The 56,187-nt window shown below is 66.9% G+C and carries 52 protein-coding genes and 2 pseudogenes (2 of these 54 running past the window's edge); 20 read left to right on the top strand and 34 right to left on the bottom strand.

The genetic code is table 11. The features are described from left to right. The 4 genes from FG323_RS02490 to FG323_RS02475 form a co-directional block, all read left to right on the top strand. Nucleotides 1–2,740, top strand: partial view of an RHS repeat domain-containing protein gene (locus FG323_RS02490; protein ID WP_141452844.1) — the 3' portion only. Its footprint begins 1,631 nt before the window's first position; 2,740 of the gene's 4,371 nt are visible here — the last part of the coding sequence; its start codon lies off the left edge, out of view; the stop codon is at nt 2,738–2,740. 2 nt (nt 2,741–2,742) lie between these two features. Continuing rightward, nucleotides 2,743–3,060 carry a hypothetical protein gene (locus tag FG323_RS02485; protein ID WP_255469982.1) on the top strand — a complete coding sequence of 106 codons (318 nt, stop codon included), beginning with the start codon at nt 2,743–2,745 and terminating at the stop codon, nt 3,058–3,060. Between the two features lie 363 nt (nt 3,061–3,423). Continuing rightward, on the top strand, nt 3,424–3,624 hold the full coding sequence (locus FG323_RS02480; protein WP_141452843.1) for a hypothetical protein: 201 nt from the start codon (nt 3,424–3,426) through the stop codon (nt 3,622–3,624). A gap of 24 nt (nt 3,625–3,648) precedes the next feature. Next, nucleotides 3,649–4,317, top strand: coding sequence for a DUF4145 domain-containing protein (locus FG323_RS02475; protein ID WP_141452842.1), 669 nt, complete (start codon nt 3,649–3,651; stop codon nt 4,315–4,317). Nucleotides 4,318–4,366: 49 nt separating this feature from the next. Here the strand turns inward: FG323_RS02475 and FG323_RS19610 are convergent, their stop codons facing one another. From FG323_RS19610 to FG323_RS02465, 3 genes are all read right to left on the bottom strand, one after another. Continuing rightward, nucleotides 4,367–4,525 (bottom strand): hypothetical protein, encoded by a 159-nt coding sequence (locus FG323_RS19610; protein WP_181444063.1) that lies wholly within the window; start codon nt 4,523–4,525, stop codon nt 4,367–4,369. A 687-nt stretch (nt 4,526–5,212) separates the two neighbouring features. After that, nucleotides 5,213–5,629, bottom strand: coding sequence for a hypothetical protein (locus FG323_RS02470; protein WP_255469979.1), 417 nt, complete (start codon nt 5,627–5,629; stop codon nt 5,213–5,215). 80 nt (nt 5,630–5,709) lie between these two features. Next, on the bottom strand, nt 5,710–5,913 hold the full coding sequence (locus FG323_RS02465) for a hypothetical protein (RefSeq protein WP_141452841.1): 204 nt from the start codon (nt 5,911–5,913) through the stop codon (nt 5,710–5,712). Between the two features lie 237 nt (nt 5,914–6,150). On the opposite strand from FG323_RS02465, the gene FG323_RS02460 reads away from it, so the two are divergent. Next, the gene (locus FG323_RS02460; protein WP_220094112.1) at nt 6,151–6,822 is read left to right on the top strand and encodes a DUF2306 domain-containing protein; all 672 of its coding nucleotides are present in this window, start codon (nt 6,151–6,153) and stop codon (nt 6,820–6,822) included. A 24-nt stretch (nt 6,823–6,846) separates the two neighbouring features. Here the strand turns inward: FG323_RS02460 and arsN2 are convergent, their stop codons facing one another. From arsN2 to FG323_RS02440, 4 genes are read right to left on the bottom strand one after another with little or no spacing between them, the layout of a single operon-like run. Further along, a complete protein-coding gene (gene arsN2, locus FG323_RS02455; protein WP_141452840.1) occupies nt 6,847–7,284 on the bottom strand; it encodes an arsenic resistance N-acetyltransferase ArsN2 in 438 nt (145 codons plus the stop codon). Nucleotide 7,285: 1 nt separating this feature from the next. Next, nucleotides 7,286–8,353, bottom strand: coding sequence for an ACR3 family arsenite efflux transporter (gene arsB / locus FG323_RS02450; RefSeq protein WP_255469977.1), 1,068 nt, complete (start codon nt 8,351–8,353; stop codon nt 7,286–7,288). Next, on the bottom strand, nt 8,346–8,864 hold the full coding sequence (locus FG323_RS02445; RefSeq protein WP_141452839.1) for an arsenate reductase ArsC: 519 nt from the start codon (nt 8,862–8,864) through the stop codon (nt 8,346–8,348). Before FG323_RS02445 ends, arsB begins: the two co-directional genes overlap by 8 nt. A gap of 13 nt (nt 8,865–8,877) precedes the next feature. Beyond that, nucleotides 8,878–9,204, bottom strand: coding sequence for a metalloregulator ArsR/SmtB family transcription factor (locus FG323_RS02440; protein ID WP_141452838.1), 327 nt, complete (start codon nt 9,202–9,204; stop codon nt 8,878–8,880). A 23-nt stretch (nt 9,205–9,227) separates the two neighbouring features. Here FG323_RS02440 and arsH point away from each other — a divergent pair, with 23 nt between their 5' ends. Beyond that, nucleotides 9,228–9,944, top strand: a complete 717-nt coding sequence (gene arsH / locus FG323_RS02435; protein WP_141452837.1) for an arsenical resistance protein ArsH — start codon at nt 9,228–9,230, stop codon at nt 9,942–9,944. A gap of 15 nt (nt 9,945–9,959) precedes the next feature. Here arsH and FG323_RS02430 read toward each other — a convergent pair whose 3' ends face one another. From FG323_RS02430 to adh, 5 genes are all read right to left on the bottom strand, one after another. Continuing rightward, nucleotides 9,960–11,267, bottom strand: coding sequence for a hypothetical protein (locus tag FG323_RS02430; protein WP_141452836.1), 1,308 nt, complete (start codon nt 11,265–11,267; stop codon nt 9,960–9,962). 145 nt (nt 11,268–11,412) lie between these two features. Next, nucleotides 11,413–11,694 (bottom strand): hypothetical protein, encoded by a 282-nt coding sequence (locus FG323_RS02425; protein WP_255469976.1) that lies wholly within the window; start codon nt 11,692–11,694, stop codon nt 11,413–11,415. Between the two features lie 138 nt (nt 11,695–11,832). Next, nucleotides 11,833–12,186 (bottom strand): DUF779 domain-containing protein, encoded by a 354-nt coding sequence (locus FG323_RS02420; protein ID WP_141452881.1) that lies wholly within the window; start codon nt 12,184–12,186, stop codon nt 11,833–11,835. A gap of 69 nt (nt 12,187–12,255) precedes the next feature. Further along, nucleotides 12,256–13,284 carry an alcohol dehydrogenase AdhP gene (gene adhP, locus FG323_RS02415; protein ID WP_141452835.1) on the bottom strand — a complete coding sequence of 343 codons (1,029 nt, stop codon included), beginning with the start codon at nt 13,282–13,284 and terminating at the stop codon, nt 12,256–12,258. A gap of 121 nt (nt 13,285–13,405) precedes the next feature. Beyond that, nucleotides 13,406–14,935, bottom strand: coding sequence for an aldehyde dehydrogenase (adh, locus tag FG323_RS02410; protein ID WP_141452834.1), 1,530 nt, complete (start codon nt 14,933–14,935; stop codon nt 13,406–13,408). A gap of 235 nt (nt 14,936–15,170) precedes the next feature. Here adh and FG323_RS02405 point away from each other — a divergent pair, with 235 nt between their 5' ends. Next, nucleotides 15,171–17,057 carry a sigma-54-dependent Fis family transcriptional regulator gene (locus tag FG323_RS02405; protein ID WP_141452833.1) on the top strand — a complete coding sequence of 629 codons (1,887 nt, stop codon included), beginning with the start codon at nt 15,171–15,173 and terminating at the stop codon, nt 17,055–17,057. Between the two features lie 21 nt (nt 17,058–17,078). On the opposite strand, the gene FG323_RS02400 is transcribed toward FG323_RS02405, so the two are convergent. Then, nucleotides 17,079–17,690: a TetR/AcrR family transcriptional regulator gene (locus FG323_RS02400; protein WP_141452832.1), complete on the bottom strand. Its 612-nt coding sequence runs from the start codon at nt 17,688–17,690 to the stop codon at nt 17,079–17,081. A gap of 100 nt (nt 17,691–17,790) precedes the next feature. On the opposite strand from FG323_RS02400, the gene FG323_RS02395 reads away from it, so the two are divergent. Together FG323_RS02395 and FG323_RS02390 are read left to right on the top strand one after the other, a co-directional pair. Further along, nucleotides 17,791–19,023, top strand: coding sequence for a glycosyltransferase (locus tag FG323_RS02395; RefSeq protein WP_141452831.1), 1,233 nt, complete (start codon nt 17,791–17,793; stop codon nt 19,021–19,023). A gap of 68 nt (nt 19,024–19,091) precedes the next feature. Next, on the top strand, nt 19,092–19,625 hold the full coding sequence (locus FG323_RS02390) for a VOC family protein (protein ID WP_141452830.1): 534 nt from the start codon (nt 19,092–19,094) through the stop codon (nt 19,623–19,625). Between the two features lie 30 nt (nt 19,626–19,655). Here the strand turns inward: FG323_RS02390 and FG323_RS02385 are convergent, their stop codons facing one another. Then, nucleotides 19,656–20,570, bottom strand: coding sequence for a LysR family transcriptional regulator (locus tag FG323_RS02385; RefSeq protein WP_141452829.1), 915 nt, complete (start codon nt 20,568–20,570; stop codon nt 19,656–19,658). A gap of 112 nt (nt 20,571–20,682) precedes the next feature. Between FG323_RS02385 and FG323_RS02380 the strand changes: the two genes are divergently transcribed. Further along, nucleotides 20,683–21,525, top strand: coding sequence for a type 1 glutamine amidotransferase domain-containing protein (locus FG323_RS02380; protein ID WP_141452828.1), 843 nt, complete (start codon nt 20,683–20,685; stop codon nt 21,523–21,525). 42 nt (nt 21,526–21,567) lie between these two features. Here FG323_RS02380 and FG323_RS02375 read toward each other — a convergent pair whose 3' ends face one another. The 14 genes from FG323_RS02375 to FG323_RS02310 all read right to left on the bottom strand — a co-directional run bounded on the left by FG323_RS02375 (nt 21,568) and on the right by FG323_RS02310 (nt 39,447). Continuing rightward, a complete protein-coding gene (locus FG323_RS02375; RefSeq protein ID WP_141452827.1) occupies nt 21,568–21,939 on the bottom strand; it encodes a hypothetical protein in 372 nt (123 codons plus the stop codon). Nucleotides 21,940–22,401: 462 nt separating this feature from the next. Further along, entirely contained in the window at nt 22,402–23,481 is a 1,080-nt protein-coding gene (locus tag FG323_RS02370) for a polysaccharide biosynthesis/export family protein (protein ID WP_255469975.1), read from the bottom strand. 170 nt (nt 23,482–23,651) lie between these two features. Next, nucleotides 23,652–24,419 carry a YdcF family protein gene (locus FG323_RS02365; RefSeq protein ID WP_141452826.1) on the bottom strand — a complete coding sequence of 256 codons (768 nt, stop codon included), beginning with the start codon at nt 24,417–24,419 and terminating at the stop codon, nt 23,652–23,654. Continuing rightward, nucleotides 24,416–25,474, bottom strand: a complete 1,059-nt coding sequence (locus tag FG323_RS02360; protein ID WP_141452825.1) for an EpsG family protein — start codon at nt 25,472–25,474, stop codon at nt 24,416–24,418. The genes FG323_RS02365 and FG323_RS02360 overlap by 4 nt, the downstream gene beginning before the upstream one ends. Beyond that, entirely contained in the window at nt 25,471–26,313 is an 843-nt protein-coding gene (locus FG323_RS02355; RefSeq protein ID WP_181444062.1) for a glycosyltransferase family A protein, read from the bottom strand. Before FG323_RS02355 ends, FG323_RS02360 begins: the two co-directional genes overlap by 4 nt. Further along, nucleotides 26,310–27,458 (bottom strand): polysaccharide pyruvyl transferase family protein, encoded by a 1,149-nt coding sequence (locus FG323_RS02350; protein ID WP_141452823.1) that lies wholly within the window; start codon nt 27,456–27,458, stop codon nt 26,310–26,312. The genes FG323_RS02355 and FG323_RS02350 overlap by 4 nt, the downstream gene beginning before the upstream one ends. Then, on the bottom strand, nt 27,458–28,738 hold the full coding sequence (locus FG323_RS02345) for a polysaccharide biosynthesis C-terminal domain-containing protein (protein ID WP_181444061.1): 1,281 nt from the start codon (nt 28,736–28,738) through the stop codon (nt 27,458–27,460). The genes FG323_RS02350 and FG323_RS02345 overlap by 1 nt, the downstream gene beginning before the upstream one ends. A gap of 17 nt (nt 28,739–28,755) precedes the next feature. Then, the gene (locus tag FG323_RS02340; protein ID WP_141452821.1) at nt 28,756–29,916 is read right to left on the bottom strand and encodes a glycosyltransferase family 4 protein; all 1,161 of its coding nucleotides are present in this window, start codon (nt 29,914–29,916) and stop codon (nt 28,756–28,758) included. Between the two features lie 179 nt (nt 29,917–30,095). After that, nucleotides 30,096–31,226: a right-handed parallel beta-helix repeat-containing protein gene (locus FG323_RS02335; protein WP_181444060.1), complete on the bottom strand. Its 1,131-nt coding sequence runs from the start codon at nt 31,224–31,226 to the stop codon at nt 30,096–30,098. A 417-nt stretch (nt 31,227–31,643) separates the two neighbouring features. Next, nucleotides 31,644–32,729 (bottom strand): right-handed parallel beta-helix repeat-containing protein, encoded by a 1,086-nt coding sequence (locus tag FG323_RS02330; protein ID WP_181444059.1) that lies wholly within the window; start codon nt 32,727–32,729, stop codon nt 31,644–31,646. A gap of 2 nt (nt 32,730–32,731) precedes the next feature. Next, nucleotides 32,732–34,141: an asparagine synthase-related protein gene (locus FG323_RS02325; RefSeq protein ID WP_141452818.1), complete on the bottom strand. Its 1,410-nt coding sequence runs from the start codon at nt 34,139–34,141 to the stop codon at nt 32,732–32,734. 30 nt (nt 34,142–34,171) lie between these two features. Continuing rightward, on the bottom strand, nt 34,172–36,439 hold the full coding sequence (locus FG323_RS02320) for a polysaccharide biosynthesis tyrosine autokinase (RefSeq protein WP_141452817.1): 2,268 nt from the start codon (nt 36,437–36,439) through the stop codon (nt 34,172–34,174). A 42-nt stretch (nt 36,440–36,481) separates the two neighbouring features. Then, nucleotides 36,482–38,800: a UDP-N-acetylglucosamine 2-epimerase gene (locus FG323_RS02315; protein WP_141452816.1), complete on the bottom strand. Its 2,319-nt coding sequence runs from the start codon at nt 38,798–38,800 to the stop codon at nt 36,482–36,484. Between the two features lie 170 nt (nt 38,801–38,970). Then, nucleotides 38,971–39,447, bottom strand: a complete 477-nt coding sequence (locus FG323_RS02310; protein ID WP_141452815.1) for a low molecular weight protein-tyrosine-phosphatase — start codon at nt 39,445–39,447, stop codon at nt 38,971–38,973. A 263-nt stretch (nt 39,448–39,710) separates the two neighbouring features. On the opposite strand from FG323_RS02310, the gene FG323_RS02305 reads away from it, so the two are divergent. Continuing rightward, entirely contained in the window at nt 39,711–40,004 is a 294-nt protein-coding gene (locus FG323_RS02305; RefSeq protein WP_141452814.1) for a hypothetical protein, read from the top strand. A gap of 74 nt (nt 40,005–40,078) precedes the next feature. On the opposite strand, the gene FG323_RS02300 is transcribed toward FG323_RS02305, so the two are convergent. Continuing rightward, nucleotides 40,079–40,690: a DUF892 family protein gene (locus FG323_RS02300; protein ID WP_141452813.1), complete on the bottom strand. Its 612-nt coding sequence runs from the start codon at nt 40,688–40,690 to the stop codon at nt 40,079–40,081. 214 nt (nt 40,691–40,904) lie between these two features. On the opposite strand from FG323_RS02300, the gene FG323_RS02295 reads away from it, so the two are divergent. Together FG323_RS02295 and FG323_RS02290 are read left to right on the top strand one after the other, a co-directional pair. Then, nucleotides 40,905–41,201 (top strand): hypothetical protein, encoded by a 297-nt coding sequence (locus FG323_RS02295; protein WP_141452812.1) that lies wholly within the window; start codon nt 40,905–40,907, stop codon nt 41,199–41,201. A 341-nt stretch (nt 41,202–41,542) separates the two neighbouring features. After that, a complete protein-coding gene (locus FG323_RS02290; protein WP_141452811.1) occupies nt 41,543–41,872 on the top strand; it encodes a hypothetical protein in 330 nt (109 codons plus the stop codon). A gap of 51 nt (nt 41,873–41,923) precedes the next feature. Here FG323_RS02290 and FG323_RS02285 read toward each other — a convergent pair whose 3' ends face one another. Together FG323_RS02285 and FG323_RS02280 are read right to left on the bottom strand one after the other, a co-directional pair. Then, a complete protein-coding gene (locus tag FG323_RS02285; protein ID WP_141452810.1) occupies nt 41,924–44,878 on the bottom strand; it encodes an EAL domain-containing protein in 2,955 nt (984 codons plus the stop codon). A 69-nt stretch (nt 44,879–44,947) separates the two neighbouring features. Then, on the bottom strand, nt 44,948–45,448 hold the full coding sequence (locus tag FG323_RS02280; protein ID WP_141452809.1) for an MgtC/SapB family protein: 501 nt from the start codon (nt 45,446–45,448) through the stop codon (nt 44,948–44,950). Between the two features lie 128 nt (nt 45,449–45,576). On the opposite strand from FG323_RS02280, the gene otsB reads away from it, so the two are divergent. From otsB to FG323_RS02260, 4 genes and pseudogenes are all read left to right on the top strand, one after another. Then, the gene (otsB, locus tag FG323_RS02275; protein WP_141452808.1) at nt 45,577–46,341 is read left to right on the top strand and encodes a trehalose-phosphatase; all 765 of its coding nucleotides are present in this window, start codon (nt 45,577–45,579) and stop codon (nt 46,339–46,341) included. Then, a pseudogene (locus FG323_RS02270) lies at nt 46,338–47,693 on the top strand (trehalose-6-phosphate synthase); the annotation flags it as partial. The gene otsB and the pseudogene FG323_RS02270, both read left to right, overlap by 4 nt. A gap of 89 nt (nt 47,694–47,782) precedes the next feature. Further along, entirely contained in the window at nt 47,783–48,838 is a 1,056-nt protein-coding gene (locus tag FG323_RS02265; protein WP_141452806.1) for a glycosyltransferase family 4 protein, read from the top strand. Nucleotides 48,839–48,841: 3 nt separating this feature from the next. Then, nucleotides 48,842–50,971: an amylo-alpha-1,6-glucosidase gene (locus FG323_RS02260; protein WP_141452805.1), complete on the top strand. Its 2,130-nt coding sequence runs from the start codon at nt 48,842–48,844 to the stop codon at nt 50,969–50,971. A 9-nt stretch (nt 50,972–50,980) separates the two neighbouring features. Here the strand turns inward: FG323_RS02260 and FG323_RS02255 are convergent, their stop codons facing one another. Beyond that, a complete protein-coding gene (locus FG323_RS02255) occupies nt 50,981–53,044 on the bottom strand; it encodes a mechanosensitive ion channel domain-containing protein (RefSeq protein ID WP_181444058.1) in 2,064 nt (687 codons plus the stop codon). 125 nt (nt 53,045–53,169) lie between these two features. Between FG323_RS02255 and FG323_RS19605 the strand changes: the two genes are divergently transcribed. From FG323_RS19605 to FG323_RS02240, 3 genes are all read left to right on the top strand, one after another. After that, nucleotides 53,170–53,625 (top strand): RES family NAD+ phosphorylase, encoded by a 456-nt coding sequence (locus tag FG323_RS19605; RefSeq protein WP_181444057.1) that lies wholly within the window; start codon nt 53,170–53,172, stop codon nt 53,623–53,625. 167 nt (nt 53,626–53,792) lie between these two features. Then, complete coding sequence (locus FG323_RS02245) at nt 53,793–55,115, top strand: sigma-54 dependent transcriptional regulator (protein WP_141452803.1); 1,323 nt, start codon at nt 53,793–53,795, stop codon at nt 55,113–55,115. After that, nucleotides 55,108–55,326, top strand: a complete 219-nt coding sequence (locus FG323_RS02240) for a hypothetical protein (protein WP_141452802.1) — start codon at nt 55,108–55,110, stop codon at nt 55,324–55,326. The genes FG323_RS02245 and FG323_RS02240 overlap by 8 nt, the downstream gene beginning before the upstream one ends. 21 nt (nt 55,327–55,347) lie before the next feature. Here the strand turns inward: FG323_RS02240 and FG323_RS02235 are convergent. Together FG323_RS02235 and FG323_RS02230 are read right to left on the bottom strand one after the other, a co-directional pair. Further along, nucleotides 55,348–55,662 (bottom strand): annotated as a pseudogene (locus FG323_RS02235) (KGG domain-containing protein); the annotation flags it as partial. A gap of 253 nt (nt 55,663–55,915) precedes the next feature. Beyond that, nucleotides 55,916–56,187 carry the 3' portion of a hypothetical protein gene (locus FG323_RS02230; RefSeq protein WP_141452800.1) on the bottom strand. It continues 16 nt past the right edge of the window, so only the last 272 of its 288 coding nucleotides appear in the window; its start codon lies beyond the right edge, outside the window; the stop codon is at nt 55,916–55,918.

Genomic DNA, 56,187 nt, shown 5'->3' with positions numbered 1-56,187 from the left:
CTCTTATGGCTATGCCATTTACGCCAATGGCATGGTTCAGACCATGGTGATCGATGGTCCGGTGGCAGGCACCGGCGACCAGACGACGTATCAGTTCAATGCCACAGGAAATCTGATATCAGTCAGCAATTCATTGGGACATGCCACCATCTACTCCGGCTACAACGCGATGGGATTAGTCGGGAGAATCGCGGGGCCGAATGGCAGCATCACAGACTTCACTTACGACGCAGGCGGGCAAGTGCTGACCCGCAGTGACGTTATCGGAGGTGTCGCCCAGACTACGACCTACACGTATGACGCCCGGGGGAGATTGATAAAACTCACGACACCGGATGGTGCTGCAATGGTGTATGGCTACGATGCGCTGGACCGCCGCACCTACCTGTCCCGCACTTCTGACTATGAGGATGGGTTGCCGGAAACAACAAATGAGACGATGACCGAGCGGGTCAACTACACCTATGACCTGATTAGCAATGTGACTGTCTTTGAAATTCAGTCCATCTACAGGGGCAAGGAATACGACCCAGACCTTGGTAAGGTTCTCAATTTTGTCGGCACATCGACAAGCTACAAAAATTTCACCGACTACGATGAGGGAGGGTTTGTCAAGGCTAGGCGAGGTAATAACGGACAGCAGGTTAGTTATACCTACAACGCCAATGGGGACCTAGCCACGCGTGTCTCCGCCGGACGGACAACACGTTACTTCTACGACAGGATGCGCCGAAACAATCGCGTGCAAGATGCGCTGAATGGAAACACCTATCTGTATTACGACGCGGTAGGAAATCTCGTCAAGGTTACCGACCCGCGCGGGAAAAATACGACCTATGTCCACGATGGATTCGGGCAGGTTTGGGCGCAGACCAGTCCGGATACAGGCACTACCACCGCCGAGTACAACGCTGCCGGTCTGCGCACAAAATTCACGCGAAGCAATGGGGCTTCAACCTCACTTGGATACGACACGCTTGGCCGCCTTACAAGCACCATCGCGAACGGGCAGACGATATCCTACGGCTATGATTGGTGTACCAACGGCAAGGCAATGCTATGTAATGCTAATGGAGCAAGCAGCATCATCCACTTCGCTTATACAACGGAAGGTAGGGTAGCGACTCGCCGTGAGCTCACTACAGCCAACGGTGTGCAAAGTGACCATTCGACACGCTTTTACTACGACGGGATGGGGCGGACGACTGCCATCACCTATCCAAATGGCATGGCGGTGGGGTATGGCTATGCCGACGGGCATTTGAAAACAATGACGGTTAACATTGGAGGAACTGTCAGCAATGTCGTGCTTGGCGCGGAGAATCAACCGTTCGGTCCGCCCAATGCATGGGGCTACGGAAATGGGCTCCGTCGAGCCTATACGTACGATCAGGACCGTCGACTGACTTCGCTTGGGACCTATAATGGAAACAGTATTGTTCAGAAGCTGAACTATTCCTACAACGGCGCCGATGAGGTGACCCAGATTGCGGATGCCGTTAATAGCAATCTGACTCAGAACTTCGGTTATGACAGTCTAGGTCGCTTGACCAATTTTACCTCCCCTTCCGGGAACCAGAACTTCTACTACGATGCCAATGGCAACAAGAATCGACATGTGTGGACATGGGACGAGAGCTTGACTGTAAACGCAGCCAGTAATCGCATCGATGCTATGACCTCACATGCGTACACCCATGACAGCCTCGGCAATCGCGTGACACAGTCGTGGGGCGGCTCAACCGCCACCTACAATTACGACCCGTTCAATCGATTGATTAGTGCGTCGAGAAATACGGCCATCAGTCAAGCGGAGCCGAACTACACGACCGTAAGCCTGCCGGCTGGAACGACAGCGTACGCCTACAACGCTTTCAATGAACGTAGCTGGAAGTCGGCTCCAAGCCACGGCAACTATCGCTATGTCCATGCACCGGGAGGCAGCTTGTTGGCTGAGCTCAAGGACAATACCAGTGTCTGGACAAACTATCTCTGGTTCGACGGAAAACTCGTCGGGATGGTTCGCGCAAACCAGGTGTACTACTTCCATGCTGACCATCTGGGACGCCCAGAACTGGTCACCAACAATGCCAAGGCGGTCGTTTGGAGGGCCAATAATTTCGCATTTGACCGCAAGGTCTCGCTGGACAGTATCGGTGGATTGAACGTAGGGCTGCCGGGCCAATACTACGATCAGGAAACAAATCTTTGGTACAACCTCAATCGCTACTATGATGCGCGACTAGGACGTTATACGCAGAGCGATCCAATTGGTTTGGTTGGGGGCGTAAATACCTATACTTATGTGCACGGAAATCCAATTAGTTTCATAGATCCATCCGGACTGATCGACCTCAAAATCCCAGGCGTGCCGATATCCATTCATGCCAATCCTGGCCCTGAGGCCACTACGTTCCGTGCTGAGCACGACCCTCCGCATGTGCATTTGGGCAGCAATGATGGACCGAGAGTCGATACGGAGAATTTCAAGCCGTTATCTGAGGCCGATGCACGAAAGATGACAAAGGAACAGAGGAAGATGTGTGATGCCTTGAACGGAGGTCAAAAATCCCTAATCCGAGCGAGGCAAGCCGCCGTGTTTAGGTACGGCAAGTACATAATTAAGGCTATGTCGATGCCGCTGGTTGGTGCGGACTCGTTTACCAATGCGTGCAGGTCGGATCCACTTGAATGTGCAGAACTTATTGAAACTGCCGGCCCACCACCTTGGGGGAATTGATCATGACAAGGGATGACTATCTCCGACTTATGAAGTTTCCCAAGGAGTGGGAAACATTCAACCTAATGCCCGAGGAACTTGTGGATAAGCTCATAGGAATGTACGTGCCTGGACACGAGGATTCTTCAGAGCATGATAGAAATGGAGTCTTTCATTGGTGGCTGAAGCAGGCGCCAGACAAGGATGTGCTGATGAAATTGGTCAATCTGTCGTTCCTTGATCCGGATCAGATCATGGCGGCAGACGTTAGGGGGCATATTCTTCGCAGCACACAAGCCGATGAAGATGTCAAAGGGCTAATTCGGCGAGGTTCGGTCTAAGTCCCTATGCCTATGTGAGGGGGGATTCGACTGGTCGAATTGATTCGCAGGGGCTGCATGTTATAACGGATTGCGCGATAGGTTTTTTATCGCAGTATTTTCCGGCGGGTGCCAGGGGGCATCGAAAACAGGCTTGTTGTTGAGCTAATCGCAAGGGATTTTCATACGGCAAACAAACGGCGATCAGTGCGATGAAGCCGGGTAGGGAAGTCCAGGGCAATCCGGTGGGCATGTCGTTGCCAGGCAATCTGACCGATGTGGGGGAAACCAGCAATGTGATTAGCGCCCCCGAGCCGCATTTCTGAGACCCTTTGAAACTGGGCCGCCGACGTGATATCAAGTCGGCGGATTCAAGGGGGCAATATGGACGTTTCTTTCGTGACGCGGGCCTTCTACGGCTTCGCGATAGCCATGGTCATCTGCATGGTGCTGGGCGTCATCGCCGGCAAGCTGTTTGGCGGCACCAATAAGCGATTACAAAAGCTGACAGCACATCTTGTATTTGGCGGCGGCATGGTTCTTTTTATGCTGGTAGTTTTTCCGCGCCTACTCCAAAACATATAGACGGCTTGTCTTGGGAGATTAAGGATGGCATTGCAGATCAAGGTCGCGACTGCTGGCGGTAGTGAAACCTTTGTTCTTATTAACACGGATGCAAGTCACTGTCCTTTGTGCGGTCGGGATGTGCATCCTCTCAGGGTCTACGCACTTCAGATATCTAGCAACCATCTTCAAATTGCCTATCGATGCCCGAGCTCACAATGCATGGGGTTGTTTGTTTCATACTACGCGAGTGTAAGAAGCACGACCTATGAATTTCAGGGATCTGCGCCAAAGAGAGCTACACGTCCAGATTTCCCCGGCGCCATATCGGAGACTTCGCCCACGTTTGTCGAAATTATGGGGCAGGTGGCTGAGGCTGAAGCCCGCTCTCTCGATCAACTTGTAGGAATTGGTCTTAGAAAGGCGCTTGAGTTCTTAGTGAAAGACTACGCATCATTGCTTCAGCCAGAGAAGACGACAGGTATTCGCTCTAGCACGCTGGCGCAGTGTATTGAGAACTACGTTACGGATACCAATATCAAACAATGCGCAAAGCTCGCCACTTGGCTTGGGAATGACGAAACGCACTATGAGCGGAAGTGGACAACTAAAGATGTCACTGATTTGAGAATCTTGGTGCGTCTCTGCGTGAACTGGATAGAGACTTCACTTCTGACGAAGAAGTATCAGGAAGACATGGATGGCGGGAAGTGAGGTCGTATGCGCATTGGGGTGTAGGGGCTGAGCCCCTACGGTGACGCCTTCAACCGGCGCGCGTTCCGAAGCGCTGGGCCTGCCAGTCGGCCAGGTCTACAACAACGACCTTCACCAGCTGCCGCCGAACCGCTTTTCGTGACGCATTGCGGCTGCGGGCGGCGGTCAGGCGTTCTTCCTGTTCCAGACGCCAGAGGACGCCTTTCATGCGCTCTGGGCTGATACGGTCGCCGGCAGGTGAAACGCGCCACCGGCCACGCTGTTTCCAGCCCAGCCAATCAGCGGTCAGGTCGGTGTGGCCGTCAACGACGCGGGCGTAGTGCGCCAGCGCGGCAGGAATTGGGTTTCGTGCGGTCAGCTGGTCAGCACGGGGGACGAACAGGGCTCATAGGGCCTCCATGGCTCGGGAATCCCTGGAACCCTGCAACAGTCGGTCCAGCAGTAGGCGCAGGAGGGACCAGTAGTACCGCCAGACCCGCTGGGCACGGCGATATGTCTTTTCGCATAATGCATATTATGTAACAGCCTGGATGGGCAGCTGGCCCAGTCCCGATGCCGGCAACAGCTTTAAACGCCCTTGCCCTGGCCGGCCGAATCGCCCGCGGCTGCCTTGGCCGCCCGGGCTCCGCCACTATGTCCCCCAGCAGGATCGCACCAGTCCGAACGCCAAGGACGCGAGGACTACGAGAGTGATCGTCTGCAGCGTGCCGGCGATCATGTTGTTGCCGAAGACGTAATGCGTCCATTTGAAGGCGGGCTCAAATGTCTTGTTGCGTTGGTCAGGTTCCATGGCGTCACCGCATCTCAAGTCGCGGCATCCTAGCCGACGCGCTTGTCTTGCGGGTTGCTGCAGTCTGTGAGCAACGTTCTTCGGGGCGAGGAAAAGGAGGTTTCTTCAGCCGCCGCGACACCGTTGCCAGCCGCCGGCTTTTGCATGGACCTGTTCCCATCCATTTGCCAGGCGTTTGAAGGCCTGTCCGCCAATACAGGCGTAGCCAAGCTGTTTGGCTTCCGCGGAGCCAAGCGCGGGAAGCTCGACGATGCTTTCGGAGGGTCCTGGCCTGCCGGCCTGGCGCGCCTCATTGGCAAGAATCGTGTTTTCCATGCTCTGGCAGAAGCCATGCATGCCCGGATGCGGGTGGTTGCGGTACTGGTCGCATTTGAACGGCGTCGTGCCATTGGCCATCGAGTTGTGGGCCGCCTTCGGGGGCGACGTCACCCGTGGTGTTCCCTTGCCTCGTGCGCTTTGAACCTGTCCCAGCGCGGTGATCGAACAGGCGGCCAGCATGACCGCCAGGAATGTCCGTTTCATGCGATTTCCCCGTTTACGGGATGCAGGGTACCTGAGCCTGAGCCGGTCTGCGCGACCTCGCCAACGGATCTATTTCGGCGCTAGTACCGCCAGCCCGGCTTCGCCTGCTCGTTGTAGGCGTCATGCACGGCGAGGTCATGGCACAACAGGGCCCAGCCGAGCGTGGTCAGCCAGCAGGTGCTGGGGGCGCTGTGCGTCTGCAGTTCCACGAGTCCCCGCTCGGCCAGTTTCGATGCGGCTTCGCGCCAGGCGTCGGTTACGGTGATGCCTTCGGCTATCGTCATGACCCGGTCGTCTGATGATGCGCCGCAGAGTTCAACCAACAATTGCCGTTGCTGGCGGCTGAGGCCGCCGTAGCCGGTCACTTGCCTTCGCCTGGTGTGGGTTTGCTTGCACCATGGACCCGTCGAGGTAGGGTTTTGTTAACACCTGAAGGCCATTCGGACGCCCCGCCCCGCGCGAATGCTGACTAACGGCACCCCGACAAACGGCACTGCTTTTGACGGTCCTGACAACGGAGCATGGAGGTCGAAGCCCGTTCCGGGCGGCAAAGGGAATGCTCGGAAATGGCGCGGATCTTGGGATGGATCGTCATGACGTTTCTGGCGGTCGCGGTCGCCTGCTATGCAGTGGCGCTGCTGGCGTTGCCTGAATTTCGCCCGTCGCTGGTCCGGACGCTGATCGCCGAGCGCCCGGTCGCCGCCATCGCGCATTTTGCCGGGAGCGCATTGGCGCTCGCCATCGGGACCTTCCAGCTCAACCGCTGGCTTCGCAGCCGCTTTGGCGGCGGACATCGCTGGCTGGGTCGGCTCTACGTGGCGGGCGTGCTGGCCGGCGGCATTTCCGGTTTCGTGCTTGCGGTCCAGTCGTCGGGCGGGACCATCACCCAGGCTGGATTCGCGCTGCTGGCGGTGTGCTGGCTTGGCTGCACGTTCATGGCCTATCGCCATATCCGGGCCGGCAACATCGCGGAACACCGGCGCTGGATGATCCGCAGCTTCGCGCTGACGTTCGCGGCGGTCACGTTGCGCATCTACCTGCCCGTCAGCCAGATCGCGGGCATCGCGTTTCCGGTGGCCTATTCGGCCATCGCGTGGCTTTGCTGGATGCCGAACCTGCTGGTCGCCGAGGTCTACCTGCGGTTCGCCGGCGCCGGTGACTGGCGCGCGCAACGGATCGGCAGCCGCGCCTAGTCGATGCCCTGCCCCGCCCGCGCGTCATTCGTTGGCGAGCGGCTTGAACATCAGGAGGGAAGACGCCGGGCACAGCGCCGAGAACTGGGAGGTGGCGCGGACACTGGCGGGTGCCTGCTCGCGGTCGACCGGCTGGTAGCCCCGCGCAGCGAAGAAATCCGATGCGTTCGTAGTCAACAGATAGATCGCGCGGTACCCGCGTTGCCGGGCGAAGTCCTCAACGCGCGCGACCAGCCGGGTGCCCAGACCGGAGCCCCTGGATTGCCGGGAGACCGCCAGGGATCTCAGCAGTGCCAGCTCGCCGCAGCGTTCCAGCGCCACGCATCCTTCGAGCACGTCGTTCCGGCGCGCTCCGAGGAATTCGACACGCGCGCCGTTTGCGAGATCCGCGGTGGGGAGACCGCTGTCGGACAGCAGGTGGGTGACTGCCGCGTCGAGATCGATGGCTTGGATGGACGGCATGTCACCTGGCTCCGATGGCACGCTGGACACCCACGCAATACCAGCCCTGCGTCCGGTTGACGATGGCGACGACCGACAGCATCACTGGCACCTCGATCAGTACGCCGACCACGGTCGCCAGCGCCGCGCCGGAATGGACGCCGAACAGGCTGACCGCGGTGGCCACCGCCAGTTCGAAGAAGTTGCTGGCGCCAATCAGCGCCGAAGGGCCGGCCACGCTGTGGGCCACGCCCAGGCGCCGGTTCAACAGATAGGCCAGACCGGAATTGAAGTAGACCTGGATCAGGATGGGAACGGCCAGGATGGCGATCACCATCGGCTGTTCGATGATCTGGCGGCCCTGGAAGCCGAACAGCAGCACCAGCGTCAGCAGCAGCGCGGCCAGCGAGTATGGCCCCAACCTGTGCAACACCTTTTCCAGCCCCTGCTCCCCTGCCCGTTTCATCAACCAGCGGCGCATCACGACCGCAATGGCGACCGGCACGATGATGTAGAGGCCGACCGAGATGAGCAACGTGTCCCACGGCACGGTGATGGCGGACAGGCCCAGCAGCAGCGCCACCAGCGGTGCGAACGCCACCACCATGATGGCGTCGTTGAGCGCCACCTGGCTCAGGGTGAAATTGGCGTCGCCCCGGCAGAGATTGCTCCATACGAAGACCATCGCCGTGCAAGGCGCGGCGGCCAGCAGGATGAGTCCGGCCATGTACGAGTCAATCTGATCGGCCGGCAGCGAATCCGCGAACACATGTCGCAGGAAGAACCCGCCCAGCAGCGCCATCGAGAACGGCTTGACCGCCCAGTTGATGAACAGCGTGACGCCGATACCACGCCAATGCCGCCCGACTTCCTTCATCGCGCCGAAATCGACCTTCAGCAGCATCGGGATGATCATCAGCCAGATCAGCACCGCGACCGGCAGGTTGACCCTGGCGAGTTCCATCCCGCCCAGGCGGACGAAGGCCGCGGGAAACAGGTGGCCGAGGCCGGTCCCGACCAGGATGCACAGGCCGACCCAGACGGTCAGGTAGCGCTCGAAAAAACCGATGCGGGGCGCGGCCTCAGCCATGGGAAAGCGCCTCGTCCTCCGGCTCCACGAAACCGATCCGATCCAGTTGTGTCTTGAGCGCCTGCCGATCGTTCCAGGCCTCGGCCGGCAGCGCCAGGAAGGCCAGCAGCCGCGCCTTGATCACGCGATGCGCCTGGCGGAAGGCTGCGGCCTTCTCTTCGTCGGTACCGGAGACCGCCGCCGGATCCGGCAGGCCCCAATGCACGCGCAGGAAGTCGCCGAACACCACCGGGCAGGTTTCCGCGGCCGCCGAATCGCAGACCGTCACCACCAGGTCCATCGGCGCGGCATCCGCGGTCGCGAATTCGTCCCACGACTTGCTGCGCAGGCCGGCGGTCGAAATGCCTTCGGCCGCCAGCTGGGCGAGTGCATGTGGATTGACCTGCCCGGCCGGCTTGCTGCCGGCGCTGAATGCTTCGAACCGGTTGCCGGCCCACGCCCGGAGGGTGGCTTCGGCCAGCACGCTGCGGGCCGAATTGCCGGTGCACAGGAACAGGACGCGACGCTTCATGGGATCCCTCGGCTCAGCATTCACAGGAAGAGGCGGGCGCGCACGACTCGACGGGCGATCCGGCGCAGCAGTTGTGGGTGAGATAGGCCACCAGGCCGTTCATGGCCTCGAAGTTGGCCCGATAGCAGACGTTGCGACCGCGGTTCTCGCTTTCCGCCAGGCCGGCCTGGACCAGTTCCTTCAGGTGGAAGGAAAGCGTGGCGTTGGGAATGGCGAGCGCTTCGGCGATCTCGCCCGCCATGCGTCCGGCGGGGCCGGCCTCGACCAGCAGGCGATAGGCGGCCAGGCGGGTGGCGTGTCCCAGGGCGGTCAATGCGGCGATGGCTTGTTTCGTTTCCATATTTCCAGAATAATCGAAAGAATATGACAAAACAATCCTCGATCGCGGACATTCCCCACGTCAGCACGGAGCTGCTGCCCCTGCCCCGCCACGATTCGCTGGGAGCGGCGGGAAGCCACGCCCCGCGCATCCTGCTGCTCTACGGTTCCCTGCGTCCGCAATCCTTCAGCCGCAAGCTGGCGCTGGAAGCCGAGCGCATTCTGCGCCACCTGGGCGCGGAGACACGGGTATTCGATCCGCACGACCTGCCCCTGCTCGACAGCGTGCCCCGGGAGCATCCGAAGGTCCGGCAGTTGCGGGAGTGGTCGCAGTGGTCGGAAGGACAGGTGTGGGTGTCGCCCGAACGCCACGGCACGATCACCGGCGTGTTCAAGAACCAGATCGACTGGCTGCCGCTGGAGGATGGCAGCGTGCGCCCCACCCAGGGCAAGGCGCTGGCGGTCATGCAGGTCTGCGGAGGATCGCAGTCCTTCAACGTGGTCAACACGCTTCGCATCCTGGGGCGCTGGATGCGCATGGTGACCATCCCCAACCAGTCGTCGGTCGCCAAGGCCTGGCAGGAATTCGACGACGACGGCCGGATGAAACCGTCGCCGTTCCATGACCGCGTGGTGGACGTCATGGAGGAACTCATGAAGTTCACGCTGATGGTCCGGGATCGCAGTGACTATCTGACCGACCGCTACAGCGAGCGCAAGGGCGCGGTAGCCAAGGTGCAGGAAATCAACCGGAGGATGTAGCCGGTTTCGCCGCGATCAGGACTCGGGGCCCTTCAGCACGTAGTCCCCGGACCGGGCGCCGGGTACCAGTGTCCAGCCGGGCTTCAGCGCCAGCTTCCAGCCGGGACCGCGTGGCGTGGCTGCGCTGGCATCGGGGGCGGCGAGGATCACCGCTTTCCAGTCGCTTCTCATCACCGCGCCCTCCTCCACTTCCAGCGTGCCCCAGTCGTCGGTGACGCGCATGGTGGGATAGACGGTACCCACGCCGTCGAGCGGTTGCAGGTTGCTCGGGTTGAACTGGACGCTCATGTGCTTCAGGGCCAGGGTCAGCACCGGTCCCCGCACGAAGCGCGCGCGGTTGCGTTCGAGTTGCGCCAGGCGTTCCCGCTCGCGCGCGGTTTCCGTTTCGCGCAGCGCTGTGCCGCCATGGCGCGCGGCCGCCGCGGCCAGCGCCGCATCGCCTGTCGCCACTTCGAAGCCGCCAGCCTCGCGCAGGCGGGTGCCGAGATCCATCGCGGTGTCTCCCAGACGCTTGCGCCAGCCCGGCGCGAATTGGTCGAGCAACAGGCCGTAGGCTGGACCGGTCGCGTACGCGAAGGAGCGCACGAAGCTGGGATCGGCGACATGCGACTGGAGATCGTGGAGCGCCGCCTGAAGGCGAGCCTGCGGCGTCGCGTTTCCGAGCATCACGCCGGTGTACTCAGCCAGGCCTTCGTTGAGTTCCAACGCCGTCTCGTCCGCGCGGGCCTCGGGGAAACGCCGATGCCGGTCGGCGCGGAACGCCAGCGCGTCGGCGACCGCGGCGCGGCGGGCGGGGTCGCCATCCGCCTGCAGCGCGCTGGCCAATGCCCGCCATTCCAGTTGCAGGGTGTAGCGGCCCTCCAGCGTATCCAGATGCGGGTTCTCACCGCCCCGGGCATCGGCAATCGGCAAGTCCGGTTGCAGGCGATGGAACATCTCATGCGCGATCAGCGTGCCGCGCTTGCCTTCGTCTTCCGGCAAGGGCCACAGCATCTGGGTCCAGCGCGTGCCGGACCATTCGACGGCCGTGTTGGCGACGTTGGTCTCCGGCGGCAGCTCGCCGACGAACACGCCGTCCTGTTCGCGCAGCGCGCCCTTTGCGTCGGCCTGCGACGCGACGATGTGGCGGGTCTGCGGATCAACCAGCATGATGGGGCCGCACAGCGATGCGCCCCACAGGTGCCCGCCGTCTGCTTCGCATTGCGAGCGGGCCTGGCTGAAGACGGCGCGCGCGTCGGCGAGGGGAATCGCGGCGTCCTGGGCCAGCGCCGGCATCGCCGCGCACAGCAGGAACATCCCCATCCAGCGAATCCGATGTCTCATGGCGCTCCCTCCCGAGCGGTTTCCGTCATTGGATATCACGGAAACGGCCGGGCCGCAGTGCCATAGGTTGGCCGAAAGGGGGCACTCCACCCTCCCCTGTCGGAGAAGACGGCGCGAGGAGGCTTTCTGTCGCGCTGCGGCCGCGTCAGTCGGCCGTGGCCGGATAGCGGGCAGCCAGTTCCGCCACCAGCCGGCCTATCGCCGTTGGCGAGCGGCCACTGCTGATCGCGTCACGGATCTTGTCCAGCAACGTGGTGTCGCTCTGCACATGCAGGACGCGGCTGCCGGTCTGGCGTCGATGCTTGCGGTTGGCCCGGTAGTTGCGCGCGCGCTCGGCGGCGGTCATCGCCACGCCATGCAGCGGCGGACGGCCACGACGCCGGGGAAACACCATTTCCAGGGTGCCGGGATCGTTTGCGTCACGCATCACGTGGCTCCATCGTTTGGGATGATGGCTATTTTATGTGACGCGTCACGTAACGCAAATGATCTTTGGTTATCTGGGATGGGTGCGTCGAAAAGAAGAAAGCGGCCGCCCGGGTTCGAGCGGCCACGCGTCACGAAATCAGACCCGCCCTGCCCGCGCCAGCGCGAGGTACTCGTCGTCGGTGAACAGGCGAGAACGGACGAGGAAGCGCACGCCCTCCCCGTTCTCCAGCGAGAACATGCCACCGCGACCCGGCACGACATCGATGATCAACTGGGTGTGCTTCCAGTACTCGAACTGGGAAGGGCTGATGTAGAACGGCGCGCCGCCAATCTCGCCCAGTTGCACGTCGCGGTCGCCGACGATGAAGTCGCCGACCGGGAAACACATCGGCGAGGAACCGTCGCAGCAACCGCCGGACTGATGGAACAGCACCGGCCCGTGCCGGGCGCGCAGCGTCTGGATCAGCTGCAACGCCGGCAGCGTCGCCATCACTTGCAAGGGAGGGGGATTTGCGGTGGACGAGGCTTCGGTCACGGGCGGTGCCTTTGAACGGCAAACTCAGGCGGCCAGATCCAGCACCACCCGGCCCTCGATCTGGCCCTGGTGCATGCGCTGGAAGACCTGGTTGATGTTCTCCAGCCGATCGGTGGAGACCGTCGCCTTGACCTTGCCGAGCGCGGCGAAGTCCAGCGACTCCTGCAGATCCAGACGGGTGCCGACGATGGAGCCGCGCACGGTCACTCCGTTGAGCACCATGCCGAAGATATCGAGCGGGAACTGGCCCGGCGGCAATCCGTTGAGCGACACCGTGCCGCCGCGCCGGACCATGCCGATCGCCTGCTCGAACGCCTTGGGCGAGACCGCGGTGACCAGCGCGCCATGCGCGCCGCCGATTTCCTTTTTCAGGTAGGCCACCGGATCGGTGGTCCTGGCGTTGACGGTGACGGTGGCGCCGAGGCGCCTGGCGAGATCGAGTTTGGCGTCGTCCACGTCCACGGCGGCGACGTTCAAGCCCATTGCCCGCGCGTACTGCACCGCCATGTGCCCCAAACCGCCGATGCCGGAGATCACCACCCAATTGCCGGGACGGGTATCAGTCACCTTGAGTCCCTTGTAGACGGTCACGCCCGCGCACAGCACCGGCGCGATCTCGACGAAACCGATCCCCTTCGGCACATGCCCCACATAATCGGCGTTGGCCAGCGCGTATTCGGCGAATCCGCCGTTGACCGAATAACCGGTGTTCTGCTGCTGCTCGCACAGGGTTTCCCAGCCGCCCAGGCAGTGTTCGCAATGCCCGCAGGCCGAATACAGCCAGGGAATGCCGACCCGATCGCCTTCCTTCACGTGGGTGACGCCGGCACCCACGGCCACCACGTGGCCCACGCCCTCGTGGCCCGGAATGAATGGCGGGTTCGGCTTGACCGGCCAGTCGCCTTCGGCCGCGTGCAGATCCGTGTGGCAGACGCCGCAGGCTTCGATCTTCACCAGCACGTCGCCGGCGGCGGGACGCGGCACGGTCACCTCTTCGATGACCAGCGGCTTGCCGAACTCGCTAACCACGGCGGCTTTCATTGTCTTGTCCACGCATTTCTCCTGTTGGTTGCGCCGGGACCACCGTAGCGCGGTGGCCTCCCCGGCTCGTTGATTCCAATCAATCGGAAAACACGCGCGGGCGCCGCGGGTCGGAAGGCGCCCACGCGAGGGTTCAGAAGAAACCCAGTGCCTTGGGCGAATAGCTGACCAGCAGGTTCTTGGTCTGCTGGTAGTGGTCCAGCATCATCCGGTGGTTCTCGCGGCCGATGCCGGATTGCTTGTAGCCGCCGAAGGCCGCGTGCGCGGGATAGGCGTGGTAGCAGTTGGTCCACACCCGTCCGGCCTGGATGCCACGGCCCATCCGGTACAACCGCGCCGCGTCGCGGCTCCAGACGCCGGCGCCCAGCCCGTACAGGGTGTCGTTGGCGATCGCCAGCGCTTCGGCCTCGTCCTTGAAGGTGGTGACCGAGACCACCGGGCCGAAGATCTCTTCCTGGAAGATGCGCATCCGGTTATGGCCCTTGAACACCGTCGGCTGCACGTAATAGCCGCCGGCCAGATCACCGCCCTGCTCGTTGCGGGCACCGCCGATCAACACTTCGGCGCCTTCCTGCCGGCCGATGTCGATGTACGACAGGATCTTCTCCAGTTGTTCGCTGGATGCCTGAGCGCCGACCATCGTGTTGGGATCCAGCGGATTGCCCTGCTTGATCGCGGCGACGCGCTTGAGCGCGCGCTCCATGAACTTCTCGTAGATCGATTCCTGGATCAGCGCCCGCGACGGACAGGTGCAGACCTCGCCCTGGTTGAAGGCGAACAGCACGAAGCCCTCGATCGCCTTGTCCAGGAAATCGTCGTCCTCGGCCATGACGTCGGCGAAGAAAATGTTGGGCGACTTGCCGCCCAGTTCCAGGGTCACCGGGATCAGGTTCTGGCTGGCGTACTGCATGATCAGCCGGCCGGTCGTGGTCTCGCCGGTGAAGGCGATCTTGGCTATGCGCGGGCTGCTGGCCAGCGGCTTGCCGGCTTCCAGGCCGAAGCCATTGACCACGTTGAGCACGCCCGGCGGCAGCAGGTCGCCGATGATCTCCATCAGCACCAGGATGCTGGCCGGGGTCTGTTCGGCCGGCTTGAGCACCACGCAGTTGCCGGCGGCCAGCGCGGGCGCGAGCTTCCAGCACGCCATCAGCAGCGGGAAGTTCCAGGGGATGATCTGCCCCACCACCCCCAGCGGCTCGTGGAAGTGATAGGCGATGGTGTCGTGATCGATTTCGCTGATGCCGCCTTCCTGCGCGCGGATGGCACCGGCGAAGTAGCGGAAATGATCCGCGCACAGCGGAATGTCGGCATTGAGGGTTTCCCGGATCGGCTTGCCGTTGTCCCAGGTCTCGGCGTGCGCCAGCAGTTCCAGGTTCTGCTCGATGCGATCGGCAATCCGCAGCAACACGTTGGCACGTTCGGTCACCGAGGCCTTGCCCCACGCCTCGCGTGCGGCGTGCGCGGCGTCCAGCGCGGCCTCGATGTCGTCGGCGTTGGAACGCGGCACCTGGGTGAACACCTTGCCGTTGACCGGACTGGTGTTGTCGAAATACTGCCCCGAACGGGGTTCCACCCAGCGCCCGCCGATGAAGTTGGCGTAGCGCTGCTTGAAGATGGCGGACGGGTCCACGGCCTGTGGACGGGGGGCGGCGACGGCGTTCATCGGAATCTCCTGGCTTGTTCGGTTGGGGTTCCCGTCCAACGCAGGCCGCGTGCCAGCTTTTGTTGCTGCGCCGCGCCACGCCGCCATGCCGCCATTCCGCAAGGAAACCGCGCTGCCGCTGCGGCAACGCAACAAGCGTGTCGCTTGCGGAGTGTCCGCGGGTGTGCTGTGTATCGGGACAGCGGGCGGTTTTCCTGTCGCAAAATGCGACACATCGCCCGCGAGGACTTCCGGCATGTCCCGACCATCCGCCCCACCCGACGAACAACGCATCGCCCAGGCGCGGCGGGCTTTCTTCGAGGCCGGGCGCACCCCGGTGGGCCAGGTGCCGCCGGCCATCCTGCAATCGTGGCGGCGCTGCCTGGGCCTGGGCCTGGCGGCGAATGCGCGCCCGGCGATCGAACCGATCGACGCGCCCCGCCTGCGTACCCTGCGCGAGCAGCACGAGCAGCTCTGGCGATTGGCGCGCGCCGAGGTCGAAATGCTCGCCGCCGATGCCGCCAACACCGGCAGCATCGTCATCCTCACCGACGCCGAAGGCTGGATCCTCGACGCCGAGGGCAACGCCGAATTCCTCGACAAGGCCGGCCGGGTCGCGCTGATGCCGGGTGCGTGCTGGAACGAGGCGCGGGTGGGCACGAACGCGATCGGCACCGCGATCGCCGACGCCCGCGCGGTCGAGGTGCGCGGCGCCGAGCACTATGCGGCGCCGCACCGCATCCTCAACTGTTCGGCCGCGCCGGTGTTCGATCCGTACGGACGCATGGTCGGCGTGCTCGACATTTCCGGAGACGCCATGGTCGCGCCCATGCACGCGCTCGGCCTGGCGCAGTTGGCGGTCGCCAACATCGAACACCGCTACTTCGACGAAGGCATCACCGATGCCGACCTGCTACGCGTGCATGCCAACCCGGCGCTGCTGGGCAGTGCGCGCGAGGGGCTGCTGGCGTTCCGCAGCGGGCGGCTGGTGGCGGCCAACCGGGCCGGGCTGGCGCTGTTCGGACTGGAGCGAGGCGATCTCGGGCGCGCCTCCTACGAGGCGATGTTCGACGGCGCGCTGTCGCGCCTGCGCGACGACGGCGTATTGCAGGATCGCAGCGGCCGCCTGCTGCACGGACACGTCGATGGGCCGACCCGATCGCGGCGCGCCCGCGCGGCGTCGCCGATCACGGTGTCGGCGTCCGGTTCGGGAACCGAAGCGGGCGCACCGCTGTTCAACGCGAAACTGGAAGCCGAACTGGGACGCGCCTGCCGCGTGCTCGACGCCGGCATTCCGGTGCTGGTGCTGGGCGAGACCGGCACCGGCAAGGAAGTGTTCTCGCGCGAGCTGCACCGGCGCAGCGCCCGCGCCGGCAAACCCTTCGTGGCGGTCAATTGCGCCGCGCTGCCGGAGGGGCTGATCGAGGCCGAACTGTTCGGCTACGAGAGCGGCGCCTTCACCGGCGCGCGCAAGGACGGCAGCATCGGCCTGCTGCGGCAGGCCGACGGCGGGATCCTGTTCCTGGACGAAATCGGCGACATGCCGCTGGCGTTGCAACCGCGCCTGCTGCGCGTGCTGCAGGATCGCGAACTGTCGCCGCTGGGCGGCGGCAAGCCGGTCAAACTGGATTTCGCCCTGGTCTGCGCGACCCACCGGCGACTGGAAGACGCGGTGGCCGAAGGTCGCTTCCGGGCCGATCTCTACTATCGGATTTCCCATCACCTGGTCGAACTGGCGCCGCTGCGCGAGCAGCCCGGACGCGAGGGGCTGGTGCATTCGCTGTGGCAACGCATCGGCCAGGGACGCCGGCTGTCCGACGAGGCGGCCGAACGGCTGGCGCGCTACGCCTGGCCCGGCAACCTGCGTCAGCTCGTGGCGAGCCTGCGCACCCTTGCCGCACTGAGCGAACCCGGCAGCCTGATCGGCATCGATGCCCTGCCCGCCTACCTGCAGGTACGCATGGATACGCCCGCCGTGGTCGCACCGCCCGCGTCCGCACCGCTGGATTCGATGACCCGCGCGGCCATGCGCGCGGCGGTGGAAGCCTGCGACGGCAACGTCGCCCGCGCGGCGCGCCAACTGGGCATCAGCCGCAGCACCCTGTATCGCCAACTGGGCCGGGACCCGCGCCAGCGGCACTGACGCGCGTGGGCGGCGCGACGTTCAGCGTGCCGCCGCGCCGTCCACGAACAGGCGCGCGGCGTCGGCGAACTCGCGTTGCAGCGAAAGTCCTGGCACGGTCAACCAGCGCAGCAGCGCGGCCAGGTACAGATGGTGGAACCAGGTCGCCAGTTGCGCGGGCGGGAACCTGTCGCCCAGTTCGCCGCTCTCCTGCGCCGCGGCGATCAGGCGCTGCCACAGCGCGACGATGCCGCCATCGCCGATGTCCGCCTGCTCCGCCTCGTTGCCGAGGCTGGTGAAGCGATGGCGCAGATAGGCCATCAGGTGTTGCGGGTGCGCGCTGCACCACGCCGCTGAGGCGTCGAGGATGCAGGCCGCCCGCGAGGCGAAGCTCCGGCGGCGGGCGATGCTGTCGGCCAGGTGCGCCAGATCCTTCTCCAGTTCGGCGTCCAGCCAGCGTGCCAGCAGCGCTTCCTTGGTCGGGAAGTGGTTGTACAGCGTCCGCTTGGCGACGTCGGCCTCGGCCGCGATCTGTTCCATGGTCACCGCCTCGTAGCCCTGTTGCTCGAACAGGCGGGCGGCGGTGCCGGTCAACAAGTCCAGCATCCGCGTGCGCTTGCGCGCCCGGCGCCCGGGTTCCGCGGTTTCATCCATGGGGCCTGCCTCTTACATCAGATATACGATGTAAATTAGTATACGTCGTGCACATTTATTCCTGTCCATCCGCCGGGTCGTCCGGCGTCCGGAGACTCCCATGAAGTTCGCGGTTGCAACCTATGGTACCGAAGGCGATACCCGTCCCCTGGCCGCGCTGTGCCTGGCGCTGAATGCCGCCGGCCACGACACCCGGCTGCTCGCCGACGCGGCCACGCTCGGCTCCGCCCATGCCGCCGGCCTGGCGGCGACGCCGTTGTCCGGCGACATCCGCGGTGCGCTGTTGCCCGGACAGGCGCTGGCGACGGCGGTCGACCGCAAGGGCGGCTTCAACCGCACCGCCCGGGCGCTGGCCGATATCGCCAACGCCAACGTCATGCACTGGATGGGCGAGATCCGGGATGCGGCGACGGGATGCGATGCGCTGATCGTCTCCGGGCTGGCGGCGTTCGCCGGGCTTTCGGTTGCCGAGGCGCTGGACATTCCGGCCATCGGTGCGGGCCTGATTCCGATCACGCCCACCGGCGACTTCGCCTCGCCGTTCCTGGCGTCGCTCCCCGTGCCGCGCGCGTTGAACGCATCCAGCCATCGCCTCGTCAACGCGCTGCTTTGGCGCGCTTTCCGCAGCAGCACCAACGAGGCGCGCGCGCGCGTACTGGCGCTGCCGGCGAGAAAGCGGGTGTGGACCGAACACCCCATGCTGTATGGCGTGTCCCCCACCCTGCTGCCGCAACCGGCGGACTGGCCGGACAATGCGCGGGTCTGTGGCCAATGGACGCTGCCGGCGCCGGCGTGGACACCACCGCCCGCGCTGGAGCGCTGGCTCGACGCGGGCGAGCGGCCGCTTTACCTCGGCTTCGGCAGCATGGCCGGTTTCGATCGGCCCCGGCTGGTGCGGGCGATGGTCGACGCCGTCGCAGGCCGGCGCGCCCTGTTCCAGCCCGGCTGGAGCGGCGTGGCGCGCGACGCGCTGCCGGACAACTTCTTCATCGTCGACGAGACGCCGCACGACTGGTTGTTCCCGCGCACCTCGCTGGTGGTCCATCACGGTGGCTCGGGCACCAGTCATTCGGCCACCCGCGCCGGCGTGCCCTCGGTGGTGGTGCCGTTCGCCGGCGATCAGCCGTTCTGGGCGGATCGGCTGCGCCAACTCGGCGTGTCCGGCCAGCCGGTGAATGGAAAACGCCTGGACGCCTCCGCGCTGGCGCGGGCCGTCGCATTCGCCGAGCGCGCGGACACCCGTGCGCGCGCGACCGAACTCGGCCAGCGCATGCGGGCCGAGGATGGCGCGCGGGTCGCGGTGCGCGCAATCGAGCAACTGCTGTCAATCTGAGCCAGGCATCGTGGCGGCGCCGGCGACGAAAGGCGTCGGCCTTCTTCCCATGCGACGAGGAACGCCCGATGCCAATCTCCCGAATCCTCCCCTTCCTGCTGCTGGCCGGCGCGCTGTCGCTGCCCGGTGCGGCGCCCGCACGCGAACAGCCGGATACCCCGCCTCCGACAGTACGCGTGCGCGACCTGTATCCGCTCATCACCACACCGGCGATGACCGCCGCGCGTGATTTCCATGTGCGGCATTTCGGATTCCAGGTCCTGTTCGAAGCCAACTGGTTCGTCTATCTGTCCGGTCCCGCCGATGGCGACGGTCGTGGCGCCACCCTGGCGTTCATGACCCCGGATCATCCTTCCCGCCCGCCGGGACCCGAGGTCTTCAATGGCGAAGGCATGCTGCTGACCGTCGAGGTGGCGGATGCGTCGCTGCTGTACGACAAGCTTCGTCGGGAAGGCGCGCCGATTCTGCATCCGCTTACCGATGAACCGTGGGGCCAGCGGCGCTTCATGACCCGGGATCCCGCCGGCGTAAGCGTGGATGTGGTCCAGCAGATTCCGCCGCAAGACGGCTATTGGGAGCGCCACGCGCCGGCGGCGCGTTGAGTGGCCGCTCGCTGCAACGGCCGCGCCGAATCAGCCCGTGGCCGGTTCACCATTCTCCGACAGGCTGTCGATCAGGGCGCGCGACGCCGCCGACAAGCGACGATGCGGTGCGTAGATGAGGGAGAACGGACGCGAGCGTCCACGCAGTTGCGGCAGCACCTCGACCAGGCGGCCCTCGCGAAGATGGCCGTCGGCGATGAAATCGTAGGTCTGGCAGATGCCGGCACCGCCACTGGCCAGCGAAACCACGCCCAGTACGTCGTCCGATACGGCCAGCCGATCCGGCGGCGTCCATTCGAGGTCGCGTCCGTCTTCGCGGAACAGCCAGGGGGCGATGCGCCCGCTGCTGGGCATCACGAACGGAATGCAGGCGTGGTCGGCCAGTTGTTCCCTGCGGGTCGGCGTGCCGGCGCGGCGCAGGTAGTCGGGTGACGCGACCACGCACAACGCGGCATCCTCCAGCCGGCGCGCGGCCAGTCCGCTGTCGGGCAACGCGCCCAGCCGCACCGCCAGATCGAAGCCTTCGGCCACCAGATCGACATTGCGGTTGGAGATGTTGAGTTCGATGCGCACCTGCGGATGCTCGCGCGAAAAGCGCGCCAGCTTTTCCGGCAGCCGGTAATGCCCATAGGTGGTGGGCACGCTCAGCCGCACGCGTCCGGCCAGCGTGCCCGCCCTGCCCTGCACCGTGCGTTCGGCTTCGTCGAACAGCGCGAACGCGGCGCGCGCCTGCTCCAGGTACAGCTGGCCGGCCTCGGTCAATCCCAACCTGCGCGTGGTTCGCCGCAGCAACTGGTTGCCCAGGCGGTTTTCCAGCCGCGCGATGGCGCGGCTGATGACCGACGGCGTGGTGCCCAGGGCGACCGCGGCCGCGGTCAGCGAGCCCTGCTCGACCACGATCACGAAGACCTCCGCGTCACCCAGGTGATCGAACCGGCGCGCCATCTTTGCCTCGAAAGGAAAAATAAATTGCCAGCGAGCGAGTTTATCCCGGTTTGGGCACGAAATAGAGTGGCGGCCACTTCCGCCAAGCCGGCGAATTCTCAAGGAACACGCCATGAAATCACTCAAAGTACTGGCCGCCGCCCTCGCGCTGGCGCTCCCCGCCGCCCATGCCGACGCGGCCCATGTCCTAGTCGTGCTGTCCGATGCGGACCACCTGGATCTCAAGGACGGCCGGGTCTTCCCGACCGGCTTCTACCTCAACGAGCTGATGCAGCCGGTCAAGCTGTTCCTGGACGCGGGCCACCAGGTGACCTTCGCCACCCCGTCCGGCGTGGCGCCGACGGTCGATCGGGGCTCGCTGGACCCGATGTACTTCGGCGGCGACGCCGGTGCGCTAAAGGCGCATCAGGATCTGCTCGACCGATTGGCCCTGACCCGGCCGGCGCAATCGCCGGTACTGAGCCTGGCCCGGATCGAACAGATGGGCTACGGCCAGTTCGACGCGGTGTACGTGCCCGGCGGCCATGCGCCCATGCAGGATCTGCTGGCCTCGCCGGCGATGGGCCGCCTGCTGGCGGACTTCCACGGCCGCGGCAAGACCACCGCGCTGGTCTGCCACGGTCCGATCGCGTTGCTGTCCACCCTGTCCGGCAACGGCGCCTTCATCGGCGCGCTGGAAGCGGGCGGCAAGCCGGCGGCACCGGCCGACTGGATCTATGCCGGTTACCGGTTCACGGTGATCAGCAACCAGGAGGAGGAACAGGCCAAGGGCGCGCTGGGCGGTGGCGAGATGAAGTTCTATCCGCAAACCGCGCTGGAAACGGCCGGTGCGCACCACGTCGGCAACACTTCACCCTGGGCCGCCAATGTGGTGATCGATCGCGAACTCGTCACCGGCCAGAATCCGGCGTCCGCGATCGGCGTGGCCAACGCGGTGCTCGAACGACTGAAGTGAAGGTGCGGTGGATCCGGGAAACGCTTCGATCGCGTTTCCGGATCAATGCAGGCGCAGGCGCGAGTCGCGTTCGAGCGGCGGCGTGACCCGCAGGCTTTCCAGCGGCGCGCCCATGCGCAGCCAGACTTCGCGCAGGACGGCCTCGGCGCGCGGCCACGGCAGCATGCTCCAGCTGTCGAAGGTCTCGACGTACTTGTGGTGGAGGACATCGATGACGTCGGCCAGCGGTTGCGCGTGATGGCGCAGATAGGCGTCGTAGGCGAACCTGAGCACCGGCTCGTAGCGCGAGAACGACGTGCCCGGTTCATGGAAGTCGTGGGACACGTATTCCAGTTTCCAGTACCTCAATTCGGCCTGGACATCGACGACTTCGCAGCGATACCAGCGGCGCGCTGGGGGATGGATCGAACCCATGTGCCTAGCCTCCCGTGACGAGCGACAGGAATATCACGCCGCCTGTATTCATATCGTCAAATGCGCCCTGAACAGCGCCGGCCGATAACGCTTTCGCCACACCGGCTCCACCCGCTCTTGCCATTCCCGAAGGCATGGTGGGCGCGTGGCACCGGCACACCCTCCTTTGACGATACGCCGGTCACGCCGACATTCAGCGGGGTTCGTTTTCCGCAGTTTCCGGACCCACGGACCATCGGCAGCCACAGGAGAACCCACGCCGGGCAAACCGCTTCTCGCCCGGTGGACAAAGGGCCGGTCGATCGTCTGGATGACCCTTCGGTTCTCCACAGGAGCCTTTCGCAGGGCACATGAGCAAAGGCGACGGTCGGAAACGGCCGTCGCCTTTGTTTTTGATGCGGACAACGCCCTCATCCGCTTTCCCGGGCCGGCCGCGTCACGCGGCGCGACCCGGTCGCCCCATCAATTGCGATCGAAGTCGTACTGCGCCGACGCGGCGTTGCTGATGATGCCCGACAGCGGCAGCAACTGGGTCAGGAAGCGATTCCAGCGGGTCACGCCGGCCGGGCCCACCCACACCACGTCGCCGGCGCGCAGCGGGAAGCGATCCGCCAATGCGAAGGCCGCGGGCGAACCGGCGTCCAGGTGATAAACGGTGGCCGGTTCGCGCTGCAGATCCTCCATGCCGCGAATCACGTAGACCGCGCTGCCCTTGGCGGTGGTCGGATTCAACCCGCCGGTGCGACCGAGCGCCTGGGTCAGGCTCATGTCGGTGGTCTTGAAGTTGATCGCCTGCGGGCGCATCACCTCGCCGACCACATAGACTTCCTTGCGATCGTTGAACGGCAGGTACAGGCGATCGCCGGGCTTGAGGTAGACGTCGGCGGCGACCTTTCCGTCGCGATTCAACGCATCCAGATCCAGCGGATAGTCATGCCCGTCGCGGGTCAGCACGAAGCCGGCCAGATCCGCTTCCTCCACGTTGATGCGCGCCTTGCCGACCGCCTGCGCCAGGGTCAATGGCACGGTGGTGAATTCCTGCGGCGAGGTGTCGACGAAGGCGCCCTGCATGGCGACGCGTCCACCATGGCCGACCACGTTGACGTCGATCTGCGGTGAACGCAGATATTGTCCCAGGCGCGTGGACAGACTGCTGCGCAGATCTTCGATGGTCATGCCCTTGACGTTCATCTTGCCCGCGTACGGATAGAAGAACGTGCCGTCCGGCTGGACCAGGCGGCCGTTGGTGACAGCCTGCTGCTGGTTGCCCGCGGGGGTGGTCAGTTCCGGGTGATCCCAGACCGTGACCAGGATCGTGTCGCCGGGCTGGATGCGGTAGATCTCGGGCTTGTAGCCGGCAAGTTCGGGGGGCAGCGTGACCGCCTGGCGTGGCGCGGCGACCAGCTCGGGCGTGATCGCGACCATGCGGGCATCGCTGCCTTCGACGGTGCCGCCGCTGGCGGGACCGCTATGGGTCATGTGCTGGCCCGCGCAACCGGCCAGCAGCGCTGCCAGCAACAACGAAGTGGATAGGGATTTCACTCGCACACCTCTGTCAGCGGAAACGATGCGCGACCCGGCATGGCCGTGTCCGCTCACGCATGGTGTCAAGCGCGGCGTGAAAAGAACGGCGGCGGCAGGACAATGGCGGATGAACGCAGGTGCGCGATGCGCCGGACGGTCGCGCGCATCCCTGTTCACCGACGTCGGCTTCACAAATGCAGATGGGCGGCGGTGAGCGCGACGATTTCCTTGAATGCACGACCGCTGCGCCACAGGGCGCGCTGCGAGGGCAACCAGTAGCGCCACCAGCTGCGCGGCGCCCGGCCCTCGGGCACGGGTACCGGCATGACCCGGGCGCCCGCCTGTTCGAACAGCAGGGCCGCGCGCGGCATGTGCAGGGTGGAGGTCACCAGCAACAGGCGCGGGTGTTCGCTGCCGGCCAGTGGCAGGCTGTAGCGCGCATTGTCGCGGGTATTGCGGCTGCGTTCCTCCAGCACCAGCGCCGAACGCGGCACGCCGAGGCGCTCGATCGCCCGCGCCATGCGGCGGGCCTCGGTGGTGTCGCCCTCGCCGCCTCCGCTGAGGATGACGATCGGCGCGCGCCCGGCCTGCCAGGCGCGTGCGCCGGCGGCCAGGCGGCTGTAGCGCAGTTGCTCGGGGCGGACGTCCGGCCGTTCCAACCAGGCGTAGTGGCTGCCGCCGCCAAGCACCACGATGGCGTCCGCGCGTGGCAGGTCGGACGGATCCTCGACCACCGGGTAGCGGAATTCCAGCAGTCCGCGCAGGGTGTCGGAAGCGAACGGAAACGACCACAGCGCCGACCACAGCACCGCCGCAATCGCCACGCCCGCGCCAATCCGGCGACGACGCCACCACCACAACAACGCCGCCAGCACCAGCAGCGACAGGGTGAGCGTGGGTGGATAGGTCAGTGAAACCGCGAACTCCCGGAGCATCGACGCCGCGCCTCCACTCATATGACGATTCCGCGGCTGACGTAGATGTAGAACACCCCGCACGAAGCCAGCAGGCCGACCCGGATCAGCAGCGGATTGCGCAGCGGCGCGAACCGCGCGTGGCAGAGCACCGCCGCCAGGATCATCGACACCGCCAGCCAGGCCGGCAGCAGGTAGCGATTGGAGAAGAAGCCCCAGCCGATCAGGAAGAACGGCAGCGACATCACCAGATAGACCGAGGTGCTGTCGAGGATGCGCTGGCGCCATTGCGCCTGCACCAGCGGCGCGAGGAAATGCGGCAGCAGGTACCAGAAGATGGTGAACACGGCGAAGTCGATGCGCACGCCGGACCGGTACAGCGGATTGGCGGTGTATTCCATCACCACGTCATAGAAACCGGGCGCGCCGGCGCGCACCGCCAGCATCGAAAGCCCGGAGACGTAGGCGAGGAATGCACCGGCCGCGACCACGCGCAGCCAGCGCGTGCTCAGCAGCAGCGCGGGCGCGCAGGCCAGGTACATGGCGGACGACAGGTGCAGGCTGGCCGCGAGCGCGCCGGCCAGCGCGAACGTGCCCCACCGCCGGCGGTGGAAACCGAGCAGGGCCACGAACACCAGCGGCGCCGCCAGGCCCTGGCGGATCGCGTTGATCGAGGCGTTGGTGAACATCGGCGAGATGAACAGCAGCATCAGCGAGGCGCACAGCAGGGTCTGCCAGCTCACCGGCGTTTCCAGGTAGAACCGGTAGCGGCGGACCGCCAGCGCGACCATCACCAGCAGCAGGCCGAACAGCGTGAACTGGTAACCGGTGACGCCGAGTCCCAACTTGTACAGGGCATAGCTCAGGTAGACGAAGCCGGGCTCCAGCCGGGTTTCCGGCATGCCCTGCACCAGGTTCTCGAAGAAGCCGGCGTAGGTTTCGGTGTCGCTGCCGATATCCAGCGGACGCGTGCCGACCAGCCAGCACGCGAACAGGGCCACGCCGCCCAGCAGGATCATGCCCAGCCACCAGCGCGCCATCGCCTCGCCCTGGCTGCGGTGGCTGGTCTGCAGGTAGCGGGCCTGGATGGTGTTCATGAGGCGATTCCAGTCTGGCGAGAACGCATCGCCAGCAGCAGGCGCCGGCGGGTGCGCCGGACCAGCCCGATGCTGCGCGCGAACCAGTGCTCGGCCGGAGTGACCAGTCCCTTGCGCAGCAGCTCATGCCGGACTTCCTTGCCGGCGCGATGCATCGCGTCCAGATCCGCGGTCAGGCCGCCCGCGCCGAAGGTCGGTTTGTGCCAGTACGCGAGCACCTGGTTGAGCTTGGCGCAGCGGTAGCCGGAGAAGCCGATCTCCGCCCACAACAGGAAATCCTCGACCCGGCGGAAGCGTTCGTTGAAGCGGAACGGCAGATCGCGGCGCAGCACCACCGACGCGGTCGGGAACGGATTGTTGAGCAGGAAGCGGCGGCGGCCGATCGCGGTCACGCGCACCGGCGGGCGCAATGGCAGCAATCCGGCGCCGCGCTCGCGCACCGCCATCCGGTGCGCGATCAGGGCCAGGCCCGGGTCTGCTTCCAGCACGTCCATCTGCAAGGCGATTTTCTCCGGCACCCAGGTATCGTCGGCATCGAGGAAGGCGACGTACGGCTGGCTGGCGCGTTCCCATCCCAGGTTGCGCGCGCGCGACGGCCCGCCGTTGACGGGCGCGGCCACCACCACCACCCAGCCCGGCGGATACAGTTCGGCCAGCGCGTGCAGGGCGTCCAGGGTGCCGTCTCCGCTGGCGTCGTCGACCAGGATGACTTCCACCGGGCGCCGGGTCTGCGCCGCCACCGAGGCCACCGACGCGGCAATCGTGCCGGCGCACCGGTAACAGGGAATCACCACGCTGACCGGTGCGGTGGAGGGATCCGGCGGAAGGTGCGGCTTCATGCGTGTGCGTGCTCCAGCGCCCATGGTGCGCATTTGAATATGTCTTCGGCCTGGTCGGCGTACAGGGCGGGTGAAGAGCACTCCGGCTGGCGTTCGCGCAGCAAGGTGGCGATCACGTCGCTGAACGGATATCCCTGCGCGGTGGTGATGCGCCGCCGCTGCGGCAGGCCGATGTCGTCGGCGAAATCGCGGCATTTGCGGTGGTAGTCGACGATCGCGAACGGAACCCCGCACAGCCACGAGACGATGGCGCCGTGCAGGCGCGCGCTCACCATCGCGTCACAGCGGCCGATCGCGGCCACCATCGCCAGCGGATCCGGCTGGGTGTAGCGCAGCACCTCGACCGCGACGCCGCCTTCGCGCAGGCGCCGTGCGATCGCTTCGGCCAGTTCGCCGTCGCCGTGGCGCGGGTGCTCGTTGAGGCTGAACACGTCCACCACCAGTCGCCGCACGCGCGACTCGGCCAGGAGGGTCGCGACGAACGCATCCTCCCAGGCGCGCATCGCCGGCGCGCCATGCGCGCCACCTTCCGCGTACCGGCACGGCGCCACGCCTACCCGCAGGGGCGCGCCGGGTTCGGGTTGCGCGCGCACCGGCATCGACACCAGCCGCGGCAACAGCACGGCCAGATCGCAGCCGGCGTGCGCATGCGCGGACAGGCCCATGCGCTGGATCCATTCGTGCGAGCGGCGATCCCGCACCGACAGGTAGCTGAAGCGGTCCAGGAAGGACGCCGCCGCCGCTTCCTGCTCGGCGTTCGCGAAAGGACCGATCGAGACGCCGATCGCCGACAGCTTCAGGCCGCGATGGCGACGTGCCGTCTGCATCATCGGCTTGCGGAACGATTCGCGCGCGGTGATCACGGAACCTCCGCCCATCACCAGCACATCCGATCCGACGGTGGCGCTGGCGAAACTGAGCAGGCGGCTGCCCTTGCCCAGCGCTCCGCCCGCCCCGTACCAGTCGAGCGGATAGAACGCGGGCACGGTGCTGACGCCGGTCATGCCGGCCAGTGGTGGGCCGACCAGGCGCGGCGAGGCGTTCCAGTAGCGCTCGGCCGCGCGCGTGCAGATCACGCCGAACAGGTCGTCGCCGAAATTGCGCATTCCGTAGTAGCCGGTGAAAGCGACGCGGGGCTTGTCCATCAGTCCAGCTCCAGTGCGTCGACCCGGCGAGCGCCCCGATACATCAGGCCCAGCAGCAACGCCTCGGCGATGACGGTGGCAATCGCCGCACCCATTTCGGCGAAGGCGGGAATCAGCGCCAGGTTCAGCAGCACCGCCGCCAAAGCGGCCAGCGCCATCGCGTAGACCCGGTAGCGCATGTGACCCTCGGTGAGCAGCACCGAGCCGACCGCGGTGGACAGGAAGCGCAGCGGCACGCACAGCGCAAGCACCTGCAGCAGCGGCACCACCGTGCGATAGCCGGCGCCAAACACCTGCGTGGCCAGCGGCGCGGCGAACGCCAGCACGACGCCGCCGACGATGCCGCTGGCCAGCATGGCCACGGTGCCCCAGCGATAGGCCTGGCGGAACCGCGGGCGGTCATGCACCGCCCAGCGATGCAGCTTGGACAGCAGGAACTTCTGGTAGACCGTGGCCGGGAACAGGTAGATCGCGGTCATCACCGCCAGCGCGATGCCGAAATGACCGGCGGCCGCGTCCCCGGCGAGGTACTTCAGCAGCACCGTGCCGATCTGGAAGAACACCGGGTACAACACCGCCGCCATCCCGTACGGCCACGCCTGCACGCACAACTGGCGCACGCCCGGCGGACGCACCTGCAATGCGGCCGCATCCTGTGCGCCGTGGCCGCGCAGTGCCCAGTCGCCGCGTGCCATCGACCGCCATTGCGGCATCGCCGCGAACACCGCCAGCACCGCGACCGCGCTGTAGCCCAGCGCGACCATTTCGATGCGCATGCCGGACCAGGCCAGCGCGTACGCCGCCACCAGCAGGCGGCCCAGCGGCATCCACAATTGCCACGCGGCCAGTGCGCCATGACGCTCCTCCAGGCGCAGCTTGCTGCCGATCTGCTCGACCGCCAGCAGTCCGACAATCACCGGCAGCAGCAGCCACAGCAGTTGCCGGGTGCGTGCATCCACCGGCGGTCCCCACTCCGCCCACGCGGCCATGCCGACCAGCGCCAGCGTGGTGCTGGCGACGATGAAGCGCTCGGAGGCGCGCCGCCAGCGCTGGGCCTGCCAGCCCTCGGTACCGAACACCTTTAGCCGGAACTGCGACAGCCCGAAGCCGGCCAGCGGCGCGACCAGGGTGATGGTGGCGAGCGAGGAGGCGAACAGGCCGTACTCGGCCGGACCGAACCGGCGTGCCAACAGGGTCTGCGTGACGAACACCGCCACCGCCCCGGCGGCGGTGGCGAGCCACAACAGGGACAAGGCGTTCAGGGCGGGACGCAGCGGCATGGGCAGGATCCGGTTCATCATCCGGCCATCGCTCCCTGCAACCGCAACGGCACCAGCTCGCCATAGACCTCGCAGGTCTTGCGGATGACCACCTTCTCGTCGAAATCGGCGAGCGCGCGGGCGCGGGCGCGTTCGCCCAGCCGCCGCAGCAGATCACGATCGTCGTCCAGGCGCGCAATCACCCGCGCCAGCGAATCGGCGCTGCGCGGTTGCACGTGCAGGCCGTCCTCGCCATCGCGGCTCACCACCTCGCGGCACCCCGGCAGGTTGGTGGTCACCAGCGCGATGCCGCAGGCGCCGGCCTCGATCAGGCTCTTCGGCACGCCTTCGCGGTAGTAGCTGGGCAGCGCCATGACATCGACCGAACGCAGCAGCGCCGGCATGTCCTCGACATGGCCCAGCCACTCCAGCGTGCCCTGCGCGTGCCAGGCCTCGACTTCGGCCGCGGGCACCGAATGCGGGTTGCCCGGATCCGGCATGCCGGCGAGCAGGAACCGGACCTCGCGGCCCTGTGCGCGGAGGCGCTCCGCGGCGGCCGCGTATTCGCACACGCCCTTCTCGCGCAGCAGGCGCGCGGCCAGCAGCACCCGCAGCGGGCGCCGCGCGCCGCCTTCGGCATCGCGCAGCAGGAAGCGGCTGAGATCCACGCCGGATCCGCGGATCAGGCGGATGTTGTGCGGCGGCGCCAGGCGCGCGTCGGCGAAGGCCTGCGCGTCGTCCGGATTCTGCAGGATCACCCGCGAATGCTCGCCGCCCAGCGCACCGCGCATCAGCAGCGACACCAGCGGTCGCAACATGCGCGCCTTGGCACGATCGCTGGAAAAGACGTAACCCAGGCCGGTGACCGCGTTCACCACCGCCGGCACGCCGGCCGCGCGTGCCGCCAGCGCGCCGTACACGGCGCATTTGAGGGTGAAGCTGTGCAGCAGATCCGGGCGCTCCTCGCGCAGCACGCCGACCAGCCGGGCCAGGGTGCCGGCCTCGCGCCAGGGATTGAGGCTGGAACGTTCCATCGGCAATGGCCGCCAGCGGATGCCGTGCTGCTCGAAGCGATGGCCGAACTCGCCCGGTGGCGACACCATCACCACCTCCATGCCCATGGAGCGCAGTTGCAAAGCGGTGGAGAGTCGGAAGTTGTAGAGGTACCAGTCTGTATTCGCGAACAGGATGAACTTCATGCAGGCGCCGTGGGGGAAAGCGTCGACGTGATTCTAGAAAGTCGAGCCCGCAAAACCGTTCACGCGCTCACCACCAAATCGGCGAATTGCCCAACAAACGGGCAGAAAAAAGGCGGCCCGGAGGCCGCCTCTGCACGCGCTCGTCATCCTGCTGAGCGCCAGTTCACTTGCCTGTCCGACTACTTGGCGTAGCCGTTGCTGGTCACCCGGATGTCGTAGACGTCGCTGACCCGCGCCACATGCGCGCCGTTGCCCTTGTTGCCGTCGACGAATCCGGTCAGGTAGGTCAGCGGATAGACGGTCTTTTGGACGCCGTGCAGGCGGGTGTTGTTGTTGCGCGAGATGTTTCCGCTGTACTGGTAGTTGCGGGTTCCGCTGCCGAACATCATGCCGACCAGATAGTTGTGGCGGATGGTGTTCTGGGCGATGTAGCCGCTGTCCGGACCGATGGTCAGGATGCCGTGCCCGCCGTTGTATTCGATGGTGCAGCGCTTGATGGTGACGCCCTTCACCCGCTTGTACACCAGGATGCCGTTGCCGGCGTTGCCGTGGATATGGCAGTTCTCGATGTGCACGGTGGAGGTGGTGCGCAGGTCGCCCACGTCCGGCTCGATATCGATGCCACACGCCGGCGCGATGCCGTTGCAATCGCTGAATTCGCTGTCATACACCTTGACCCCCAGCGCATGGCCGATGGTCAGGCCCTGGCGGCGGTTGCCGGTGCAGACCACGTTGGCGATGACCACGTCGCTGCAGGGGATGGTCGGGGCGTTGGTGACCATCGCGCCGCCGATCGAGATGCCGTCGCCCCAGCATTTGGAGACGTGGATGTCGCGTATCGTGATCTTGGACGAGCCGCGGATCATGATGCCGTGGCCCCACTCCCCGGTCGTACCCAGGTGGGTTTCGCGATCGCCGATGATCTGGCCGCCGGAAATCTCCACGTTGCTGACCTTGTAGGCCATCAGCACGTAGGCCCGTTCCTTGTCGTTGCGCTTGGCGCGCAGGCGGGCGCCGTCCTGCAACAGCAGGTGCATGTTGCTGCGCAGGCGGACATTGCGGGTGGGATCGATGACGTAATCGCCCGCCGGCACCACCACCGTGCCGCCGCTCGAGGGCAGCGCGTCGATGGCGTACTGGAACGCGGTGGTGTCGTCGCTGGCGCCATCGCCACGGGCGCCCCAGTTCTTGACGTTGAGCGTGGTGCTGCCGCGCGTGCGGGTCGGCGGCACGTAGACCGCGGCCAGTACCTTGGGAATCCCCGTCGTGTAGAGTGCCGCCGGCAGCGCCAGCAACAAGGATTTGCGCAAGAATTCGCGCCGAGGCGTCCCTGCCTCGCGCACGTCGTGCACGAGTGCATTGTTTTTCACAGCCATGACCCCTGCGGGCCAAATGGCCCGGTAATAGGAAAACAAGAGGAATTGGCCAGGAAGATAACCGTGGCCGATGGGGAATATAGGGAAGTTTTGGTCGCCGTGCGCGAGCAGATCGCGTATCTGTGAAACGGCTCAATAACTGCTTGCGGAAGGATTCATTTTCTGCGGCAAAACGCGGTGTTTTCTCTACCGGAATCCATGGTCGAGTCCGCTTGTCGCGCGGTTCTGATTGCCACCTCTGAAATTTCGACCCTGTAGGAGCGACGTGAGTCGCGACCCGATGCATAACCCAGAAATTGACCCGTTCGGTCGCGACTTACGTCGCTCCTACAAAGGTGTGGCTTGGTGGTTTCAGCGGCCTGGGCGGCTGCTGGGGTCTATCTGGATGGACGAGGCGCCGCGGGCGACGTCGAGGTTCATCCAGCCGGCTTCCTTGCCGGAGCGCTTCGCCACCTGGGCGGCATTGCCACGCAGCTGATTGTCGCGCAGGCGGAAACCGCTGCTGCGCGCGCGGACGGTGATGCCGCGCAGGCCGTTGCCACGGATTTCGTTGCCCTCGATCAGGCCGCCGGTGGCAGCGCGCAGGTGCAGGCCGTCGCCACGGTTGGACAGGATCCGGCAGCGACGGACGGTGACGTCGTGGACACGCTCGTACAGCTGGATGCCCGCGCCCTGGTTGCCCTGCACCAGGCAGTCCTCGATCAGCACGTCGCGCGCGTCGCCTCCCGGGTCGGGCTCGACGTCGATGCCGCAGCCCGGCAGCACCCCGCCGGTGTCGAGGAATGACGAACGCAGCACCCGTACGTGGCGGGAACGGCCGATGGTAAGCCCCTGGCGGCGGTTGCCCTGGCAGACCACGTCCTGGATCAGCACGTCGCGGCTGGGCAACGGTGGCGAACCGCGAACCCGGGACAGGCCGCCCACCGAGATGCCATCCCCCCAGCATCGGGTGATGTACAGGTCGTGCAGGCGGATCCGGCTGGACCCGCGCACCATGATTCCGTGTCCCCATTCCCCCGTAGTGCCCAGGTGACGCTCGCGGTCGCCGATGATGCGCCCGCCCGACACCTCCACATCCTCGATCTGTTGCAGCAGCAATACGTAGGCGCGTGGCGCGGCGTTGCTCATCGCGACCAGGCGGGTATCGGCCGCCATCGAGAAATGCATGCGGCTGCGCAGGCGCAGGCTGCGCAGCGGATTGATCGGATAGTTGCCGGCGGGGACGACCACGGTGCCGCCGGCATCCGGCAGCGCGTCGATGGCGGCCTGGAATGCCCGGGTGTCGTCGCCCTGCCCGTCGCCGCGCGCGCCGAATTCACGCACGTCCAGGCGCGCGCCGCTTCCAGGCGCCGACGGCCGGGCGCCGACGGCGGGCAGAGCGCCAAGCGCCGCGCCCGCGACCAGGCCGTGCAGGCAACGGCGCCGCTGGCGGTCCATCGTCAGGCGGCCTGCTCCCGCGCGGCCGTCGACACGCCGCGCGCGGCCAGCCAGGGCAGCACGATCGCCAGCAGGTAGAACTTGGACGCGTGATACTTGTTGTCGAGCCGGCGCCGGTTGCGTTCCAGCCAGGGCACCGCGCCCGGCAGCAGATCCGAGAGGTCGCGGGCGAAGCCGTGCACCTGGTCGAAACGCTGCGCGGCCAGCCCGCACAGATCGAAACGGAAACTGCCCTTGCGCTGCACGTACGGCAGTTCCGCGAAGCGGGTCGCGATGTGGCGCCGGATCAGCATCTTGTTGACCCCGGTCTCCGGATCGACCTTCTGCCGGCGCGGTACCTCGCGATGGATCCATTCGCGCAGGTCGTGGTCGCAGAACGGATAGGCCGCGTCCAGTCCCAGCGCATGCGCCGTGTACAGGCCCTTGGCGAAGGCACCGGCCGAACCGGCGATCGACATCGACATGTCGCGCCATTCCCAGGCGCTGGTGGCGGTGGCGATTTCCTCCTGGAACAGGGTCACCCGCGCCCGCGAGCGCCGCGATATCGGATGCCCGAACAACGCGTCCACTTCCGCGTCGCTGAAGCGCGAACCCGGAAACACCCGCTCGATCGGGGTCATCTGCAGGGTGCCCAGCAGGAAGCACGCTTCGAAACTGCGATCCACGCCGGGCAAGGCGGTGACATCCACCGGCAGGCGCACCCCGCGCGCCAGCTTGCCCAGCAGGTGATGCTGGCGATCGACCGGCGTACCGAAATAGCTGTCCGCGCCCAGCCCGTCGATCACGCCATCGCCGCCGCGCGCCCGCACTTCCGTGCCCAGGTCCGCATAGGAGAGCAACGCGAAGTCGGCGGTCAGCAGCGGCATCCGCCCGGCCAGGGCCAGATAGCGGTCATAGGCGCGGCCGGGATCACAGATCAGTGATTCGTGGCGCAGGCCGAGCCGCCGCGCCACCTGCCGCGCCGATTCGACCTCGTTCTCCTCGCGTCCGCCCAGATAGGTGATGCAGGTCGCGTCGGGACGTGCATCCGCCAGCGCGATCGCCAGCGTGGTCGAATCCTTGCCACCGCTCTGCAGCAGCCACGGGGACGCCATCCCGGCGCAGGACCGCTCGATCGCCTCGCACAGCTTGCGGTGGTAGACCGCGATCCAGTCCTGCGGGTGGCGCGCCACCTCCGGCACTTCGCCGGCATTGCGGAACTTGAAGCGGAACCGTGGCGCGGTGTGCATGTCCTGGTCCGGCGAGAAACCGAAGGTGACCAGCTTGATGCCCTCGTAGATGGAATGCGGCGGATAGACGAACGCGTTGCGCAGCAGGTCCGCCACCGACACCGGGTCGATGCGCTGCGCATTGGGCTCCGACAGCGGAGAAAAGTCGGGCTTCCCGTAGTACGGGGACATCGTGATCTGCATGGTTCCTCCTTGTCGTTGCGACCCGCGTGCTCAGCGCGACCCGGCGGTGCGCGGCGCCGGCAGGTACTCGTAGTAGGTATAGGCGTACTGCCCTGCCCCGCGCTTCTCCACGCCATTGAAGATGGCGCCCTTCACCTCCACGCCGTTCTGCTCCAGGCGCTGCTTGGCCAGGGCGATCTCGCGTTGCTGGTTGAGGCCCCAGCGCACCACCAGCAGGCACGTGCCCGCATGCTGGCCGATCACGGCCGCGTCGGTCACCGCCAGCACCGGCGGAGTGTCGATCAGCACGATGTCGTAATCGTGCGCCACGTTCTTGAGCAGCGCGGAGAAGTTCTCGTGCATCAGCAGTTCGGACGGATTGGACGGCACCGCGCCACGCGAGATGAAAGACAGGTTGTCGGCCCCGGCGACCCGGCGGATGGCGTCCTCCAGCTCGATCCGGCCGAGGATCAGATCCGACAGACCGCCTTCCCAGCGCACGCCGACGGCGTCGTGCAGGGTGCCGCGGCGCATGTCGGCGTCGATCAGCAGGACCCGCTGGCCGGTCTGGGCGATGGTCACCGCCAGGTTGGCGCAGACGAAGGTCTTGCCCACGCCGGGACTCGGCGCGGAGATCATCAGCAGGTTGTTGCGGGTCTTCATCCGCGCGAAGTGCAGGCTGGTGCGCAGCGTGCGCAGCGCCTCCATCGCCAGGTCCGACGGCGCGCTCAGCGCCAGCAGGCGCTGGCGCCGCTCGCGACGGCGACCGCCGGTGCGCTGGGTGAGCTCGCGACCCTTCTCGCTGAAGGGAATCGAGGCATACACCGGCAGGCCCAGCAGCTCGATGTCGACCGGATCCTCCACCCCGCGGCGGAACAACTGGCGCATCAGCACGAAAGCGACCATCAGCACGGCGCCGAGCGCGGTGCCTGCCGCCAGCACCGGCAACGGCTTGGGCCAGGCCGGACTGTTGAGATTGACCGCCGCCGGATCGATCACCCGGGCGTTGCCGACCGCGCTGGCACGGGCGATGTTCAGCTGCTGCGCCTGGTCCAGCAGGTTGGCGTAGGTCTGGTTGGTCACCTCGACGTCGCGGTTGAGGCGGAACAGGCCCTGCTGGGTATCCGGCAGATCGCGGATCTGGCCCTGCAGGGCGGCGCGTTCGCCCTGGAACTGGTTGATCTGCTGCTGCAGGGTCTGGTAGGTCGGATGCGAAGGCGTGAAGCGGTTGGCGACCTCGGTCATCTGGATGCGCAACTGCTGGATGCCGGCGTCCAGGGCGATGGTCCGGTCCAGCAACGCGCGGTTCTGCACCGCCACGTCCAGGGTCTGGGTACGGGTCTGGAACTGGTTGAGCGCCGCCTGCGCCTTGGCCAGTTCCTCGCGCACGTTGGGCAACTGCTCGGTGACGAACTTCAGCCGGCTGGCTGCTTCGGCGGACGTGCGGGCCACGTTCTGGTGCACGTACTCGCGGGTCACCTCATCCAGCACGCGACGGGCGCGCTCGGGATCGGCGTTCGCGTAGGTCAAGGCGATGACGCCGGAATTGCGGCCCTGCTCGGTCGCGGTGATGTCCTGCTTGAGCGCCGCCATCACCGTGGTCGGGTCCCGCCGGGTCACGTCGAAACGCATGCCCGGATTGGCGACCAGGCGACGCACGAGCAATTCGGTGCCGCCGGCGCGCGCGGGCACGCCGGCCTTGCCCCGCAACAGCACGCGGCCATCCGGGGTGGACAGCACGTACTGGCCGCCTTCGCCGGCGGTGAGCCGCAACTGCGCGCCGGTCAGTTCGCGCGGGACTTCCAGATGCGCCACTTCCAGCACGTCGCCACCCCAGCCGTAGCCGCTCAGGCCCAGCCATGGCGAAGACAGCGCGCCGGGGTGGGACTTCTGGTAGCGACGGGCGATGAACTCGCCCAGCAACGGCAGGCGCGCGGGTTGCACGTCCACGTCCAGGTCCAGTCGCGTCATCGCCTCGCCGATCACCCGGCGCGAGGTCAGCAACTGCACTTCCGTCGCGCCCGGCGAGGTGGAAATGGGCGGCGGCCCCTGCATGGCGGCGTTGGTGCTGACGCCCGGCGGAATCGCCGGCCGGTTTTCCACCTGCACGACCGCATTGGCCTCGTAGGTCGGCGTCACCACCAGCACGTACAGCAGGCTGGCGAGGAAGAACGCGGCCGTCCCGAGCAGGATCATGCGCTTGTTCTGGTTGAGCGTCGCCACCAGGGTCGGCAGATCGACATCGCCCTCGCGGGGCGCGGGGCCGGGGGTCAGATCCGGACCGGGCGGAAACGTCCGCGTGATGAGTTGAGTGGCCATGGGGGAGTCACCTCGTTGCCGAATGGGATTCACGGAAGCCGGTCAGGACGCTTCTCGCACGCCATAGGCGTAGCGGATGTCCTCGGCTTCGGGGGGATGGGGCGGATGTCCGCCGGTACGAAGGCGCAGCAGCGCGTCGGGCACCTCGTCGCCGGGAAGGCCGGCGCGGGTATCGCCCGGTGTCGCCGAAGCCAGCGACTGGTAAACGGCAGGTTCGCTGAGCAGGGTCAGCACGCGGCCGGCGATGGCCAGCGCGGTGGTGCCGATGGCGATGCCGTTGCCCTCGCCATCCGGCGTGTCGCAGACGCGCAGCACGGGCTTGCCCTGCAACTGGCCGGGGAAGCCGCCGCCCTGCCCGGCCAGCACCAGCTGGGCGCGTTCGAGCAGGTGCAGCCAGGCCAGGTAGTCGGTCAATTCCAGGATGTGCACGTTGGCGAAGGCATGCAGCGCGGCGGAAACATCGCCGGCAGCACCATTGCCGGGGGATTCCTGCGGCCACACGATGTCCACGTCCGGGCGCCGGCGCGCGATCATTTCCAGTGCCTCGGCCAGTTGCACGGCGGCGTCCTGGTCCGGCGCGCAGGCGACCATCAGCAACGGGTTCTCGTCGCGCAGGAACGGGAAACGCCATGCAATCGCGCTGGCCAGCCTGGGTTCGGCGCGCAACACGTCCAGTCCCGTGCGCAGGGTCTCGGCGACGATGCCCTCCTGCACCAGCAGCCGCTCCTCCGGCACGCCCTCCAGGCGCAGGCGCTGGCCCGCATCCTCGCTCGCCGCCACGTGCAGCGCCGCCAGTGACTGGACGATGCGCCGGCTGGCTTCGTTGGGCCAGTGCGAAGGAGTCGCCGCACTGGCGTCGCCGTCCACGCAGACCACCGGGACGTCGTCGGCATGCGCGGCCAGGCTCAGTGCGAAGGTGGCTGGCGCATTGCCGGGCACCAGTACGACATCCGGACGCACCTGATCGAGCAGTTCGCGCGCGCCGGTGACCAGCGCGTCGGCGCCGTCGTCGCCGGACAGGCGATCCTGGGCCTTCAGGCCGAACAGGCGCAGCGCCGCCTCGCCGTCGGTGCCAGGCACTTCGGACAGGCACACGCTGGTCTGGAAACGGGCGTCATCGGCCAGCCGCTGCGCGATCGGCGCCACGCCCATCGCATCCGGCGTGGCCGCGACCACGCACAGGGCGCGCACCGGGCCCTCGCCGTCGGCGCCGCGGACGACCGGATAGGGTTCGTGATCCTCGCTGCTTACGGCACCGTGCGGCGCGAAACGGCGACCGGCGTTCGGGGTCGGTACGAACCGCGCCAGTCCGCGCGACGGCCAGCTGAAGCCGCGCGTGCGCATTTCGAGCAGGCGTGGCAGCCCCAGCAGGTAGATCACCGTGGCGGCGATGAACGACAGCAGGTTGACGACGTCCGGCACCGCCCGCAGGACGTAACCCAGCAAGGCCAGGACGATGCCGATCGACACCATCAGCGCCAGGGTCACGCGCGGCGAGAAACCGCTGTCCATCAGCAGATGGTGCAGGTGCTGGCGATCGGCACCGAACGGCGAGCGTCCCGCGCGGATGCGCCGGTACATCACCGCCAGCGTGTCCATCACCGGCAAGGCGACGCACCACAGCACGTCCACCGGCGCCAGCCGGCCGACCCGCGAATGGCTCAGGTAGATGAGACTCCAGCCGAGCAGGAACCCGATCGCGGTGCTGCCGGCGTCGCCCATGAAGATCTTGCGCCCATCCGGCCAGCCCAGATTGGCGAAGATGTAGGGAATCAGCGCCGCGAACAGCACCTGCAACATCAGCATGGCGCCCACCGCGGTCCAGCCCGCGCGGTCATACAGCAGCACCGAGCCGATGCACACCAGTGCGATCGAGGCGGCCAGGCCGTCGATGCCGTCGAGCATGTTGAAGGCGTTGATCAGTCCGATGACCGCGAAGATGGTCAGCGGGATGCCCCAGATGCCCAGCCGGAAGTCGCCCGGCAGCAGCCCTCCCATGTGATCGACGTAGTAGCCGGTGCTGAGGATCACCAGGGCGACGATCGCCGATTCGATCAGCAGGCGGGATTGCACGGTCAGGTGGACCACGTCGTCGGCCACGCCCATCGCCACGATCAGTGCCGCGCCCATCATCACGCTCATGACGAAGCGATCGATGAAGCCCAGGTAGGCCAGCCCCACCAGCAGCCCGATGAAGAAGCAGATGCCGCCGATCAGCGGCACCCGCCCGTTGTGCTGCTTGCGGGTGTCGGGCCTGTCCACCAGACCGACCCGGCGCGCCCACGGGCGCATCGAGAAGATGGCGAACAATGTCACCGCCAGCGCAATCGCGCTGGCGGCGATGATCCTCGGATGCTCCATCCAGAAATCCTCGCTACTCACTAGTCCATGATGGCCATCCTGTCCAACCGGTCATCCCTGGCAAAACCACTGTCCCGCGTGATGTGTGCGTTAGTGGATCGTTCCGTTTCCAATCTACGGACAGCATCTTGATGAGCGCATGAAAGCGTGAACTGCGTAAGGGGATCGGCTCAGCTGTGTGCAGGCACCGCGAACAATCGTGAATCGGAACCGATCGGCATGCGTTCGCACCAGGCACGTGCGGATTCCCCGATCAGATCGAAGGCGTGGACGAAGGCATCGCGCGGTTTTCCGCAGGGATCGCGTATCTCCCGCCGGCCGTTCCACCTGCCCAGCAGGTGCATGCGATTGCGCAGCGGCGGTGCGATGGCTTCGAGCGCGCGCAGTTGCCGCTGCTCCATCGCCAGGATGAGATCCGCCTCCACCAGCATGCGCAGATCGATCTGGCGGGCGACATGGCGGTCCAATCCCAGACCATTTTCCGCCAGCAGCTCGGCCGCGATCGGATGCAGGCCGTCGCCGACGCGCGCCGCCAGCCCGGCCGAACGCACCCGCAGGCCCGATCCGCGGCCGTGCGCATGCAGGACGGCCTCGGCCATCGGGCTGCGGCAGATGTTGCCGACGCAGACAATCAGTACCTGGTACATCGCGACACCATCGGATTCATGCGGTACAGCCTGCCAGCGCCGCCGTCGCGAGCGTGTATGTGCATGCTCTTCACATGCTCGTCAGCGCTTTCGTCCTATGCAGGGCGCGGTGGATGAACGGATTGCCGATTTCCGGAACATCATGCCGACGAAGCTGGAATCCATTGCCTATCGGTGTGCAGCATTTCGTCCAAAGCGAAAAGCAAATGGATCCCGGCTTTCGCCGGGACGACGGACATTCACCTTCACTTGAGAGCCAACCCATGCCCCTGCTGAGAGTCCGACTGACGGGAAGCGAAGCCGATGCCGCCACCGTGATGAGCGTGATACATGGCGTGGACGGCGTCGAGCGGGTCGAGGAAGTCGCGGATCTGATGCCGCACATGGACGACGAGGATTCCAGCTCGGCCGGACTGGTTGACGATCAGGGCGCCGGCGGCGTGCATGCCATCGAGATCGAAGTGCCGGGACCGCATGCCGGCGACGAGGTGCGCGAACTGATCATACGCAGTGCGGAGAGCCTGGGCATGGCGGTGGAATTCGTCGACGAGTTCTGACGGTCGATGCGAGGACCCGCCGCGCCCTTCGGCACGGCAGGTCCCGTCTGCGAAACCGGCAACGCCCGCGCGCCCTACATCATCTTGTCGCGCGCCTGCTCGGCACGGGCGGCGCCGATGGCGGTTTCGACGTTGCGTTCCTCTTCCGGCGGCGGCAATACGGCCGGCAGGCCCAGCGACTGGATCCACAACTCCCGGGCCCAGCCACGCGTGTGATAGAGATGGTGATCTTCCTGTTTCTCCACCTGGTCGTGCGCGGCCTTGAGGATCTTGCCTTCCTGCTTGCCCGCCTTTTCCGCGACCCGGCCGATCAGCTCCCAGTTCTGGTGGTCCTTGGTTTCGGCCAGGACCACGCATTCGGCGGCGACCAGTTCGGCGGCCGCGCCCCCGGCTTCAGCCATCGCCATCTCGATTGCCTTCACCAGCGAGCGGCCCTGATGCGCGACCACTTCACGGCCGGGACTGGCCGCCTCCGGATCCTTGCCAAGCTGTTCGAACACATCCAGCAGGATCTGCTCGTGCTGGCGGGTTTCCTCCAGGTACTTCTGCCATTCTTCCTTCAGGTCCTCGTTCTGCACCGCCTCCAGGGCGGCCGTGTAGACCTGGATGCCGCCGCGCTCGGTTTCCAGCGCCTGCAGCAGCAGTTCGTTCACTTGGGTCTGGTCGGTCATGGATGAGCGTGCCATCGGGATACTCCTTGCCGTCGGGTGGGAGAAAGATTCGTGGCGATTCGCCAACTTGCCGAATGTTCTAGCCTCCGCCATGCAAACGCGCCGTGACAATGCGTCGCCCCCGCGTGCATCCGCCTTTAACGCGATCGATGCACACACGCTCTTGCCGGACTCGGGAGTACAACCGCGCTGTCCTCCCTCCCGGCGTGCGTGGCACGCGGAATTCCAGATGAGTCCGCCAATCGATTCCGCCTGCTGCTACCTGCCCGAACGCGCGCCACCGGTCAACGTGCCGCTGGCGATCTATGCCTGCTCGATCGACGACGTGACCGGATGGTTCAGCGGCCGCTACGACGGCCGCGCATGGCATGCGGAACTCGAATTGGACGATGAGGAGGGCTGGTATGTGCTGGGTTGGCGCCAGCCGCACGCTCCCCTCGACGATGCCTGCGTGGCCTGCGGAGGGCTGCCGACCCATCCGTTGGGGCATGAGCCCCCGCTGCTGCGTACCGCCCCGCCCCACTAGGCATGGCGCGTCCGCGCCGGATGAATCCGCGCCATGCGGCGTCCGCTTCTTAACGAAGCATGGATATCCCCTGCACCCGCGATTTCCAGGGCGTGAGGGAAACTCGCGGGCGTGGACCCCGGAGAACATCCCGGTCGGCTGCACATTCAGTGGACGCACTCCTCGCGGAGCGTCGCCTTGACCCGCAGCCCCACAGGAGAACCGGCCCGAGGCCACAACGGTCGCCGGGAATGGCGGGTCAACCTCGTCTGGATCGCCAACCGGTTCTCCGCTTCCCGCACACGTTCTCTTGATGCCATCGCGGGAAAGGTGCAGTCCTGCAAGCCAAGCAGGAGATGCGCATGGGCAAGACGTCGATCGAAACTCGCCTCGCCGAACTGGAAGCGCTGTGCCGCCGCCTGGAGCCGGCGCTGGACAGGCGCACGCAACACCAGGATCAGGTGGTCGAAAGGGTACTTGAACATTTCGGCAGGCTGCAGGGCCAGCTCGCGGTGATGGGCTACGTGGCCTCCACGGTCATGCAGTCCGTGGACGAGCCGGTGCAGACGCGGTTGATCGCCTGCCTGCAGGTCGCGGCGGAGAATTTTCCGCTTGGCCTGCCGCCCCAGTTCGAGGACGGCTTCCGCGAATCGGCCGAAGCGCTGATCCCGGATATCTGGACCCTGCACTGATCGGGCCCGCTCCGCGTTCGCCCACGACAGGCCGCCGCGCGACCGGATCGCTCACGCCCTTGCCGGAAGTTCCGGCGGCGGCGCCGGGCCGATGTGCTCCAGGGTGCTGGCCAGATCCATCGGCCGGGCCAGCAGGTATCCCTGCACCTGGTCGCAATGATGGCGGTGCAGCCAGTCCAGTTGCGCACGGGTTTCCACGCCTTCGGCGACCAGGGTCAGGCCCAGGCTGTGCCCCAGCGTGATCATGGCGTGGCAGATTGCCGCGCTGCGGTCGTCATCGGCGACGTTGCGGACGAAGGTCTGGTCGATCTTCAGCGCGTCCAGTGGCAATTGGTGGAGGTAGGACATGCTGGAGAACCCGGTGCCGAAATCGTCCAGCGAGGTGCAGATGCCGTGTTTCTGCAACGTGCGCAGGGTCCGCATGGTGCCTTCCGGGCTGTCCAGCAGCATGCTTTCGGTGACCTCGATGTGCAGCGCGCCGCGCGGCAGCCCCTGGCGCTCGTGCAGGCGGATCAGGCGTTCGGCGAAATCGGGTCGGCGCAACTGCGCCGGCGACACGTTCACCGCGATCGGCAAGTCCGACCAACCCGCCGCGACCAGCTTGCGGTGGCATAGCGCCGCCTCCTCGATCACCCAGTCGCCCAGCGTCGTGATCAGCCCGGCATCCTCGGACAGCGGCACGAACTGCGATGGCGGCACGAACCCGCCGTCGGCCTGCGGCCAGCGCAGCAATGCTTCCAGGCAGACCGGCCGGCGATCCTGGAGCCGGTAGATGGGCTGGAAATGGAGCATGAAATCGCGCTGTTCCAGTGCCACGTGGATGCGCCCGATCATGCGCAGCCGTTCGCTGGCGGCCTGGGCCATCGGCGCGTCGAAGATGCGGATGGGCACGTCCTGCGACCGCGCCACGTGCGCGGCCAGTGCGGCGTGGCTGACCGCGTTCTCGAACGATTCGCCGTCGAACCGGGCCACGCCCACCCACGCCTCCAGGCTGCGGCGCGAGCCGCCCTGCTCCACCGGCAGGGTCATCGCGCGGTGCAGTGCGCCGACCGCTTCGTCGACATCCACGCCTGGTCGCAGCGCCACCACGAACGCCTCTGAGGGCACGAACGCGGTCTCGCCCCACGGATCGGCCAGCGTCTCCAGGCGGTTGGTCAGGGTGTCCAGCAGGCGCGTCGCGACCGCCTGGCCGAGGCTGTCGATCACCAGCTCGAGCCCGCGCAGTTGCACGTAGGCCAGCGCATAGCTGCCCTTGCCCTCGGCCGCGAGCGCGGCCTTCAGGCCGGGAAGGTTCAGCAGCCCGGTGGCGGTGTCATGGCTGGCGCGGTAGTTCAGCTCGCGCTCGTAGGCGAGCGTTTCACTGATGTCCTCGGCCAGCACCAGCCGCGCGGGGCGTCCGTCGTAGCTGATGGTGTCGGTGCGCACATGCACGTCGATCACGCTGCCGTCGCGCTTCAGGTGCTTCCAGACCTCTCCCTCGGGCGAGGGCGCCGGCTCGGTCAGCGACTGCAGCATGTCCACGGAACTGCGCGGCGGGCGGATGTCCATGATGGACATCGAGAGGAATTCCTCGCGGGTGTAGCCGTAATGGCGCTCGGCCGCCGCGTTGACCTCCAGGAAGCGCAAGGTTTCCAGATCGAAGACCCAGAACGGCATCGGATTGCGCTCGAACAGCAGGCGGTACTGGCGTTCGGTCTCCAGCAGGCGCGCCTGTGCACTGCGTTCATTGGTGATGTCCACCAGGGTGCCGGTCATCGCGCCGCCGCCTTCCTGCCGTTCGACCGCGCCGCCCCGGGTCAGCAGCCAGCGCACCTGCCCGTCCGGGCGCACGATCCGGTACTCGGCGGTGAACGGTTCGCGGCTCTGCCACGCCTGCGCGAAACGCGCGCGCAGCGCATCGCGGTCATCCGGGTGCACGAGCGCGTAGAACTCGTCCCGATCGGCACTGTTGTGATCGGGCCCCAGTCCGAAGATCTCCGATACCTGTTCGGACCACTCCACCCGGGGCGGCGACTGGCGCACGACCCAACTGCCGGTCTTGCCGATGCGCTGCGCCAGCCGCAGGCCCTCGCCGGCCCGGCGCACTTCCCGCACAAGGCGCTTCTGCGCACGCGCCGCCTGGCGGGTGTGGCGCATGAGGTACAGCAGGCTGGCCCAGTACAGCACGTAGGCGGCCAGGGATCCGAACAGCAGGAGATACCAGGGATGCAGGATCTCCGCGCGTCCCAGCCCCGCGCTGACGAACACGCCGTAGTCGTCCAGGTGCAGCCGCGAGGTGATCCGCACCACGCCGTCCACGCCGCTGCGGCGGATCATCGCGCTGCCCGCGTACGGCGGTCCGGATGGCAGGATCTCGGGGTAGCGGCGTCCGACGTATTGCGCCGCGTCACGGCTGCGCGCCAGCACCGTGCCATCGTGATCCATCACCGTCACCACGCCTTCCCGCCCGGTGTCCAGGCCGGTGACCAGGCGCTGGATTTCCGCCACCCGCAGGCGCGCCACGATCCAGCGGTCATCGTCCATCGACCTCAGCAGCGGCAGCAACCATTCGCCGTCCAGTTGCTGGAGTGCTCCGAAGCGCAGGGCATGCGGCGGCAATCCGCGCGGCGACGCCGGAATCCGCAGGCCATGGCCGGGCGTGATCGCGCGTCCGGCCGCATCCACGATGACGATGCTGTGCAGTTCCTGATGCCGGCCAACGACGCCGGCCACCGCTTCGCCGAGCAGCGCGGGCGCCGATTCGGGAACGGTGCGGAAGGTCTGCTGGGCGTCGCCGGCGATACCGGCCATGGCCCGTTCCAGGTTCCGCAGTTCCAGCCGCAGCAATCTGGCCGTGCCCTCGGCCAGCGCCATGCTCTGGCGCCGCGCCGCGTCCAGCCTCAGTTGATGGTCGCGGTAGACGAAATAGCCCAACAGATACGCGAGCACGAGCGCCAGCGCGATGCCCGACCAGGCGACCGTCCGGGTGGAGCGAACTATGGGCAATTCCTTGTGCGTATCCGTCATGGCGACGCTGAGCAGCCAGGTAGCGGAATGGTCGATGTCCCCCGGGCGCCACCATACCCCTGTGGGCGCTCAAGCGGAAGCCGGTGGCCGCGGGGGACCGCCCGGCGGTCGGCGACGGGCAATCAGGCGCTCTATCCAGGCCAGCAGGACCAGCACGGACAGCGTGGCCGCCGTGATCAGGAAAGCCAGCAGGTCGTAGTCGAATCCAACCGCCACGCCGATCACCGCCACCATCAGCAGCGAAGCCGCGGTGGTGATGCCCGTCACCGTGCCGGCGCCGCGCTGGGCGAAGATGGTGCCCGCGCCGATGAAGGACACGCCGGCGATCACCGCTTCCACCAGCCGGAACGGATCCACCGTGAGGATGGGGCTTGGCTCACGCATGCTCTCGGCCATCACCAGGCCGCCAATGCCGACCAGGAAGGCGGCCGCGCCGCCGACCAGCATGTGGGTGCGGAAACCCGCCGGCCGGTTCTTGATTTCGCGCTCCACGCCGATGCTGCCCGCCAGCGCCATCGCGTACACCACTTCCAGCAGCACGTTCCATTGATCCGCGAATCCGGAAGGCATGCGGTCGTCTCGCAACCCGGGAGATCGCAGCCTCGCGCGGTGGGAGTCAAGGTTCCGTGCGCGAAATGTTGGCGCGCGATGAAGACCCATCCACGCCGCGCTCACGCCGCGCTACCTAGGATGAAACCATGGAAAGCGAAAGTACCCTGGCAGCGGAACCACCGCTGATCGAGGAAGACTGGGCGCTGTTCCTGGATGTCGACGGTTCGCTCGCCGAACATGCGCCCACGCCGGATGCGGTGCGGATTGATCCCGCGATCAAACAGGCCCTGCCCGCGCTGTCCCGCAAATGCGGCGGCGCGCTGGCGCTGGTGAGCGGACGATCGGTGGAAGCGCTGGACGCCCTGTTCGACCCCGTGCATATCGCCGCGGTGGCCGGACTGCATGGGCTGGAACGGCGCTGGCACGCCGGGTGGGAGCCCGCGCCGGTGATGGATGCCGGTTTCCTCGCGCTGGCGGCGGAAGCCGAGGCGATCGCGGTGCGTTTTCCCGGCGCGTTGATTGAATGTCGCGGCGGCTGCCTGTTCCTGCACTGGCGCGCCGCGCCGGAGGCCGCGCCGGAACTGGGCGCTTTCGCAGAGTCCGCGCGCACGCGTTTGCCCCGCCATCGCCTGCACCCCGGTGCGCACGGCATCGAGATCCGTCCGCTTGGCATGGACAAGGGCGCGGCGATCGCGGCCTTCATGCAGGCACCACCGTTCCAGGGCCGGCGTCCGGCCTTCATCGGCGACGACCCCGCCGACGAACCGGGTTTCGCCCAGGTCAATGCGCTGGGCGGCGTCAGCGTGCTCATTGGCGCGGCGCGCGCGAGCGCGGCACGCCATCGGCTGGCTGGTCCCGGCGCGGTGCGCCGCTGGCTGCTGGATTCACTACACGACGAGGTATTGGCATGAACATCGATTCACGGCGCCGGCCCGTGGCCCGCGGCGAGGCTGATGCGGGACGCACGGTGCTGGTCTCCAACCGGGTCGCCCTGCCCGGCGAAACCCAGACCGGAGGCCTGGCAGTGGCGCTTGCCGCGGCCATGGAGGACGGTCCCGGCCTGTGGCTGGGCTGGAGCGGCCGCATGGCCAGCGACGCGCGCCTGCCGCTGGCGCGCACCCGCGCCGGTCGGCTGGAGTATGCATTGCTGGATCTGCCCGCGGACGAGTTCGACGCCTACTACCATGGTTTCGCCAACCGCGTGCTGTGGCCGCTGTTCCACTACCGCATCGATCTGGTCGACTACCACCGCGAGCACCACGAAGCCTGGTGGCGGGTCAACCGCAGGTTCGCCGAAGCCCTCGCCGGCCAGCTGCGTCCGGATGACACCGTGTGGGTGCACGACTACCACCTGATTCCGCTCGGCCAGTGCCTGCGCGAACTGGGCATCGACAACCGGATCGGTTTCTTCCTGCATATCCCGATGCCGCCGCCGGACGTGTTGTCGGCCCTGCCCGTCCACCGCCGCCTGCTCGGTGCGCTGGCCTGCTACGACCTAGCCGGCTTCCAGACCCGCACGGATCTGGACAATTACCTGCATGCGCTGCGCCAGCACGAGATCCGCGCGCAGGGCCGCAGCGGTGCGTTTCCCATCGGCATCGACGTCGAGGCGATCGTGGCGTGCGCGCAGAGCGACGAGGCCAGGACCGCCGAACGCGATCTGCGCGCCAGCCTGTCGGGCCGGCGGCTGGCGATCGGCGTGGATCGGCTCGATTACTCCAAGGGCCTGCCGGAGCGTTTCCGCGCGTTCGAGCGCCATCTGGAAAGCGGCGCGCCCTCCGCAGGCCAGCTTACCTATCTGCAGATCGCCCCGCCCAGCCGCATCCAGGTGCCCGAGTACCAGGAGGTGCGCCGCGAACTGGAAGGCCTGGCCGGCCACATCAACGGTCGCCACGCCAAGCCCGAGTGGACGCCCATCCGCTATGTCAACGACAGTTTTCCGCAGAGCATGCTGGCCGGCTTCCATCGCACCGCCGCGATCGGCCTGATCACGCCGCTGCGCGACGGCATGAACCTGGTCGCCAAGGAATACCTCGCCGCGCAGTCGCCGCTGGATCCGGGCGTCCTGGTGCTGTCGCGCTTCGCCGGCGCCGCCGAGGAGCTGACCGAGGCATTGCTGGTCAACCCGCACGACGCCGATGCGGTGGCCGACGCCATCGACGCGGCCGCGCGCATGCCGCTGCGCGAACGCCAGGATCGCTGGCACGCGTTGATGGCGAAGCTGCGTGGCAACGACGTCGGCCATTGGGCGCGTGGTTTCCTCGACAGGCTGCGCAATGGCGGCGATGCCCGCGACCCGGTGAAGGCACTGCCCGGCATGCGGGCCGGTGCATTGGCCGGAGTGACCGCGCCATGAAGATTGCCCAGATCTCCCCGCTGCTGGAAGCGGTGCCGCCACGACTGTACGGCGGCACCGAACGGGTGGTTTCCTATCTCACCGAGGCGCTGGTCGCGGCCGGCCATGACGTGACCCTGTTCGCCTCCGGCGACTCGCGCACCTCGGCCACCCTGGTGCCCGGTCGCGAATGCGCGATCCGGCTGGACGAGTCGCCGCTGAAGTCGCCGGTCGCCGCGCACCTGGCGATGCTGTCGGACGTGGCCCGGCGCGCCAACGAGTTCGACATCATCCACTTCCACATCGACCTGCTGCCGTTCCCGCTGTTCGAGCCCGTCGCCGCCCGTACGATCAGCACGCTGCACGGGCGCCAGGACAAGAAGGATCTGCCCGCCTACTACCGGCGCTGGCCGGAGTTTCCGCTGGTCTCCATTTCCGAAAGCCAGCGTCGGCCGATTCCCTGGGCCAACTGGCTGGGCACGGTCTACCACGGCCTGCCGGAGGATCTCTATCAGCCGGCGGAGAATCCGGCCGGCGACTACCTGGCGTTCCTGGGCAGGGTGTCGCGTGAAAAACGACTCGACCGCGCCATCAAGATCGCGCGCCGGGTCGGCCTGCCGCTGCGCATCGCGGCCAAGGTCGACACCCATGACCGCGTCTATTTCCGGGAAGTCATCCGGCCGTTGCTGGAGCAGGACGGCGTGGAGTTCATCGGCGAGATCAACGACGCGGAAAAGCCTGCCTTCCTCGGCAACGCGCGTGCGCTGTTGTTCCCTATCGATTGGCCGGAACCGTTCGGGCTGGTGATGATCGAGGCGATGGCCTGCGGCACTCCGGTCATTGGCTGGCGCTGCGGTTCGGTGCCGGAAGTGGTGGACGAAGGAGTCACCGGTCATATCGTCGACTCGATCGCCGCGGCCAGCGCGGCGGTCGAACGGGTGGACCGGATCGACCGCGCCCGCATCCGCGAAGTATTCGAACAACGCTTCTCCGTCACCGCGATGGCGCGCGAGTATGTCGGTCTCTACCAGACCCTGCTGACGCGTCCGGACCTGCGCATGGCCAAGGGTTGAACGATGGAATCAGCCGCCGACGCCGCCCTGTACACCCGCTATGTGTTGAAGGACGGCGACAGTTTCCTGGTCGCCAACAGCTACGGCGACATCGCGGGGCCCGCCGAGGGCTTCTTCATCAGCGATACCCGCGTGCTGTCGGGCTACAGGCTGCGGCTGGGTGACGAGGCGACGACCCTGCTCAGCGCGGCGGTGACCCAGGACAACGTGCTGTTCGTCGCCCACCTCACCAATCGTGCGCTTTCGCCGCTGGATGAAGCCGGCACGCCGCAGGGGCTGATCCACATCAGCCGCAACCGCTTCCTGTGCCAGGAACGGATGTACGAGCGCATCAGTTGCGTCAACTACGGCGAGCAGCGGGTCACCCTGCCGCTGCGCTTCACCCTGGCGGCGGACTTCTGGGACATGTTCGAGGTGCGCGGCAGCCGCCGCTCCGCGCGCGGGCGACTGATGGAACCGGAGCCGGGCGAAATCGGCTACGGCTTCCGCTACGTCGGCCTGGACAACGTCGAACGCGCCTCCTACATACGTTTTTCGATGGCGCCGGTGTTCGCCGGTGCCGGCGAACTGGAGTTTCCGTTGGTGCTGGAACCGGACGAGGTCCGCGAGTTCTACATCGAGGCCGGCGCCGACCCCGGCGAACCGCCCTCGCGCGAACGCTACCGCTACCAGGCCGCGCTGGCACGCCGCCGCATGCGTTCGCGCCAGCGGCGCGGCGCGCGCATCGTCAGCAGCGGTCCGCTGTTCGATCAGTGGATGCGCCAGTCGCGTTCGGATCTGGCGCTGCTGACCAGCGATCTGGAGACCGGCCCCTACCCTTACGCCGGCATCCCCTGGTTCTCGACCCCGTTTGGCCGCGACGCGGTGATCACCGCCCTGCAGACCCTGTGGCTGGATCCGGGGCTGGCGCGCGGCGTGCTGCGCTTCCTGGCCGAACACCAGGCCAAGGAGGACGCGCCGTTCCTGGACGCCTCGCCGGGCAAGATCATGCACGAGACCCGCAAGGGCGAGATGTCCAGCCTGCGCGAGCTGCCGTTCGGCCTGTACTACGGCGGCGTCGACACCACCCCGCTGTTCGTGATGCTCGCGCACGCCTACTGGCGCCGCACCGGCGACGATGCATTCATCCGCGGGCTGTGGCCATCGCTGGAAGCGGCCATCGGCTGGGTGGAGCGCGTATGCGACGCCAATCCGCTGGGCTTCCTCGACTATGCGCGCGGCGAGCAGAGCGGCCTGAGCAACCAGGGCTGGAAGGACAGCGGCGATTCGGTGTTCCATGCCGACGGCCGGCTCGCGCCCGGACCGATCGCGCTGGTCGAGGTGCAGGGGTATGTATACGCGGCACTGCGCGGCATCGCGGCGCTGGCGCCGCTTTGCGCGGACGAGGCAAGCGCGACCCAGCGCGCCACCGCCTGGGAGGCGCGCGCCGACCGCCTCCGCCAGGCCGTGGAAACGCACTTCTGGGACGAGGAACTGAAGTTCTACGGGCTGGCGATCGATGGCGAAGGCCAGTTGTGCCGGGTGCGCACCAGCAATCCGGGCCACCTGCTGTATACCGGCCTGGCCGCGCCCGAGCGCGCCGCCGGCGTCGCCGCGCAGTTGCTTTCCTCGCCGTTCTTCACCGGCTGGGGCGTGCGCACGGTCGCCCGTGGCGAGGCGCGCTACAACCCGATTTCCTACCACAACGGTTCGGTCTGGCCACACGACAACGCGCTGTGCGCCAGCGGCATCGCGCGCACCGGCTTTCGTGGTGGCGCGCCGCGGTTGCTGCGTGGCGCGTTCGAGGCGGCCGTTCACTTCGACATGCGCCTGCCGGAACTGTTCTGCGGGTTCTCGCGTACCCAGGGCGCGCCGCCGGTCGCCTACCCGGTGGCCTGCCTGCCTCAGGCGTGGGCGGCCGGATCGGCGCTGATGCTGTTGCAGGCCTGCCTGGGCATCGACATCGACGGTCGCGGCGAGATGGTGGAAATCAACCAGCCCGAACTGCCGCCGGGCATCGAGGACGTCACCATCAGCGATTTGCGGCTGGGCGCGCGCCGCTTCGATCTGGCCTTCCGCAAGGTCGGCGAGCGCATCAGCGTATTCGCCGAAGGCGAAGGCGCGCCCGGGCTGGCGGTCTGCATCCGCCAGTAAGGCGCACGCTCAGGCCAGTGGCACACCGGCTTCCGGCAGGCGCCGCAGCAGTTCGTACAGCAGCGCGCCGCGTACCGTCGCGACCCGGCGCGGGCCGTCGACATACACCGACAGGTTGAAGAAGATCTTGTTGTCCTTGACCTCTTCCACCAGCACCACCGGTTCCGGCCGCGGCAGCACGTCGGGGTTGGCGGAGATCACCTCCCGCGCCACCGCCACCGCCTTCTCCACGTCGGTCGTCGCCGCCGGCAGCGGCAGCAGGATCTTCACCAGTCCTTCGGAGCGGGTCAGCGTGCGATTGCGCACCACCTTGGTGATCAGTTCGGAATTGGGCACCAGCACGGTGGTGCGATCGGCCATGGTGATCTCGGTGGCGCGCACGTTGATCCGGCGCACGTCGCCCTCGGCGTCGCCCACCACCACCCAGTCGCCGACCCGCACCGGGCGTTCGGCCAGCAGGATCAGCCCGGATATGAAGTTCTGCACGATCGCCTGCAGGCCAAAGCCGATGCCAACGGTCAGCGCGCTGGCGATCCAGGTGATCTTGTCCAGGCCCACGCCCATCGCCGCCAGCGCCATCGATATCGCGATGACCACGCCCACGTAGGTCGCCACCGACACCAGCGAACTGCGCATGCCCGGATCCAGCCGCGTGGTCGGCAGATAGCGACGATTGAACCAGCGCCCGAACAAGCGGGTGGCCAGCATCACCGCCGCGAACACCAGCAGCGCCCGCACCAGATCGCCCGCGCCCAGCCGGAGCTGGCCGATCGCGATCACCGCCGTGCGCGGATGCAGGCGGCCGAACAGTTCGGAGGGACCCAGCCCGTAGGGCGCGGCCAGCAGCACCAGCGCGCACAGCAGCAACAACAGGCGCACTACGCCATAGACGATCGCGCCGACCTGATCGACCTTGCGCGGCTCAAGACCCAGTCGCCATGCCAGCACCCGCCCGGCGCGGCCACCGCCGCCCAGATAGGCGTCGATGGTGTCGCCGCTGGCCGCCGCCAGCAGATAGGTGAACACCAGCACCACGCCGCCCCACAGCGTCTGTTTGATCAGGAAGCCGCCGGCGCCGTAGTAACCCAGCAGCGTGGCGAACAGGCTGCCCAGGATCAGCGCCCAGCCCACCACCACCACGCCGCGCAGCAGGACACGATGGCGTCCCGCTGGAGCATCGGCGGGATTCGCGCGCAGGGCCAGTCCCAGCCGCGACCACACGCTCGCCAGCACCGCGGCCAGGAACACCACCACGCCCGCGATCGCCAGTCGCGACGCGTAGCCCTGCGCCGGCAGCCAGCGCACCACCAGGATCTCCAGCCAGGTCGCGGCGGCGACCGAACCGGCCAACAGCCACGGCACATGGCGCATCCTCGCGGCCACCTCGTCGGGAATGTCGGGCAGGCGCAGGCCCGCGTCGCCGCAGGAAAGCACGTTGCGACCCAGGCTGGCCATGAATGCCGCGAAGGCCAGCACCCCGATCAGCGGCGCCAGCAAGGCCGGCAGCGGCGAGCCGGTGGGCGTGCCCCATCCCAGTACCTGGCCGATCGCGATCAGCAGGGTCGCGCTGCACACGGTCGTACCGGCGACCCGCAGCAGCGCGGGCAGCGAACGCCGGATGCGTCCTTCGGGCAGCCGCGGGATCAGTTTCGATACCAGCCATGGAATGCCCCGCAGCGCACCCGCCCATGCCAGCAGCAGCGCCGCGAGCGCCCAGAAGCGGTCCGTCGCCTGCCTGCGCAGTTCCTGCCAGGCGCCGGCGAGGTCGCGTTCGATCGCGGGCACGGCGCGCGCCCATTCCAGCGCGGCGCCCTGCCACAGGCGCCGGCTGTAGGGCGGCGCATTGTCGCGTTCGCCCACTTCCTCCAGCATTTCACGCGCGCTGGTCTGCGCCGGTTCCGATGGCGTGCCGGTGGAGGACGCGGAGCGCGGTGCGGAAGCGGGAGCCGAAGCGAACGCTCCTGCCATGCCGATCATGGCAGCCGCGGCAATCAGCGCCGCCAGCACCCGCGCCGGCCCGCGCGCGGTGCGGCGGTGTCGCCGGCGGAAGAAAGAGACGGAAATCGCGCGCATGTCGAAGCGAAAATGGAGGATTCCGACCCTACCCGAGCATGCGGACCCGCCATGTGAAGGCTGGGTTGCACATGGTCTTCGCGTCTTCGAACCCATCATGGGTCATCCCGCCGAGGGGCAGCGCCATGTCGAACGAAACCATGCCCGCTTTCGTGATGGTCGAGGACACCGCCGTCACCCACGTATTCCCCGTCTCCGATCGTCCCGGCCGCTGGACCAGCGGGCAGCTGCCGGTGATCTACGCCGCCTGCAGCGCCGCCGCGGCGATGCTCGAACATCGTGCGCATCTGGAAAGCACGCCGGTCAATCAGCTGAAACTGATCGAGGCGCGCATTCCGTCCGGCTCGCTGCATGTCATCGAGGTCGCCGAGGATCTGCTCTGGCGGGAGCGTCCCTACCGGACCGAAGTGCAGGCGCTGGGCGATGCCTGGCTCGCCACCGGCAATACCCTGGCGGCGCGGGTTCCCAGCGCGCTGTGCCCGTGCGAACACAATCTTCTGCTCAATCCGCGCCACCCGCTGTTCCCGCAGGTCAGCTACCTGGCCGCGCACCGTTTCCGGATGGATCAGCGGCTGGGCTGAACCGGCGCCGCGCGTGCCGGGGACAACGTGCGCGCGGGTGTCGCGCGATCACCTTCATGAACATCAACACCGCATGCACGCCGCATCATGATGTGGCCGTGTCCGCTTCGCGTTGCCCTAACAGCCATTGGGCGATGCTCGCATGCTGGTGATCCACGAGAGTGAACATGCCGAATCCATGCTTTGCCATCGTCGACGACGACACCGAGTTCGCGTCGATGACCCTGGACATGGCCCGGCGCCGCGGCTTCACGGCACATGCCTTCCATCGCGTCGCCGATGCCGCGCCGTGGCTGGCACGCCACGACCCCGAGCTGACCCTGCTGGACATGCACCTGCCGGATGGCACCGGCTTCGACGTGCTCGAACGCATTCCGGTGCAGCACCAGGGTCAGATCGTGTTCGTCAGCGGCAGCAGCGACATCGAGCACGCGCGTCGGGCGGTGGCTTCGGCCGCGTCGGCCTACCTGCCCAAGCCGTTGCCTCCCACCCGCCTCATGGGCCTGCTCGACGATGTACGCCAGTCCCATCATGCGCGCGAGGCCGCGCTGCGCGAGGACGGCGACGGATTGCTCGGCGAAAGTCCGCCGATGCAGGCATTGCGCCAGGAAATCGCCCGCGCGGCGCCCCACGAGGTAAGCGTGCTGCTGTTCGGCGAGACCGGCAGCGGCAAGGAACTGGCGGCGCGCGCGATCCATGCGCAGAGCGGTCGCAGTGGCCGTTTCGTCGCGGTCAACTGCGGCGCGCTTCCGGGCGAACTGCTCGCCAGCGAGTTGTTCGGCCACGAGCGCGGCAGTTTCACCGGCGCCGCCGCGCGCCATCTGGGTTTCTTCGAGCAGGCGCAGGGAGGCACGCTGTTCCTCGACGAGATCGGCGACATGCCGCCAGCGCTGCAGGTCTACCTGCTGCGCGCATTGGAAACCGGCGTGGTGCAGCGGATCGGCGGCCAGGGCGAGGTGCCGATTGACGTGCGCGTCATCGCCGCCACCCATCGCCTGTCCGCGGAGGGGTGCGGCGATCTGCGCCAGGATCTTTACTTCCGCCTGGTCCGCTACCCCATCGAGGTGCCGCCGCTGCGCGCGCGCAAGCAGGATATCCCGCTGCTCGCCAATGCCTTCGTCGATCTGCTCAACCGGCGCACCGGATACGCCCGGCGGCTGGAGGAACGCTGCCTGCCGGGCCTGATGGCGCACGCCTGGCCGGGCAACGTGCGCGAACTGTCCAGCGCGGTCGAACTGGCCTACCTGCGCAGCCAGGACGACAGCGTGAGGGCGGTTCCGCTGCAGTTGGACCGGCGTGGATTGCCGGGTGATGACGACCCGGCGAGCGTGCGTTTCCAGGTGGGCATGACCTTCGCCCAGGTGGAGGCGGAAATGTTGCGAAAGACCCTGGCCTTCCACGCCGGCGACAAGACCGCGACCGCCCGGGCCCTCGGCATCAGCGTGCGCACCGTGCACAACCACCTGGCCAGGAAGCGCGACGATGTCTGACTGGCAGCACGATCTGCGCAACGAGTTGAACCTGATCCTGTATGCCAATTCCATCGCGCGGGAAGCGCTCGCGCAGGGCCAGATCGACGACGTCCGCTCGGGCCTGGACCGGATCGACATGGCCGTTGTCCAGTGCGGCGCGTTGCTGGACCGCATGGTCATCGGCGGCTCCCCGTTGCAGGGCGAGGCCGGCGCCGCCCCGCGCGGGTGATTCCGCGGTACGCCATCCGCGTCAGTGATGGCGCGTGGATGGCATGCTTCCGGATGGCATGCTGCCGCCAGCATCCGGTTCCGCGCTTCCCTCGTCGCCCTCGATGCCACGCTCGCGCGTCTGCTGCCGGCGATTGGCCCCGCGCGCTTCGCCGCCGCGCGCGCCGATCCGGGCCATGTGCGTACGGTCCTGGCTGACCGCCTCGCCACCCTTGCGTCCCGCTTCGCGGGCTTCCTCGGAGTCGAACTGGTGCGCGTTGCCGCTACGGTGCGCGGCGCGTCCGCCCTTGCGTGCGATTTCGCGTTGCCGTTCCGGATCCATCGCGGCAAATCCGCGCGGCTCCCGGCGCCTGCCCTGCTCTTGTCCACGCGGGGCGGAAGTGGCGGTGCCATGGGTGTTCGTCGAGGAAGGATTCAATGACAGTGGGGTACGGGACATGGGAACGCCTTCTGTTGGGAGGAAGTGCGGCGGTCGGTGTAGCCGCTCGCCGTGGCGTACTCCGCAATGTCCATGCCAACGGTGGAGCTCGCGCAGGCGCGTCCAAGCGACCGCGCGGGCGGCACATGCTGCATCCCGTGAAATTTCTGCGTCAGGGCGCGGGCGCTGGCGAGCGCGTGGCACGGTCCTGCAGGCACGCCGCGAGTTCGTCGCCGACCTTGCCGTCGCACTCGGTCGCGGTGGGCGGCGGCTGGGTCAGGTGGACCGGCTCGTCCTTCACCGCGGCCTTGTCGTCGGCGCCGGCATCGACCCTTTCACCGGGCGGCGTGCTGCTGCCCGTGCTGGCCGGGGGAACCGAAGGATCGTCCCGGCGGTCGCAGGCCGGCATCACGGTCATGGCCATGGCCCACACCAGGCCGGCGA

Origin of the sequence: Pseudoxanthomonas sp. z9 (assembly GCF_006542425.1) — a bacterium.
In the GTDB taxonomy this organism is placed as follows: Bacteria; Pseudomonadota; Gammaproteobacteria; order Xanthomonadales; family Xanthomonadaceae; genus Pseudoxanthomonas_A.
This window is presented reverse-complemented; position numbering and strand designations above follow the sequence as displayed.

Excerpts from the sequence above, each read along its gene's own strand:
- FG323_RS02245 (WP_141452803.1), top strand. The coding sequence starts at position 53,793 with ATGCCGAATCCATGCTTTGCCATCGTCGACGACGACACCGAGTTCGCG.
- FG323_RS02350 (WP_141452823.1), bottom strand. The coding sequence starts at position 27,458 with ATGGACAAGCCCCGCGTCGCTTTCACCGGCTACTACGGAATGCGCAAT.
- FG323_RS19610 (WP_181444063.1), bottom strand. The coding sequence starts at position 4,525 with ATGAAAGGCGTCCTCTGGCGTCTGGAACAGGAAGAACGCCTGACCGCC.
- FG323_RS02310 (WP_141452815.1), bottom strand. The coding sequence starts at position 39,447 with ATGTACCAGGTACTGATTGTCTGCGTCGGCAACATCTGCCGCAGCCCG.
- FG323_RS02355 (WP_181444062.1), bottom strand. The coding sequence starts at position 26,313 with ATGAAGCCGCACCTTCCGCCGGATCCCTCCACCGCACCGGTCAGCGTG.
- FG323_RS02420 (WP_141452881.1), bottom strand. The coding sequence starts at position 12,186 with ATGGCGACGCTGCCGGCGTTGCAGCTGATCCAGACGCTGCGCGCCCGG.
- FG323_RS02330 (WP_181444059.1), bottom strand. The coding sequence starts at position 32,729 with ATGGACCGCCAGCGGCGCCGTTGCCTGCACGGCCTGGTCGCGGGCGCG.
- FG323_RS02340 (WP_141452821.1), bottom strand. The coding sequence starts at position 29,916 with ATGAAGTTCATCCTGTTCGCGAATACAGACTGGTACCTCTACAACTTC.
- FG323_RS02365 (WP_141452826.1), bottom strand. The coding sequence starts at position 24,419 with ATGAGTGGAGGCGCGGCGTCGATGCTCCGGGAGTTCGCGGTTTCACTG.
- FG323_RS02480 (WP_141452843.1), top strand. The coding sequence starts at position 3,424 with ATGGACGTTTCTTTCGTGACGCGGGCCTTCTACGGCTTCGCGATAGCC.
- FG323_RS02290 (WP_141452811.1), top strand. The coding sequence starts at position 41,543 with ATGGGCAAGACGTCGATCGAAACTCGCCTCGCCGAACTGGAAGCGCTG.
- FG323_RS02240 (WP_141452802.1), top strand. The coding sequence starts at position 55,108 with ATGTCTGACTGGCAGCACGATCTGCGCAACGAGTTGAACCTGATCCTG.
- otsB (WP_141452808.1), top strand. The coding sequence starts at position 45,577 with ATGGAAAGCGAAAGTACCCTGGCAGCGGAACCACCGCTGATCGAGGAA.
- FG323_RS02475 (WP_141452842.1), top strand. The coding sequence starts at position 3,649 with ATGGCATTGCAGATCAAGGTCGCGACTGCTGGCGGTAGTGAAACCTTT.
- adh (WP_141452834.1), bottom strand. The coding sequence starts at position 14,935 with ATGAACGCCGTCGCCGCCCCCCGTCCACAGGCCGTGGACCCGTCCGCC.
- FG323_RS02285 (WP_141452810.1), bottom strand. The coding sequence starts at position 44,878 with ATGACGGATACGCACAAGGAATTGCCCATAGTTCGCTCCACCCGGACG.
- FG323_RS02305 (WP_141452814.1), top strand. The coding sequence starts at position 39,711 with ATGCCCCTGCTGAGAGTCCGACTGACGGGAAGCGAAGCCGATGCCGCC.
- FG323_RS02465 (WP_141452841.1), bottom strand. The coding sequence starts at position 5,913 with ATGACGATAGCCGAAGGCATCACCGTAACCGACGCCTGGCGCGAAGCC.
- FG323_RS02360 (WP_141452825.1), bottom strand. The coding sequence starts at position 25,474 with ATGAACACCATCCAGGCCCGCTACCTGCAGACCAGCCACCGCAGCCAG.
- FG323_RS02375 (WP_141452827.1), bottom strand. The coding sequence starts at position 21,939 with ATGGGTTCGATCCATCCCCCAGCGCGCCGCTGGTATCGCTGCGAAGTC.
- arsB (WP_255469977.1), bottom strand. The coding sequence starts at position 8,353 with ATGGCTGAGGCCGCGCCCCGCATCGGTTTTTTCGAGCGCTACCTGACC.
- FG323_RS02300 (WP_141452813.1), bottom strand. The coding sequence starts at position 40,690 with ATGGCACGCTCATCCATGACCGACCAGACCCAAGTGAACGAACTGCTG.
- FG323_RS02405 (WP_141452833.1), top strand. The coding sequence starts at position 15,171 with ATGTCCCGACCATCCGCCCCACCCGACGAACAACGCATCGCCCAGGCG.
- FG323_RS02295 (WP_141452812.1), top strand. The coding sequence starts at position 40,905 with ATGAGTCCGCCAATCGATTCCGCCTGCTGCTACCTGCCCGAACGCGCG.
- FG323_RS02395 (WP_141452831.1), top strand. The coding sequence starts at position 17,791 with ATGAAGTTCGCGGTTGCAACCTATGGTACCGAAGGCGATACCCGTCCC.
- FG323_RS02345 (WP_181444061.1), bottom strand. The coding sequence starts at position 28,738 with ATGCCGCTGCGTCCCGCCCTGAACGCCTTGTCCCTGTTGTGGCTCGCC.
- FG323_RS02320 (WP_141452817.1), bottom strand. The coding sequence starts at position 36,439 with ATGGCCACTCAACTCATCACGCGGACGTTTCCGCCCGGTCCGGATCTG.
- FG323_RS02390 (WP_141452830.1), top strand. The coding sequence starts at position 19,092 with ATGCCAATCTCCCGAATCCTCCCCTTCCTGCTGCTGGCCGGCGCGCTG.
- FG323_RS19605 (WP_181444057.1), top strand. The coding sequence starts at position 53,170 with ATGTCGAACGAAACCATGCCCGCTTTCGTGATGGTCGAGGACACCGCC.
- FG323_RS02470 (WP_255469979.1), bottom strand. The coding sequence starts at position 5,629 with ATGAAACGGACATTCCTGGCGGTCATGCTGGCCGCCTGTTCGATCACC.
- FG323_RS02260 (WP_141452805.1), top strand. The coding sequence starts at position 48,842 with ATGGAATCAGCCGCCGACGCCGCCCTGTACACCCGCTATGTGTTGAAG.
- FG323_RS02485 (WP_255469982.1), top strand. The coding sequence starts at position 2,743 with ATGACAAGGGATGACTATCTCCGACTTATGAAGTTTCCCAAGGAGTGG.
- FG323_RS02315 (WP_141452816.1), bottom strand. The coding sequence starts at position 38,800 with ATGGAGCATCCGAGGATCATCGCCGCCAGCGCGATTGCGCTGGCGGTG.
- FG323_RS02325 (WP_141452818.1), bottom strand. The coding sequence starts at position 34,141 with ATGCAGATCACGATGTCCCCGTACTACGGGAAGCCCGACTTTTCTCCG.
- FG323_RS02385 (WP_141452829.1), bottom strand. The coding sequence starts at position 20,570 with ATGGCGCGCCGGTTCGATCACCTGGGTGACGCGGAGGTCTTCGTGATC.
- FG323_RS02430 (WP_141452836.1), bottom strand. The coding sequence starts at position 11,267 with ATGAGACATCGGATTCGCTGGATGGGGATGTTCCTGCTGTGCGCGGCG.
- FG323_RS02425 (WP_255469976.1), bottom strand. The coding sequence starts at position 11,694 with ATGCGTGACGCAAACGATCCCGGCACCCTGGAAATGGTGTTTCCCCGG.
- FG323_RS02400 (WP_141452832.1), bottom strand. The coding sequence starts at position 17,690 with ATGGATGAAACCGCGGAACCCGGGCGCCGGGCGCGCAAGCGCACGCGG.
- arsH (WP_141452837.1), top strand. The coding sequence starts at position 9,228 with ATGACAAAACAATCCTCGATCGCGGACATTCCCCACGTCAGCACGGAG.
- FG323_RS02280 (WP_141452809.1), bottom strand. The coding sequence starts at position 45,448 with ATGCCTTCCGGATTCGCGGATCAATGGAACGTGCTGCTGGAAGTGGTG.
- FG323_RS02255 (WP_181444058.1), bottom strand. The coding sequence starts at position 53,044 with ATGCGCGCGATTTCCGTCTCTTTCTTCCGCCGGCGACACCGCCGCACC.
- FG323_RS02445 (WP_141452839.1), bottom strand. The coding sequence starts at position 8,864 with ATGAAGCGTCGCGTCCTGTTCCTGTGCACCGGCAATTCGGCCCGCAGC.
- FG323_RS02265 (WP_141452806.1), top strand. The coding sequence starts at position 47,783 with ATGAAGATTGCCCAGATCTCCCCGCTGCTGGAAGCGGTGCCGCCACGA.
- FG323_RS02440 (WP_141452838.1), bottom strand. The coding sequence starts at position 9,204 with ATGGAAACGAAACAAGCCATCGCCGCATTGACCGCCCTGGGACACGCC.
- FG323_RS02460 (WP_220094112.1), top strand. The coding sequence starts at position 6,151 with ATGGAGGTCGAAGCCCGTTCCGGGCGGCAAAGGGAATGCTCGGAAATG.
- arsN2 (WP_141452840.1), bottom strand. The coding sequence starts at position 7,284 with ATGCCGTCCATCCAAGCCATCGATCTCGACGCGGCAGTCACCCACCTG.
- FG323_RS02380 (WP_141452828.1), top strand. The coding sequence starts at position 20,683 with ATGAAATCACTCAAAGTACTGGCCGCCGCCCTCGCGCTGGCGCTCCCC.